A 57,138-nucleotide genomic window follows, 5' to 3' on the forward strand; every position below is an offset into this window, starting at 1 on the left:
CGAGCCGCATGGATGCGGCGAGAGCGCCGTCAGGACATGGATGTCCGTTCGGCGCGGGCCCACGGAGCGTCGTCGGAGTGAGGGAACCCGACGAAGTCGGGCCAAATCAGGAGCAGGCACTTTTGCTTACTTTTGGTGCTTTTCAAAAGTAAGTCGCCGAAGGCGAAACAGTCTGCCCCCAGGCAGACGCCCTTGATCTTAAGGATCTTGAATTACTGCAAAGCATCGCTGAGATGCCCCAACCCCGCCAACTCCAGCTCCTGCCGACGAATACTGTCCAGACTCACCGCCGCCCCCTGCGCATCCGGCACCGCATGCCAAACCACAAAATCCCGCTGCACATCCAAAAACAGAAAGAAATCGTTAAACAACTCCGCCTGGGAAAAACGCCGCTCCAACGCATCGCGCAACTGCTCCGGGCGCAAGGCGCGGCCCTCGATATGCAGCGCAATGCCCCAGTCCCGGTGCTCACGTCGACTGACAAACGCCACGCCCGCAGCCACCGGCCAGATCGCCGCACGCTCGGCGGCGACATGGGCATAAAACGCTGATTTTTCCGATACCCGAATCATGCTCAGTCCTTCAATGGCACCACAGTAAAATCCTGCTCATGGTCACGCTCATCAATCCCCTGACGCATGTCCGGCGGCCACCAGATCACCAGCTCCCGGTCATTGGAATCCGGCCGTTTGCACGAATAACCCGAACAACCGTGGGTGGCACACCCCGCCAACGTGGCGGTGACCAGAAACAGCAAAAGCAAACCGCGCAGGTTCATCGTGTAGCCCCCTTGAGCAGCGAAGGTCGGTTCTGTTTGGCCTTGCTCGACACCTGCGGCTGGCGCAGGGCGATGTAGATTTCACTCTCTGCCCCCGGCTGCAGCCACGCGTGGGGCCAGGCGCTGACGCCCATCACCCAGCGACCGCCGCAGCGGCTTTCGTCGATGCGCACCGGTTTGCTGGTGGTGTTGCGCGCCACGACCACCGCGACCCCCCAATCCTTGCGGGTAAACCACTGCGAACGCTGGCGATCCATGGTCAGCCCGGTACCCGGATCACACAGGCTGTCGGCTTCGAACGGCAAAGTCTCGCCGCTGTTGAAGCCCACCGGGGTGACGCCGTCGAGCAACTGGGTGAAGGCGTTCTGCACATCGCTACGGGTCGGTTGTTCGCCACCGTCGCGACGCTCCTTGATGCGCTTCATCTGGTCATCGACGTCGTGGGGGTTGCCGTTCTGCACGTAGCGCGCCGGGTTGATCTGATCGCCGATCAGCCGAGGCGTGAGGATGAACAGACGCTCACGCTGGTTCAGCTTGCGGCTGCGGGACTGGAACAGCAGCTTGCCGATCACCGGAATGTCGCCCAGCAGCGGGATTTTGTTGACCTTGTCGGTGGTTTCCAGCCCATGGAATCCGCCGATCACCAGCGAGCCGTGCTCGGCGATCACCGCCTGGGTGCTGACGTTGCCCTTGCGCACAGACGGCTGGTCTTCGTTGATTTGCGAGGTGTCGATCTGGCCGTCCTCGATATCGACGATAAGCTGGACCTGGGACTTGCCGTTCTGGTCCAGAGAGCGCGGAATCACCTGCAAGCTGGTGCCCGCCGTGATGGGCACGATGTCCGCAACCCGCTCGGAAGTGGCGGTGAGGTATTCAGTGCGGCTGAAGTCGATCACCGCCGGCTGGTTTTCCAGGGTCAGGATCGACGGGTTGCCGATCACCGACGCCGCGCCGTTGCCTTCGAGGGCATGCAGGTCGGCCGAAAATTTGCCGGCGTCCTGGATAAACAGCGTGGTGCTGGTGCCCTGCTCGAACAGGTTGGCGCCGCCGCTCACGCTGCCGCCCTTGAAATTCCAGCGGCTGGACAGCTGCGCCAGCTCGTTGCGGTCGATGTCGAGAATCACCGCATCGATCTCGATCAGGTTACGCGGCGTGTCCAGTTGCTTGACCAGCTTCTCGTACATCGCCCGACGCTTGGGCAGGTCGTAGATCAGCACCGAGTTATTGCGCACGTCGGCGCTGACGCGGATCTTCGAACGGCCCTTCTCTTCACTGGAGGACCCGCCGCGTTTGCCACGGGAACCCAGCACCCGGTCCAGCCCCTGTTCGATGGCGCCGGTGTCGAAGCCCTGACCTTGCATGCCGCCATAATTCAGGCCCGACGACGTGGTGCCGCCTCCAGACCCGGCAGCACCACCCTGCCCTTGCAGCAGGTTGACACCGTTGATGGATTCGCCACGGGAGCGGCTTTCCAGCAGCTCCTGAAGAATGCTCGCGACACCGGCGACGGTGAGCTGTTGATCGCGATAGCGAATGGTGCGGTCAGCGGCGTTGGCGTACTTCAGCGGCAGGACCACGACGTCCTGCTTCTCGGCTTTTTCCGGTGCCTCGACCTTCTTGCTGTAACTGCGCACGAAGTCGACGTACTTGGCCGGACCGCGCACCAGCACCACCCCTTCGTCGGGCAATGCACCCCAACCGAAGCGCTTGTCCAGCAGGCCGACATCGGACAGCGCCTGCTGCAGGTCATCGACCGCTTCCGGCGACACTTCGATGCGCGCCGAGGTCTGCTCGCTGGTCGGGCTGATGTACAGGGTTTCGTTGTAGACGAACCACTGGAAGTGGTGCTCCTGACCGAGCCGGTCGAGGAATTCCTGCGGGTTCTGTGCACGAATGCGCCCATCCAGCGTGCCCGGCATCGCCGGCATGTCCAGGCCGATGCCGAACTCCTTGGCGAAGTCTGCCAGGGCAGTCGCCAGTTCGGTCTGCCGCGCGTCGTAGGCGTAGGCGGTGTGTTTCCAGGCGTCAGGCACCGCGGCCAGCGCCGGCGCACCGATGCCGATGCCGATCATCAGCAAAGGCAACCACATTAAGGCCTTGCGCATTTCACACTCCCGGTTGCCAGGTTTTGAGGGTCGAGCGGGACGACGAAGCGGTCGCGCTGCGAATCGAGGTTTGCATGAGGCTGAGCATCGCGGCGCGCTGATTGGCCAGGCGCTCCAGACGTTCGAGCAGTTGCGTGGGATTGCAGGGGTCGGCGACCCAACTGACCAACACCACACAGCGGGTGTCGGGGTCGATGGCGAGTCCGCCCTCGCAGGCACAGGCCACGCCGGCACCGCCCTGGGCGAGTACCGCGTCGAGGCGCTGCGGGTCGCTGCCGTCGTAGGGATCAAGCACATCGAGGCTCAGGCGAATGCCGTTGCCCGAGACGGCGAGTCGCGCGTTGGCATCGTCGATCCAGCAGTCCAGCGGCACGAGCGGACGTCGCTCGCACCACTGAGCAAGGATCGCGCTGAATTCACTGAATTCCATCGATGATCGCTTTGGTGATGCCGTGTTTGGCGCGCAGCCCTTCGTTGAGAATCATGTTGGCGACGTTGGTCTGCTGCGAGGCATCGCTGAACGCCTGGAAGTCTTCCATGGTGCCGCTTTCCGAGGCGGTTTCGGCGGCGTCCTGCATGTCGTCCTGGGCGCGGGAATAGGAGTGATCGAGGTGGTTTTGCAGGGATTTGAAACTGATCATGCCGGTGGCTCCAACTGAGGGATTCAACCCCTGAGTGGAACCTGCGGCCGCTCCGGTTCCATCAACCGTCACATCCGGGTCAAGAAAACCTCATTATTGCGCCGAAGACCCCGCGAGCCCGCGTCGCAGGCTGTCCCAGTCGATGTCGAACGCGCCGTTGGCATCGCTCAGGCGCAGGGTCTGCGGCGCCAGCGCCGGGTCAGCCTTGAGCTGCCAGTGGCCGGCAAAACGGCTGGCCGACAACCACTCGCCGAGGCTGTCGAGCAGGTCGGGATGGGCGCTGAGCACGGCGGTGGTTTCGGCGGTCTGCCCGGCAGCGAGATGCCGCATCAGTGCGCGGCTGCGTTCAGCGAGCGTGGTCTGGTCGAGCAACTCGGCAAGGGCCTCGTTGAGCAACGTTTCCACAGCCTCCATGGATTCCTCGACCAAGGCCAGGCGCTGCTGCTCCAGTTGCTCAAGAAAACCGTTGGCGCTGTTCCAGAAGTGCGCCAGCGCCTGATCCTTTTCGTGCTGCGCCTGGGCGTGGGCAGCGGCAAGCATCTGTTCGGCTTCAGCGCGGGCGTTGTCCAGCACTTCGGCGGCGAGTACGGTACCGGCCAGGTCTTCGCGACGCAGGATGTCGGTGACCAGCACAGCGGATGAAGACAACACGAGACGACGCTTGGCGAGCATGTTCAGCTCCTGAAGGACAATGAGGTAACCGCAATCATCAAGGCGTCGACACCCGCCATAACACCGATTGCCACAGGGTTTGCAGCTTGTTCTCGGGGAGCTTGGCGCACGCCTGCGGCAACACATCTGGCGCCCAGGACAGGCGCAGCCGCGACCAGCAAGGCTCGCCCGCCCAGGCCGCCAGCAAAACGCGCGCATCGCTCACCGAAGGGTCCAGCCACAACCCGGGCCGCAACGCCTTGGCCACCGCGCGGCACCAGGGCTCATGCACCTGCCCGGCATCGTCAGCACTCGCCTGCCCGCCTTGGCCGAAACAGATTCGGCCCGCCAGGGACAACGCCCGTTGCTGCTGGGTGTCATCCAGTTGCAGCCATTGCATCAGCGATTCAACGGGCGGCGGCTGGCTCGGGACCACGCCGACGCTGTGCAGAAACACGTCGTGGCGAGTGCCGAGCAATTCGGTGCAGTCCTCGCGGGTCATGCCGCAATGGTCGGCGAACACGTCGATCCAGTCGGCATGGGCCCATTCCCAGGGCGCGCACCACCAGCGAATCCAGTGCTCCTCGGCGCTGAGCATTACGCCCGCACCGGCATGCTCGTCCGTGCACCCCGGCGCAGGCCGATCCGTTGCAACAGCGCGTCACGCCAGTCGCCACGCAGCACCAGGACGATCAACGCAATCAACAGCAGCGCGGCAAACGGCGCGAGCCACAGCATGCGATTCCAGAAGCCGAGGTTGGCGCTGTCGATCAGGAACGGCCCGAAATTCACCAGCCGTTCGGTGTCCTGAAACTCCGCCGCCGGCACGAACACGATGGCGAATTTCTTCGAATCCAGGGGCTCGCCGGACATGCCGGGAATGCTGCTGGCGACCATTTGCTGAATTCGCCCGCGCACGCTGTCGGGGTCGAGGGCCGCAGTGTGTTTGATGAACACCGCCGCCGACGCTGGCTGCACCGGTTCGCCCGGCGCGATGCGCTCGGGCAGCACGACATGCACGCGGGCGACGATCACCCCGTCGATCTGCGACAGCGTCGCCTCCAGCTCCTGGGACAAGGCGTAGATGTACCGCGCGCGCTCTTCCAGCGGCGTGGAAATCACCCCTTCCTTCTTGAAGATTTCACCCAGGCTGGTGCGCGATCGATGGGGCAGGCCAGCGGCATCGAGGATCCGCACCGCGCGATTGATCTCGGCGGTCGGCACGCTGATGACCACGCCGGTCTTCTCGCTGCGCTTGCGCGCATCAATGTGCTGGTCGGCGAGGCTGGCGATCACGTCATTGGAATCCTGCTCGGACATCCCGGTGAACAGGTCCGTGTCATCGCTGCAACCGCTGAGCAGCAGCATCAGGCAGATCAGTCCCGCAGTCAGGTATTTCACGGCATGCCTCTACTGCAGGTTGGTCAGTTTATCGAGGGCCTGGGCGCTCTTGCTGACGACTTTGGTGGTCAGCGCCATCTGCAGCGAATACTGCGACAGCGACCGGCTCATCTGGGAAATTTCCAGCGGGTCGTCGGTGGTGGACGCCCGTTTCATCTTGCGCGCCGCTTGCTGCGACAGCTTGTCGGTGGCGCCAAGACGGTCCGACAGCGCGCTGGCGATCTGTTCGGACAAATGACTTTGCTGCGTCGACAGTTCAGGGCGCATGGCGGCGTTGAACAGATCGACGTCCGCCTGCGAAGGCCCGCTGACCAATCCCTGATCCAGGCGCGGCTCAAGATCGGTGGACGGCGATTTGAGTTGGTTGACATTGGAAAGGGTCACGGGGGTTCTCCGGCAGACGGTGTCGAGGGGCGCAGCTGGGTTCAGGACAGGCTATTGCTGGTGTTGCCGCCGCCCACCAATGCCGAGACAAGGGCGGAAGCAGCCTGGGCCAGCATGTTTTGCTGATCGTGTTGGGCGAACGGGTTTTGCCCGCCTGCGCCATTGACGCCGGCACCGTTCTGTTCAGCTTCCAGGCCTTTTTTGATCAGGCCGCTGAGCAGTTGCCCCAGGTCCTGGGTCACGCTATTACCGGCACCGCCCGACTGAGACGCGTCGTTCATCGGCGTGCCGAGGCCGCCGCCGACGCTGGCATTGACGCCCTTCTGCAGCAGATCGCCCAGCAGTTGGCCGAGGTCTTGATTCACGCTGTTCGGAGTCTGCGCAGCGCCGCCCGATGGGTCGGAGGGAGAAAGGCTGCCGACCGGGTTACCCAGTGGCGATCCGCTGCCGGCATCACTGAGGCCGCTTTGTTGCTGGCCGAGTTGACCACCCAGAGAGTCGAGCGCAGAACGGAAGTCAGCGGTCTCTTTGCCGTCGAGGAAGTTGTCGCCCTCAGCCGTGAGTTCGTTCTTCCAGGAGCCCGAGTCCGGTGCCGGGAATCTGACCGGATCCTGGGCCGTGCGCTGGTCCATGAATTCGGCGATTTTTTCCAGCAGCGGCATGTCGTCTTTGGAGAAGGTCGTGCCCTTGTCCGTCTTGGTCAGCAGATCATCCAGGGACGCCTTGGCCAGCCCGTTGAGGGTCTGCGACATCAAGTCCGGTGCGCCGGCACCCGCCTGACCAGCATCGGCGGCAGCACCAAAGTTGTCGCCCAGCTTGTCTTTGATCAGGTCGCCCAGCGCGGCCTTGATCATGTCCGGGCTGCCGCCGGCCAGGGACGCCAACGGGTTGTTCTTCTGCATCTGCTTGCCGACCATCTGGCCCAGCGGCGATTCCTTGTCCAGGTGCCCGCCTTTGGTCAGCGCCTGAGCGAGCTGATCGATGACGTCCTTGAGCGACTGCGAGGTCTTGTCGCCGCCTGACGTCGGCTGGGAAGCCACGGTGCCGATGTGCAGGTTTTGCAGCGGACTGGTATTGGCATTGAGACTTAGCATGAAACCTCCATCCTTAGGTGGATGCCCCCCTTTTCAGGGGGCGCTCGGACCGATCAGTAGCTGATGCCCTTGGCGTTCTGCGCCTCGGCACTGATCGCCTTGTTGGCGCTGTCTTCCTTGCCGGAGCGGATAGCGCTGAGGACGTCGTTGGTCTGCTTGCGGATGTCGGCTTCGGTCTGCATGGCAATCAGGCGCGCCTGGCTTGCATCGGCCTTTTCGGTGGCGGCGTTCTGTGCCGCTTCGGCCTTGGAAGGGGCGGCGGACTCGGTGATCTGGTTTTCCTGCTGGACTTTGGTCACAGCGTTGGCGCCCTGCTGGGTCACCTGCCCGGCGCCAGTGATAAAGCTGTTGGCGAGGCCACCGACCATTGCTATTGGATTTGGCATGTCGAACACTCCTGAGTCATCACCAGCGAAAGTGCTTGGTGCCAATGGGTGGCCCGGACCTCAGGATCGGTTCCCATGTCGCTCAATAAAGTTCGTAGCAGGCGGGGACGCTGCGGATCTGGCCGTTTGAACGCAGGGTGTGTCGCCAGAGAAAGCGGGATTAACGGAGGTCAGACGTCAAGTTCTTTCATGCGGTGGTAGAGCGTCCGACGGGGGATTTCGAGCTCCTGACTCACGGCATCGACGCTGTTGTTGTGGCGCTTGAGCGCGGCTTGAATCAGCGCTTTTTCGATGACCCGCAACTGCGATTTCAGGCCTGATGATTCGCCCTCTTCGCTGGCCTCTCCGCCCAGCAGCGGAAAACCCATCACGTGACGCTTGGCCGCTGATTTCAGTTCGCGAATATTGCCGGGCCAGTCGTGGTTGAGCAGGACGTGGCGCAGCACGCCAGTGGTCTCGGGCACCGGAATACCCGATTCCTGCGCCGCCGCCTCAGCAAAACGCGCGAACAGCGGCAGGATGCGTGCCCTCTGCTCGCGCAAGGGCGCCAGGGTCACGGTCAAGACGTTCAAGCGGAAATACAGGTCCCGGCGAAAGCGCCCCTGCTCGACCATCTCGTCAAGGGAGCGCTGGGCCGAGGCGATGACGCAGACGTCCAGGGCAATCGGCGATGTCGAGCCGAGCCGCTCGACCGAACGTGTTTCCAGCACCCGCAGGAGTTTGGCTTGCAGGCTCAGGGGCATGCTGTCGATCTCGTCGAGGTACAACGTGCCGCCCTGAGCGGCTTCGATGTAGCCGACCCGCGCCCGATCCGCACCGGTGTAGGCGCCGCTGACCACGCCGAACAGTTCGCTCTCGGCCAGGGATTCCGGAATGGCCGCGCAGTTCATCGCGACCAGCCGGCCCTTGCGCCCGGACAGCGCGTGGATCCGGCTGGCGACGGTGTCCTTGCCAGTGCCGGTCTCGCCCGACAGCAGCAGGTCGATCCCCAAATGACCGAGACTGCGGGCAACCACGCGCAGGTTCGGCACCTGGTGGTCGTCCTCCAGTTGCTCATCGAATAACTCGTACACACTCATCCACGACCTCTGGTAGTTCAGGGTTACGCGACATTGGCTGCGCGAGATTGGCTGCGAAGTGAGTGGGACCGGCTTTAGCCGGGAAGAGGCCAGTGTGAGCGTCACCAGATGTGTGGTGTAACGCCTGACGCCTTCCCGGCTAAAGCCGATCCCTCTAAATCAGGACCGCTTCATCCGCATCATTCATCCCCAGCTCTTTCATCCGGTGATACAAGGTGCGCCGGGGAATTTCGAGCTCCTGCACTACCGCTTCCAGGCTGTGTTTGTGACGCTTGAGTGCGTCCTCGATGAGCATTCTTTCGATGACCCGCAGTTGGGTCTTCAGGCCGGTTTCCAGATCACGGTCCGCAGGCGCATCACCGCCCAGCAGCGGGAACCCCAGCACAAATCGTTTGGCCGCAGACTTCAACTCGCGAATGTTGCCAGGCCATGAATGGCTGAGGAGCAACTGCACCAGACGATTGTCCAGCTCCGCGACCGGGCAGCCAAAATCGGCGGCGACTTGCTGGGTGAACTGGTCGAACAATGGCAGGATCTGTTCGCGACGCTTGCGCAAGGCTGGCATTTGAATGGTCAGCACATTGAGCCGGAAAAACAGATCGCGACGAAAAAGCCCTTGTTCCACGAGTTCATCCAGAGGGCGCTGCGCCGAGGCGATGACCCGAAGATCCACCGGTATGAAATCGGTCGAACCCAGTCGCTCGATGCCCCGGGTTTCCAGAATCCGCAGCAGCTTAGCCTGCAGGCTCAACGGCATGCTGTCGATTTCGTCCAGATACAGCGTGCCACCACAGGCCGCCTCGATGTACCCCTCACGGGATCGGCTGACGCCGGTATAAGCGCCGTTGACCACCCCGAACAGCTGACTTTCCGCCAGGGATTCCGGAATCGCCGCGCAGTTCATGCCAATGAAAGAACCTGTCCGCCCGGACAAGTCATGAATACGTTTGGCCAGTGTATCTTTGCCTGTTCCTGTCTCCCCGCACAGCAGCAGATCCATACTCAGGTTTGCGGTATTCAATGCTATTTGCTGGATATCCAGCGCCACATTTTCAGGCTGACACGAACAGTCGCTCACATCGATTTCTTCTTTCATCGATACCTCTCGTAGTGGGAGCAAGCGATTTATTAATACCACGCATTACAAAGGCAGCAATAATTAAATTTAGTTCCCCGACGACGTGAGGGCTACTTCACGACGATTCAGTGATATCACTTTGACTTTATTGACGACGACAACTAATTATTCGCAAAACATTCAAACGACTATTTAAAATTATCCCTTGCCCCCGACTGGACGCTGACTTACCCGGGTCGCCAAAAGGCCCGAACTGCTTCGTGCATGCATCACAATAGCTTAACAATCATCAGGTTATGCTCTGCCATGGTGCATTCCGTCTCCCTCTGCCGGGTCTTCCTGACCGTCGCGCGGCGGTTGACAATTCAGCTCGCTTATTAGTGCACTTCCAGACCTGGTTGAACTTGATCGTGCGCGATGGGCCGCCGTCTATTAAACATCCGCCCCTGCCCACTACTAACGAGAACTAACTTACTCGCCAGACTTATGCAGCACAGCTTCCGATAACTTATATAACGCGACATACACTGTTGAAGTTACTCAATCACTTGCCTGTGTCTTGTTAGTTTCGAGCGCCACTAGTTTAACTACGTTCGGAAATCCGACCGTTTTAACTCGGTTTTCCGAACATGATTTACTGTACTCCCGCGTATAGGTCCAGACCCCTTGAGTTTAGCGGGTCGGGCATATCGCGCGTTCTGATCTGGACGATTAAACCCACGGCAAAGGTTTGCGCATCAATGCTGATTCCATAATAGGATCCAACTAATCGTTGTCGCCGAAGATGAGTTATCAGGCACTGCTCACCGAGCCGAAGCACTCATCCACCTGTCACAGCGGATGTTTCTAATTGTGTCTTCGGCGGCGACTGGCCACGATGTATCAGCGCTTTTACACAACGCTGGAAAAGTTTGGTGAAATTTTCGTTAATTGATTGTGCGGACAGGTCTCACCCGGCTGGCTCGGGCCCATGGGGCGTGCAAACCAGGCGTGCAGAATGGTATCCGAATCGACACACGGCGAGCCTGTTGCTGCCAAAAAAGGGCCTGAGGCGGACAACTCAAGGGGTCAAGCGTGGTGTCAGGGACGCACGATGCCCGCTGACGCCGTGGCAGTACTGACCGCCAGTGCCTCGTTACCGTGCATGACGTCGTCGGTCATTTTGTCCACGGTGGCGGAAAGCTGCTCGAACTGGTCGCGAGGCACCAGCAGGCGAGAGGGTCCGTCGGCGGTTTTCTTGCGCAGAAATGCCGGGTTGAGATTCAACAGCACCGAGCGATCAATGCCGGCAGTGACGGCAAGGCGCTCCAGATCCACCGGCCGCGCCAGCTCCAGCACCGTGAAATACGGCGCGTTGGCCACCGGGCTCAGCTTTACGCCATAGGTCTCGGGCTCGCGCACCAGCAACGACAGCGCCAGCAGGCGCGGCACGTAATCCTGGGTTTCCTTTGGCAGGCTCAGGTGCCAGTAATCGGTCGGCAGCCCTCGCCGCTGATTCGCGTCGATGGCCCGGCTTACTGTGCCCTCTCCCGCGTTATAGGCCGCCATCGCCAGCAACCAGTCGCCGCCGAACTGGCTGTGCAGACGCGTCAGGTAATCCATCGCCGCTTTGCTGGAGGCCACCACGTCCCGACGGCCGTCGTACCAGGCGGTCTGGCGCAGGTCGAAGTCACGCCCGGTGGCCGCCATGAACTGCCACAGCCCGGCCGCGTCGCGGATCGAATTGGCTTTAGGGTTGTAGGCGCTTTCGATGATCGGCAACAAGGCCAGCTCTGCCGGCATTGCGCGTTGATCGAGGGTTTCGACGATGAAGTGCAAATACGGGCTGGCCCGCTGGCTGGCATTGCGGATGAACCCTGCATTACCGAGAAGCCAGTTGCGCTGGCGCACGATGCGTTCATTGACGCCGTTGTCGTCGGCCAGACGGAAATCCTGTCCCATGCGCTGCCAGATATCACTGCCGTCGTAGGGTTGCGCCGGCCGCGAATACGCCACCGCCTCAACGCTGCGATTAAGGCCCGCGACCAGCCGCGGCGTGCGTTCGGTGCTTGCCTCGGGCGGGCCGTAAGACTGGCAACCGGCACACAAGATCGCGACGGTCAGTGAAGCGATGCGCATCGGTCGAACGATACGCAGAGCGCCCGAATACGGGCGGGAGGCAGGCGGCATGGGAGGTCATCCTGAGAGGTTTATGCTGTGTGGCACGGTTGCCTGAACGGTTCCGTGGCGAGGGGCTGAATAGCGGAAATTACCCTTCGGTCGGACTGACAACGCCGACCGAAGCGGGTGAGCAATGCACTCACGTCGGGCGATAGCTGCCCGCACCCGGGGCCGCCATGCCCCTCAATGACGGCGTGTCGCGCTCGGCAGTCAATTGCCCCTCAAGTTTGTATCCCACCGGCGCCTGCTGGGCTTCGGCGTAGTCGAAGGTGATCTCGCCGCGCAGCCGCTCGACACTCAGGTTGCTGCCGCTGCGGAAGTTGGTCCAGATCCCGGGCAAGGTGAACGAGTCCTCTTTGGCGGCGTTGCGGAACACCGAAATGCTCTTGATCCGCAGGTTTTGTTCGTCGTCCAGAATCGCCTTCAACGTGGCGTCGGTGAGGGTCCCGGCGATGGCCTGCTGATCAATCGTGGCCTTCGCGTCGTCCGTCACTTCCAGCTTGATCTCCGCCCGGGTAGTGCCCCTGCGGTCCTGAAGCTCCTTCACCAGCCCGGCCAGTTGGGGGTCCTGACTCATCAACCCGGCGATTCTCTCGGCATTGCCCGAGTTGGTCGTTCCCCCCAGCCAGACGCGCACCGGATCAGTGGCGCGCTTGCTGTTGCTGGCGCGGTCGATGCGGTTGACGTTGCTCTGTTTGGTGGTGAAATCCATGGTCGTCATCAGCCGCGTGTTCTGATCCGCCGCCTTGTCCTGGCGCCGGGTCTGGCTGAGGCTGTTGAGCGCGGCGTACTGAGCGTTGGTCAACGGTTCGGCGGGCGGGATCGCCACGGTGGCGTAGGTCGACGCCAGCGCTTCCAGTTGCGCCTTTGCGTCCTTGCCCGACAGGTCCGGCGCATCGATCAACGGAAACGCCTTTTCCAGCGTGCTGGCGAGCGCTTTGGTCTCGGCCGGCAGTAACGGCAACGTGTCCTTGAAACGGATATCGAACGCTTTGCCGGTCTTGTTTTCCACCACCACGCTGGCGGTGACACCCGTCGGCACCCCGCCCGACAGAAACACGCGATTAGGCTGCGAGCTGAACGCAGCATCGAACAACCGCGCGTAGGCGGTCGCGCCGCCCTTCTCCAGAAAACGTACCCTGTTGTCGGTCCGGATGTCCGTGCGCAAACCGTCCGATCCGCGCCCTTTCACTCGCTCGCGCTCGTAGCTGGCGAGGTTGGCGGTGCCCACAGCACCAGCGGAAAGACGCATGAAGCCCTTGACCGGCTTCGCGCCGATCTGCCCTGCATTGAGCCGGTATTCAGCGCCGAGGTTCAGGTCTATATCGGCGTTGTGCTTGGTGCCGGTGCGCAGTTCCTGCTCGGCGCTTTCATCCAGGAAAGACAGTGGGTGCAGCCGGCTGGCCACCGCCCCCTGCGCGTCGCTGCTTTTTTGCAACGGTGTGCTGGTCAGGTCCCGCACGAAGCCTTCGATGTCCTCGTCGCGCACGAAGAAACTCAGCGCGTTGCTCTGGGTGTATTTGTATTTGAGGTCGGCGCTGACGCCCATCCAGCTGCCGTTCTGTATCAGGTTGGCGGAGGTGTCCTGTTTCGGCGCGGCGTGATCGGCAAACCCGGCACCGAAGCCGATGTTGCCGCCACCGGCCACGGCGCCGTCGCGGTTCATCGAGACCTTGAGCCCGCGCTCGTAGCGGGTAAAGGTCAGGCCGTAGGTGCGCTCCGGCTCGACGTTGACCCGTCCGCCGAGATACGCCGGCCCGGTGACCGGACCACTGACGCCGGCGGTGACGTTGCCGGCATAGTTGCGGCTTATTTTCAAGTTCTCCCGGGGTTTGAGCTGACGCAGTGCCGTGCTCAGTTCTTCGCTCATGCGCGCAGGCGGGACGTCCATTCCGGCGCGCAGGTTCTGCGTCATCGGATGCTTTTCATCACGGAAGTATTTGAGCATGGTCTTGCTGGCGTCGTAGCTGGCCTCGAGTTCCGTGTGGCTGCGAAACCCGGCGTCGGTGTATTTCTTCAGCGGCGCGTTGGCGTATTCCTTCGCGTAAGTCTGCTCCAGGGTATTGGCCACGCCATCGAGCAGCGCGTTCGAAGTATTGCCTTCGCGGGCCGCCGCCGTGAGCAGATCAAGCTGCTGATTCAACTGAAAGAGCACATCGGCGTTGAGCGCCAGCCGCGCCTTGACCAGCGCCTGCGCATCGCCCCTGTCACGGTCCCCATCGGGCTTGCGATGGCCGACCTGAAAGCGCTGGGACGTCAGCTGTTCAAGCAACCCGTTCAACGGTGTATCGGTCACGCCGGAAACCGCCAGGGAGTGCGCCAACCCGGCCACCATGTCGTTGGCAACCGGTTTCGACGGCATGAACGTCGGGTTGTCCTGCCCGTCGCTCGTCAGGACACCATGGTCCTGGGCCAGGGAGCGCAGCAGCCGCTCGGTGTCTTCGGCAACCGCCTGGGTGGCTTGCTCGATGACGTCGGCGAGCAGATCAGCCTTGGGATTGTTGATGAACGCGCCATTGCCGCGAATCTGCTCCAGCCGCGCGCTCATCGCCGGCACCCTGGCCGTGGGCCTCATCCTCCAGCGTTGATCCAGCCGCGCCAGCATGTCCGATTCGGTTTGATAGACATCCGCCAGGCCTTTGCGGCCCTTGAAAACATGGGTGGCCTTGTCGAACGGCTTGCGCAGGCCCGCCCCGACGCGCAAGTGCGACCTCAGGTAGCTCAATGGGCCGGGCGTGGCTTCCTTGGGCGTGACCGTTTCCATATTGGACCGGCCCAGCACGGCGGCGTTGACCTTGAGGTTGCCGCGGCGGGTGAAACCTCCGAGGGCGTGCTCGCGTTCGGCCAGGCGTTGATGCAAATCATGCTGCCGCGTCAGCCTGGGGTTCTGTGGCGCTTTCGCAGTCAGGCTGCCGTCGGCATTCAATTGCTGTTCGGTGGTGCCATGCTTCACCAGCAAGGCGCCATCGGGGGCCGTGCGAATGCTGTCCAGCGAGACGCCCGCTGGCAGATTCGGCTCAACCAGGCTCCACGCGGACTGATCCTGGTGATGAACACCCAGGCCCTGTTTTCCGCCCTGCCAGTGTTGCGCCGCCATGCGAAACAGCGCGCCGGCCTTGAGTACGTAAAGATCGCCGCCTGCGATGGTCATGTCCTGAATGTGGCGCTGGTCGACCTCATGGGGATCCGGAATGCCCAGCGTCTCGTCGTCGCCAAATCCCGGCAACGGCGGCAGTGCCTGACGCGTGCCTTTCTGGTCGTGGGTGCGCAGGTGTCCGTCGCTCAGGGTGACGTAGCGATCATCGTTGAGCACCGCGATTTTTTCCGCGACAACGTCGTGGGCGCCACGCAACGTCGCGCCCGCCTTTACCTCAGTGCCATGGCCGGTGGTGAGGTCCGGTCCGCTGCCCATCGTCCGCGACAACGCCTGGGCCTGCACGGCCAGACGCTTGACCGCGCCTTCTTTATCGACCACGTAGGCGAAGCCGTCGTTGCCCTGATGCAGGTCTTGCAGACTCGACTCCGAACCTTTGCTCCACTCGTCGGTTCTCGGGTCTTGCACCAATAACTGACCGTCCTTGTGCGCCACGCTGCCGCCGTCCAGATGAATCATCTCGTGGGCGTCTGGCACCAACGCCGGCAAATTCTGCTGCCTGACCACTGCGGTTGATTGACTGAGATTCCAGCCGGGCACGAAATCACCCTTCGTGGCGTCCCATTGAGCGGTGTGCTCCTTGCCATGGGCGTCCTTGAACCGCGCGTTCAGATTGCCGGTCTGGTCATTGAACAGACCGCTGAAGGTCAGCTTGCCAAACTCCGCGACCGCCAACTCCCTCGCAGCGTGGGGCTGTAGATTGAGCGAGTCCGGCCACTGTTCACCGGTGGGCAACCGACCTTTGTGCAAACGCCCGCCGCCGTCGACCATCAGCAGATGTGGCCCGGCGACGCCGATGGCTGAAGGCTTGTCGGCTTTTTTATCACCCAAGGGCGCGTTGTTGAGGGTCAGTTCCGTGGAGCGACCTTCCGGCTCCTCCAGATGAACGGCCCCGTCGTGTGTCGACACACCGAGCAACTCATTGCCCCGTACCGCCGTCGCACTGACCGGATGAGCAAACATCACGCGCGTTGGCTGACCGTCACCCAGCTTCCAGACAACGCCTGCTTCATCGAGGGCGTGGACATCGTTGCCATCAAGGCTCAATGATTTGAACGTGCCCTCGTGGCCATCGGGCACGCCGGCGGCATGCCAACTGGCGTCGCCGCCAAAGCGAAAAAGCTGCTTGTCATGAAGGGTCCAGACGTCCCTGCCAGCGCCTTCGAAGATGCCGCTTTTCTGAGCCAGATGCCCCTTGTCGAAGGGTATCGCCGGCGCCACGCCGCCGGTGCGATGAGGCCTGGAAGCAACATAGGCATGGACCGTATGCGCGGACGCATCGGCCCTGACGGCAAAGCCCTGGGCGTCGATCAACTGACCGCCAGGATGCTTCGTAAACGACTGGCCCGGCTTGTTGAGGATCTCGCTCAACAGACGCTGTTCGTTGTCCAGCCCTCCAATGCGCCCTCTATCGCTGACCTCCACCCGCCCCTGGGCATTGACCGCCAGGTCGAGACGCGTCGGCGGGTCTAACGGCTGCAGGGCAACGCCGGGGTTTTGCCCGGCGGCGGGCTGCTGCGGGCCGTCATGGCGGCGAAAGACCGAGGCACCGAAGTGTTGAAGCGATCGCAACGGGTTATCAAAACGCATGAGCAGACATTCCATGGAAGCGTCCGCCTGAGTGGCTGCCGCCCCCCAGCGGGTTCCCTCCGGATTGAGCCTTTGCCCCTGCCCCCTTGCCTGTTCTCTATAACAGAGGCCCGCCCCTCACGAATGCATCACCTTGTCGTGATCGCGAACGCTGTATTTCACCACGCCCCAGATCAACAGCTCGTCGCCTTCCATGACGTAGCGCGGCGGGTATTTAGTGTTCTCGGATTTGAGGATGACCTCGTTGCCCCGCATGTGCAGGCGCTTGCAGACCGGCTCGGTATTCAGCGCAGCGATGACGATGTCGCCGTGCTCGGCATAGAGGCTGCGGTCGACGATCACCAGGTCGCCGCAATAGATGCCCGCGCCCTGCATGCTGTCGCCTTCTATTTTTACGAGATAGACATGGGGCGCGCGAATATCGAACAGCTCGTCCAGGGAGATATGCCGCTCGATGTGATCGGCCGCCGGCGAGGGAAAACCTGCCGGCACTTGAAAGGCATAAAGGGGGAACCGCTCGCCCGCCGCCGACAACCGGCCAAGGATGGTGACACTCATGGGACTGACCTTGTGTTTGTTAACTGTACGTATATACAGTTAACGTTCTCAGCCGCGTGCGGTCAATCTTGTAAGCAGGAAAATTCGACGGGTGACACATGTGCGGACGCTACTCGATCTACGAGCCAATGGACCATTACCTCAAGACGCTGGCGCCAGAGCAGCTGGTCATCAACGGCTACGATCTCTGGCCCATCGAGCGTTACAACGTGGCGCCGACCACCCGCGTTGAAATCATCCGGCCGGTCGCTGACGGCCTGAGCGTCGACAAAGTACGCTGGGGCTGGTCGCCCCACTGGGCAAAAGGCAAACGGCCCGACCCGATCAATGCGCGGGTCGAAACGGTGATGACAGGCAAGTTCTTCAAGGATCTTTGGCCCAACGGTCGCGCCCTCGCGCCAGCCAACGGCTGGTATGAATGGGTCAAAGACCCGAACGACTCGAAGCGCAAGCAGCCGTACTTCATCCATTTGAAAGATCAGGAACCGATGTATTTCGCCGCATTGGGACAGGTCAGGCCTGGCCTTGATCCGGACGAACGCGACGGCTTCGTCATCATCACCGCAGCGAGCGATGCCGGCATGCTCGACATCCACGACCGCCGCCCGCTGGTGCTGACACCCGAACTCGCCCGGGAATGGGTCGATCCGCAGACGCCGGCGTCACGCCTTACGCAAATCGCCCAGGAAGGCTGCCGGCCGGTCAGCGATTTTCACTGGCATGCCGTGGGCAAGGAGGTCGGGAATGTACGCAACGAGGGCGCACAGTTGATCGAGCCCGTGGCTGGGCCCGACCTGCTGGCGGAAGTTCAGAACGAGGACGTTTGATCGCAGCACGGGGTGATCAAACGGCACTCAATGTGGCAGATGGCGAGTGGTCAGCTCAGGTCGTTCATGCCCTGATCGTCCATGCGCTGGCGGGTGATCACACTCACCGACTGCGGCGTCTCGCGGATGGACAGCGGCAGCTTGGTTGCCGTGTTCATGGAACCCGTTGTGTAAGAGCCCGAACTCTCCGTGGTCGCCTGACCCGCAATGCCGTCGGCGTTGATGCTCAAGCCTTGCAGCGCGATGGTGCCCGACGCCGAGTTTTGTTAAAGCGCGCGATTTGGTTTTACTGCTGTTACGTCCATCAGTCGGCTCGGGCGAATTCAGTCTGGACCGGGCGGCAAGATCACAATTATCATGCCCATGTCCCACGATGAATAATCAAAGGTACTACCTTGCCCCGTTCCAACTGGCTGCCTACGCCGCCTTAGCGCTACGCCCCCCTCGCTTTACCCTGACCGCCACCTGACTGCGGTCGAATCCTGCTGCGCCTGATTTTCTGTCCGCGGCTAATCCACAACTCAAATGAAACAGACACACGTGTATCGCCCAGCGCCCGCCGCTGCGCGTCATGCCGTGCCTGCCATGGGTGAATTAATGTTCGAAAACTTCAGAACCGCCTGGCTGTCCGACGCCAGAGCGAACGTACTCGCTGGACTCGTTGTTGCGCTGGCCCTTATCCCCGAGGCGATCGCCTTCTCCATCATTGCAGGCGTCGATCCAAAGGTCGGCCTGTATGCCTCTTTCTGCATTTGCACCGTCATCGCCTTCGTGGGCGGCCGCCCGGCAATGGTATCGGCGGCGACCGGAGCGATGGCGCTGCTCATGGTCAATCTGGTCAGAGACCACGGTCTTGAGTACCTTCTGGCAGCCTCGTTGTTGTGCGGGATGCTTCAAATCATTGCCGGTTATCTGCGCCTGGGCGAGCTGATGCGTTTCGTCTCCCGCTCCGTCGTGACCGGGTTCGTGAACGCGCTGGCGATCCTGATCTTCATGGCACAACTGCCGGAACTCACAGGCGTGACCTGGCCGGTTTATGCCCTGACGGCCGGCGGGCTGGCCATCATTTACCTGTTTCCAAGACTGCCCGTGCTGGGGAAGCTGCTCCCCTCGCCGCTGGTGTGCATTATCGTACTCACGGCGATTTCAATCTCACTGGGACTGACCGTACATACCGTAGGCGACATGGGATCGTTGCCTGACAGCCTGCCGATATTTCTGTGGCCGGACGTGCCGCTGAACCTCGACACCCTGCTGATCGTTTTGCCCTACTCTGCCGCCCTGGCGGTCGTAGGTCTGCTGGAGTCGATGATGACCGCGACCATCGTCGACGACCTGACTGACACCTCCAGCGACAAGAACCGCGAGTGCAAGGGGCAAGGCATCGCGAACATCGCGTCCAGCCTGATAGGCGGCATGGCAGGTTGCGCAATGATCGGGCAGTCGATGATCAACGTGAAATCCGGCGGCCGCACCCGACTGTCCACGCTGAGCGCCGGGGTATCGCTGCTGGTGATGATGGTCTTCCTCGGCGACTGGCTTGCGAAAATCCCGATGGCGGCGCTAGTGGCCGTGATGATCATGGTGTCGATCAGCACGTTCAGCTGGGACTCGATCCGCAACCTCAAAAAGTATCCGCTTTCAACCAACATCGTCATGGTGGTGACGGTTGTGGTCGTGGTCGCCACCGACAACCTGGCTTTCGGGGTCGTCGCGGGCACCTTGCTGGCGGCGATGTTCTTCGCAAACAAGATCGGGCATCAACTGGAGGTGAGCTCAACCCGTGATCCCGAGCACCCTCACCGCACGTATCAGGTAACCGGTCAGGTGTTCTTCGGATCAGCGGACAGGTTTATCCGATCCTTTGATCTCAAGGAGCCCCTCGATACGCTGGTAGTTGACCTTCGCGAAGCCCATTTCTGGGACATCACGGCGGTTGCGGCATTGGACAAAGTGGTGTTCAAGCTTCGTCGGCTGGGGGTCCATGTGGATGTCATCGGGATGAACCAGGCCAGTGCAACCCTTGTGGATCGCTTCGGAATTCATGACAAACCGGGCGGTTTAGAGACGCCAATGGGGCACTGACTGCAGCGCAGTGGTCACACCCCACACAATCGTGACGCCGGGAAGGCTTGGCAAACGGCTTGCGCTGCGCAAAGACGCAGCGCTGCAATGGATACGCGTGGTTTTGCGAAAGTGATCCCGCGTCGCCCGTCATCAAGCCACCGCGCGTCGCCCTCTACCGAATAATTTGGGGCCCAGCAAATTGACCGTCAGACCCAGCATGACAAGCATCCCGCCTGCGCATTGCAGCAGGCTCAGTCTTTCCCCCAACACCAAAGCCGAGGAGCTCAGGCCGACCACCGGCACCAGCAGGGAAAACGGCGCGACCTTGCCTGCCGGGTAGCGAGACAGCAGCTTGCTCCAGCTGATGTAGCCGAAAAGCGTAGCGACGAAGGCCAGGTAAGCCAGCGACAGCACCGAGCTCCATCCCAAATTAAGCAACGAATGCTCAATGAGCGCCGGCCCCTCCAGCCACAGCGACATGGCGAGAAAAGGTAGCGGCGGAACAATCGCACCCCAGACCACCAGGGCAACCAGATCAACGTTGCCGAACCGGCGCGTGATGATATTGCCCAACGCCCACATCGACGCCGCGCACAACACCAGCAACACCGCCAGCAGCGGTGTCGCAGCCCCCGTGCCCATGCCGATAAGGGTCAATCCGCCAGCCGCGATGATTAAGCCCGCCACGCTGTACACGCGTAATTTCTCACCGATGAAGATCGCCGCGAATAGCAGCGTGAAGAACGCCTGCGCCTGCAGCAGCAGGGAGGCCAGCCCCGGTGGCATGCCATGGGCCATGCTCTCGAACAGAAAGGCGAACTGACCGAAAGAAATGGTCGCGCCGTACGCCAGCAGCCAGAACCAGGGCAACTGCGGACGACGGATAAAGAACACGGCAGGAATCGCGACCAGCGTGAACCGCAGCGCGCCGAGCAACATCGGCGGCAGGCCATCCAGCCCGTATTTGATCACGATGAAATTCAAACCCCACGCAATGATGACCAGCAATGCCAGGCAAAGGTCTTTAAACGGCATGGTGTTCCTTAAGAGGGGACTGCAGCGCGCTGCTGAGGATAGGGGGCAGGTCGATTGTGCAGGAGCGCACGGATGCGTTCAACCGGGCGGGCATGCACGCAAGGAAACGCATCCTCTCGACGGCTCAAGCCACTATCACTTGAGCCCCGACCTTTGAGCGAATGCGCCGTCAGGCAACGACCTCAGCTGAAGGGAACGCCGAGCTTGACGTCCAGCCGAGATATGTCCGCCGCCTAGACTTTAAATTGTCCCATCAATGCTTGTTGGTGGTTGGCCAATTTATTGAGCATCTGGCTCACCTGCGCTGACTCGCCCGCCTGCCGGGAGATGCTTTCAGTCACGTCGCGAATGGCAGCCACGTTACTGTTGATTTCTTCCGCCACCAGACTTTGTTCTTCGGCGGCGCTGGCGATCTGCAGGTTCATGTCGGTAATCATCCCTACCGCTGCACTGATGCGCTTGAGCGCACTCACCGCAAGCTCCACTTGGCGTACGCTGTTCTGCGCCTGTTCATGGCTCGTGCCCATGGTACCGACGACGTCGCGCGTGCCGCTTTGAAGGCCCTCAATCACCTGGCGGATTTCTTCAACCGAATCCTGGGTGCGCTTGGCAAGGCTGCGGACCTCGTCAGCCACCACAGCAAAACCTCGACCGGCATCACCGGCTCGGGCAGCTTCAATGGCCGCGTTGAGTGCCAGAAGGTTTGTCTGATCGGCAATCGAGCGGATCACTTCCAGTACAGAGCCAATCTGTTGGCTGCTGTTGGAAAGACCTTCCACCTCACCCATGGCCACAGTCATCTTGTTCGCCAGCAATTCAATGGCCGTGGTGGTGGTGTCAATGACGGCGAGCCCTTCATGGGTCGCTTCATCGGCACTGCGGGCAGCTTCGGCTGCTTGCGCTGCATTGTGAGCAACATCATGGGCGGTAGCGCTCATTTCCTGAAAAGCGGTGGCCACCTGATCCACTTCACGGAACTGCTGTTGCATTCCGTCACTCGTTTGTTTTGCGATAGCTGCCGACTGGTCAGCGGTGGAACGTGCATCCAGGACGGATAGCTTCACGTCGGCAATGATCGGCTGCAGCTTGTCGAGGAAACGGTTGAACCAGCCAACCAGCTTGCCCAATTCGTCGTCCTTTTTGTAATCCAGGCGGCGAGTAAGGTCCCCTTCTCCGGTAGCGATGTCCTTGAGCATATCCGCCACTTTCAAAATGGGCCGAGTGACGCCGCGGGCGTTCAGCCACATCAGCACCAGACCGGCAATAACGGCCAGCAAGCCCATGCCTAGCGCCATACGGCTGTCGCTGGAGCGACGGTTGTCGAGTTCCGCTTCAAGCTTTCTCGCCGGCGCGGTCAGGATTTCTTCTGGCACTTCGAGCAGCACACTCCAGGGCTTGGAGCCGGGAATGGGTATCAGCGGTTCCAGCACCTGCAGCAGCGCCCCCTGACGCAGCATCTGCGAGCGACCGCTGGCGGTCAGGCTAACGAGCTCAGCAGCTTGGGCACCAAAGCCCGTGCTCAACGGTTTGCCCAGCAAAGAGGCATCGCCGCTATGGGCAGCAAAAAGGCCCATGGGACTGACAATGCTGATATGACCTTGGCCGTCGTACAGCTCGGCATTTGCCTTGTTGCTGATCTCCTGAAGGCTGGCCAGACTAATGTCAGCCCCGACAACACCCACGACCTTGCCATCTACGACAAGCGGAACCGCAATGCTGGTCATCAACGTTTTGACGTCGTCCACTTCATCTACATAGGGATCGAGTACGCAGGTTTTGCCGCTGGCAACAGGGCAGGTGTACCAAAAATTATAGGCAGAGCCATTGCTCATCACGGTGGTGTCAGTGAGTAGTTTTTCCTTCATGGCCTCGGCTTCGAGTGTTCCGTCGTTGGATTGTGACCAGTACAGGGCGAAGCGGCCCTTTTCATTACTGCCTAACGTCGGCTGGTTTAAAAACTGCTCGTCCTGCCCGTCAAGACCATTGGCCTCGAAGACCACATACAGTCCCAGCAGATTGGGGTTGCCCTGGAGAGCGTCGTGTATGTGTGAGGAGAGATCGGCACGCACGGATTTGGGGTCGATGCTGTGCTGCCGTGCCTGGGCCATCAGCATTTTTACTTGCCGGGTAAACCCTTCGCTGTACTGGTAAACGTCCATAAAGTAGCGCTGGATGCGCAGGGCTTGAGTCTCGCCGCGAGCAGCCATGCGTTTCTGCGCGGACTCCTGGAGCATGGCGGTGCTGGAAGCCTGGACAATCCGGGCACTGCTTCGCGACTGATACAGCGAAGCGCCGACCAGCAGCGTAACGATGAACAACAGACAAAGGGCTGCGAGCAGCGTGATTTTCCACTGAATAGAGAAGCGATTGAACATGGGTGTGCCTTGGATGCGTCGAACGTGCCACTTATATCGGCGCAGCCGTTCGTTACCTGAATCCAAGGCTCCCCTGCGTCAACGTCTTGAACGGCGGCGGCCAGCGGCAGTCATCATCGCGCACCAAACCCCGGAAACGAAAAAGCCCCGCATATGCAGGGCTTTTTACTGTGTTTGGCGGGGAACTAGGGATTCGAACCCTAGAAACGCTATTAACGTTCGCCGGTTTTCAAGACCGGTGCATTCAACCACTCTGCCAATTCCCCGAAGCATTTGGCGTCGAAGGTTTTTCACCCCTCCGGCGCTTTGCGGGCGCCATAATACCGTAATGAAACAAGCTGTCAAACTCTCCGGCTAGCGCGCTGCCTCGCCTCTGTTATGATCTTTGCAACTTGAGGTTTCAAACCCTTCGTTTTTACCACCAGGAGTAGCGCCATGCGCGAACAGGATTACGCAGTCAACAACCGCGTGCAGGTCGAGCAGCTAGAGGTTAGCCGCGTCCTGCGCAACACTTACGGCCTTCTGGCCCTCACCCTCGCCTTCAGCGGCGTCATGGCGTTTGTCTCCCAACAGATGAACTTCCGTTACCCGAACGTCTTCGTCGTGCTGATCGGCTTCTACGGTCTGTTCTTCCTCACCAACAAATTGCGCGACTCGGCGTGGGGTCTGGTTTCGGCGTTCGCGCTGACGGGCTTCATGGGGTTCATCCTCGGCCCGATCCTCAACCGTTATATCGGCATGCAGGGCGGCGCTGAAGTCGTTGCTTCCGCGTTCGCGATGACGGCACTGGTCTTCGGTGGTCTGTCGGCCTATGTGCTGATCACGCGCAAGGACATGAGCTTCCTCGGCGGCTTCATCACCGCAGGCTTCTTCGTATTGCTCGGCGCCGTGGTGGCCAGCATGTTCTTCCAGATCAGCGGCCTGCAACTGGCGATCAGCGCCGGCTTCGTGCTGTTCTCGTCGGTCTGCATTCTGTTCCAGACCAGCGCGATCATTCAGGGCGGTGAGCGCAACTACATCATGGCGACCATCAGCCTGTATGTGTCGATCTACAACCTGTTCATCAGCCTGTTGCAGATCTTCGGCATCATGGGCAGCAAAGACTGATCAGTTCGCCCGCTTCAACAAAAAGCCCGCTTCGGCGGGCTTTTTGCTGTCCGGCGTTCGTGAATTCTTTATCATTGCGCCCATGTTCCCCGTCAGCGCCCCACCGAGCCGCCCATGAAGTTCGCCATCGCCCTGCATTCGCCCGCCCACGCGCCCTCCTCCCGACGGGCGTTGCTGTTCGCCAAAGCCGCGTTGGCCCAGGGCCATGAAATCGTGCGCCTGTTCTTCTATCAGGACGGCGTGCACAGCGCGTCCGGCAATGTGGTGTCGCCCCAGGACGAGTCGGACACCGCCGCGCAATGGCGTGATTTCGTCACCACCCACCAGCTGGACGGCGTGGTCTGCATTGCAGCGGCCCTGCGCCGGGGTGTGTTGAATGCCGAAGAAGCGGAGCGTTATTCAAGACCTGCGGCGAACCTGCCGGCACCCTGGGAGTTGTCGGGGCTGGGTCAGCTGCATGACGCGGTCCAGGCGGCCGATCGCTTGATCTGCTTTGGAGGGCCGTAACGTGGCGAAGTCGTTATTGATCATCAGCCGTCAGGCGCCCTGGTCAGGTCCGGATGCCCGCGAGGCATTGGACATTGCCCTGGCCGGCGGCGCGTTCGATCTGCCGGTGGCCATGCTGTTCATGGACGACGGCGTATTTCAGTTGGCGACGGCGCAGAACGCCAGCCAGGTGCAGCAGAAAGACCTGACCGCCAACCTTCAGGCGTTGTCGATGTTCGGTGTGGAAGAGCTGTTCGCCTGCAGCACCAGCCTGAATGAGCGAGGGATGCAGCCGTCCGGGTTGAGTGTCGAGCCACTCGAGGTGCTGGATGACACGCAAATCGCCGCGCTCATTGACCGTTACGACCAGGTGATCACGATCTGATGGCTACCCTGCACGTACTCTCTCACTCCCCGTTCACCGACTCACGCCTGAGCAGTTGCCTGCGCGTGCTCGGCAGCGAAGACGCAATCCTTTTGTGCGGCGACGCGACCTATGCGTTGCGCGCAGACACCGCCACCGCCCAGACACTGAGCGCAAAAACCGGCGGCCTGAAGCTGTTCGTGCTCGATGAAGACGCCACCGCTCGACACATCGCGCTGCCAGACTGGGCCGAAGGCGTCGACTACGCCGGCTTCGTTGCGCTCTCGGTGCACTACGACAAGGTCAACACGTGGCTATGAAACAGCTCATCGTCGACGGACGCAGCATCGCGCTCGACAAAGACGGCTATCTCGACGACCTGCACGACTGGTCCAGCGAAGTCGCTGAAGCCCTGGCCCTTGAGGCAGACATCGTCCTCACGCCCGATCACTGGGAAATCCTCGAATTGCTGCGGGCGTTCTATGCAGAATTTCAGCTGTCCCCGGCCACACGGCCGCTGGTCAAGTACACCGCGCTGAAACTGGGCGCCGACAAAGGCAACAGTCTGCACCTGAATCGTCTGTTCAACGGCACTCCCGCCAAACTTGCCGCCAAGCTGGCGGGCCTGCCAAAGCCGACCAATTGTCTATGACCGACTTCACTTCCCTCGTCACCGAAACCCCTGCCGAGCATCCCTTCGCGCCCTTCGTTCGTATTCTCGGCAAGGGCAAGCGTGGTGCGCGCAACATGACCCGCACCGAAGCCCGGGAAGCCATGGGCATGGTGCTCGATGAAAAAGTCGAAGACACCCAGCTCGGCGCTTTCCTGATGCTGCTGCGGCACAAGGAAGAGAGCCCGGATGAGCTCGCGGGCTTCACCGAAGCGGTGCGCGAGCGTCTGCATGCGCCGGAACTGACGGTCGATATTGACTGGCCGACCTACGCTGGCAAAAAGCGCCATCTGCCGTGGTACCTGCTGGCGGCCAAGTGCCTCGCGCAGAATGGCGTGCGCGTACTGATGCACGGCGGCGGCGCTCACACCGCCGGCCGCCTGTACAGCGAGCAGTTGCTGGGCCTGTTGGAGATTCCGCTGTGCCGCAACTGGCAGGCGGTGGGTGAAGCGCTGGAGCAACACAATATTGCGTTCTTCCCCCTTGGTGACTGGGCGCCGCAGCTACAGCGCATGATCGATCTGCGCAACACGCTGGGTTTGCGCTCGCCGATCCACTCGCTGGCGCGCATTCTCAATCCACTGGGCGCCCGCTGCGGGCTGCAGAGTATTTTCCATCCTGGGTATCAGGGCGTGCACCGCGACGCCAGCAGCCTGCTCGGCGACCACGCCATCGTGATCAAGGGCGACGGTGGTGAAGTCGAGATCAATCCCGACACCATCAGCCACTTGTACGGCACCACCGATGGCCAGCCGTGGGATGAAGAATGGCCGGCATTGTCGGACCGTCGCCACGTGAAGCCGGCGACCCTGGACCCGCATCATCTGGTCGCGATCTGGAAAGGCGACATCGAGGACAGTTACCCGCAACTGGCGCTGATCGCAACCATGGCGCTGGCACTGCGGGGCCTCGGGTTGACGCGGGCTGAAGCCTTCGCCCAGGCGGAGCAGTATTGGGCAAACCGCAACAGATCGATTTAGCCGATAGCTACCGCCCAGTCTTTGCGTTATTCGTTCGAACGATTGCCTTTAGACTGATCTCCAACGTACTTCGGTACAGCTCAATTTGGAGTCAGACATGGGCCTTCTCGTTGAAGGACGCTGGCAAGACCAGTGGTACGAAAGCAGCAAAGACGGCGCTTTTCAGCGCGAGCAGGCCAAGCGCCGGAACTGGGTAACCCGCGATGGTCAGCCCGGCCCATCCGGTGAAGGCGGCTTCAAGGCGGAGGCCGGTCGCTACCATTTGTACGTTTCCCTGGCCTGCCCGTGGGCCCATCGCACGCTGATCGTCCGTAAGCTCAAAGGGCTGGAAAGTCTGATCGACGTTTCCGTGGTCAGTTGGCTGATGCGCGAAAACGGCTGGACGTTCGACAAGCAGGCCGGCTCCACCGGCGATGCGCTGGATGGCCATACCTTCATGTACCAGCGCTACCTCACCGACACCGCCGATTACACCGGTCGGGTCACCGTGCCGGTGCTGTGGGACAAGCAGCTGAATCGCATCGTCAGCAATGAGTCGTCGGAAATCATCCGGATGTTCAACTCGGCATTCGATGACCTGACCGGCAATCACCTGGATCTGTACCCAGAGTCGCTGCGCAACGAGATCGACCGGCTGAACGACCGTATTTACCCGGCCGTGAACAACGGTGTCTATCGCGCCGGATTCGCCACGTCACAAGGTGCTTACGAAGAGGCCTTCGATGAAGTGTTTGCCGAGCTGGATGCGCTGGAAACACTGCTCGGCGAGAAACGCTACCTGGCGGGTGAATACCTGACCGAAGCGGACGTGCGCCTGTTTACCACGCTGATTCGCTTTGACGCGGTGTATCACGGGCACTTCAAGTGCAACCTGCGGCGCATCGCCGACTACCCGAACCTGAGCAACTGGGTGCGCGAAATGTATCAGCTGCGGGGTGTGGCGGAGACGGTGGATTTTGTACACATCAAGCATCACTACTACGGCAGCCATGCCACCATCAACCCGACCGGCGTCGTGCCAAAAGGGCCACAGCAGGATTTCAGCGGCGAGCATGATCGCGGGCGTTTGAGCGGGAAAGGGATCTTGCAGAACGGTTGAAGGCGTGAAAGCCACTCGATCATTCACCGCAAAATCACTGTAGGAGCGCGCTTGCCCGCGATTGCGGAGGATCAGCTACGGATGTGGCGCTGATCCACCGCGTTCGCCAGCAAGCCGGCTCCTACGGATTTTGCGCCCGACGTGGGCCCTCGGCGGACGTACGTGTTTGGCGTCCGACCGCGATTGATTACTTACCGCCAACAGACTGGGGCGAGATCAGACGGTCCCCTGAGCGCCTTCGAACCACGCCAGTTTCTCCCGCAGTTTCACCACTTCCCCCACAATAACCAGCGTCGGCGCATGAACTTCATGCTCCGCGACCAGTTGCGGCAGATTGGCCAGCGTGCCGGTGAAGACGCGCTGATTGACGGTGGTGCCCTGCTGGATCAGCGCAGCCGGGGTATCGGCAGAGCGACCGTGCTTGATCAACTGCTCACAAATGACCGGCAGTCCGATCAGGCCCATGTAGAGCACCAGGGTTTGCGATGGCGACACCAGGTCTTTCCACGGCAAGTCGGTAGAGCCGTTCTTCAGGTGGCCCGTCACGAAACGCACGGACTGCGCGTGATCGCGGTGGGTCAGCGGAATCCCCGCATACGCCGCACAGCCACTGGCTGCGGTGATGCCAGGCACGACCTGGAAAGGAATACCGTGGGCCGCCAGCTCTTCGATTTCCTCACCGCCACGGCCGAAGATGAACGGATCGCCGCCCTTGAGCCGCACCACGCGTTTGCCCTGCTTGGCCAGGTCCACCAACTGCTGGTTGATCTGGTCCTGAGGCAAAGCGTGATCGGCGCGCTGCTTGCCAACGTAGACCCGGTCGGCGTCGCGGCGGCACAAGTCAAGAATCGCCGGTGCAACCAAGCGGTCGTAAAGCACCACGTCAGCCTGCTGCATCAGACGCAGTGCGCGAAAGGTCAGCAGATCAGGATCGCCCGGCCCCGCGCCCACGAGGTACACCTCACCGGTCGTGGGCGGCGCATCGCCGTCGATCTTCGCTCGCAGCAACCGCTCGGCTTCGGCGCCCTGTCCGGCCAGCTGCCGGTCAGCGATGGGCCCCTGGAATACATCCTCCCAGAACGCCCGACGCTGCTGAACGTTGGGAAACAGTCCTTTCACCTGATGACGAAAGCGTGCGGCCAAACCGGCCAGATGCCCGTAAGTCGGTGGAATCCAGGTTTCCAGCTTGGCGCGGATCAGACGTGCCAGCACCGGAGCATCGCCACCGCTGGACACCGCAATCACCAGCGGCGACCGGTCGACGATCGCCGGGAAGATCACGCTGCACAGCGCAGGCGCATCCACCACGTTGACCGGCACGCCGCGCTGGCGTGCATCGGCAGACACCTGCGCATTGAGCGGTTCGTCGTCGGTGGCAGCGATGATCAGCACGCAGCCGTTGAGGTCCGACTCGGTGTAGCCGCGCAGAATCTGTTCCCCGCCGCTGCGCTCGATCAGCTCGCGCACTTCGGCTCCGATCTCGGGGGCAACCACGCGCAGCACCGCCCCGGCCTCAGCCAGCAAGCGAGACTTGCGCAAGGCAATCTCGCCGCCGCCGACCACCAGCACTTGAGCGCCCCGAAGGTTATGGAACAGCGGCAGAAATTCCATTTAGCCGATCACCTCGATGCCGCCCATCCAGGGCTTGAGGACTTCCGGCACGCGGATCGAGCCATCGGCCTGCTGGTAGTTTTCCAGCACCGCCACCAACGTGCGACCAACCGCGAGGCCCGAACCGTTGAGCGTGTGAACCAGTTCCGGCTTGCCGGTTTCCGGGTTGCGCCAGCGCGCCTGCATGCGACGCGCCTGGAAATCGCCGCAGTTGGAGCACGACGAGATTTCACGGTATTTGTCCTGGCTCGGAATCCACACTTCCAGGTCATAGGTCTTGACCGCACTGAAACCCATGTCGCCGGTGCACAGCGCCAGTACGCGGTACGGCAATTCGAGCAACTGCAGAACGCGCTCGGCGTGACCGGTCAGGCTCTCCAGCGCTTCCATGGATTTCTCCGGCTCGACGATCTGCACCATCTCGACCTTGTCGAACTGGTGCTGACGGATCATGCCGCGGGTATCGCGGCCCGACGCGCCGGCTTCGCTGCGGAAGCACGGGGTGTGGGCGACGAACTTCAATGGCAGCTGTTTAGGATCGAGGATTTCGCCGGAGACGATGTTGGTCAGCGACACTTCGGCGGTGGGGATCAGGTACAGATCGGCTTCGCCTTCGCGGGAAATCTTGAACAGGTCTTCTTCGAATTTCGGCAGCTGGCCGGTGCCCTGCAACGCAGGCGCCTGGACCAGATACGGCGTGTAAGTCTCTTCGTAACCATGCTCATTGATGTGCAGCGTGATCATGAACTGCGCCAGCGCACGGTGCAGGCGCGCAATCGGGCCACGCAACAGGGCGAAACGGGCACCGGACAGCTTGGCGGCGGTTTCGAAGTCCAGCCAGCCGAACTTCTCGCCCAACGCAACGTGGTCCTGAACCGCGAAGTCGAACGACGCCGGCGTGCCCCAGGTGCGCACTTCAACGTTCTGTTCTTCGTCAGCGCCCACCGGGACCGATTCGTGGGGCAGGTTCGGCATGCTCAGCGCCATGGCATCGAGCTCGGACTGAATGGCATCCAGCTCTTTCTTGCCGGTGCTCAGCTCTTCGGCCATGCGATCGATGTCGGCCATCAACGGCGCGATGTCTTCACCGCGCTGCTTGGCCTGACCGATAGATTTGGAACGGGCGTTACGCTCGGCCTGAAGCTGTTCGGTGCGGGTCTGCACCGTCTTGCGCTGGGCTTCCAGCGCTTCGATGCGGGCCACGTCCAGTGTGAAGCCACGGGAAGCCAGGCGATCCGCTACGTCCTGAAGTTGGGTACGTAACAGTTTGGAGTCGAGCATATCGGTCTCTCGTATATTAAATTCGGGTCAAAGACAGGCCAGCCCATGTCGCGAGCAGCCCGCCCAGTACGCTGATGAGGGCGTAGCCAATGGCCAGAGGAGCCTGGCCGCTTTCAAGCAAACGAATCGTGTCCAGTGAGAAAGACGAAAACGTCGTCAAACCACCGAGGAATCCCACCATCAATCCGGCGCGCAACTCGATCGGGACCTCAGGGCGAATCAAAAAAAGCCCGTAGAGCAGACCGATCAGCAGGCAGCCCACCAGGTTCACCGCCAATGTCGCCGTGTAAAAATAGCGCGGCCAGTTCGCAGTGACCACGTTACCCGTGGCGAAGCGCAATAATGTACCAGCCACGCCACCGGCGGACACGGCAAGAATCAACTGAATCATTATTTTCTCCGTTGACGGGGGCTGGCGCGGTCGAGCGCCGACAGGTGTTTGAGTTTTTCGCCGATCTTCAGCTCAAGGCCGCGGGGGACCGGCTGGTAATACTGGCGCGGTTCGAGCTCGTCGGGGAAGTAGTCTTCACCCGCCGCATAAGCGTCCGGCTCGTCGTGGGCGTAGCGGTATTCTTCGCCGTAGCCCAGCTGCTTCATCAGCTTGGTCGGTGCGTTGCGCAGGTGCAGCGGCACTTCCAGCGAACCGTGCTCGGTGGCTTCACGCATAGCCATCTTGAAACCCATGTAGACGGCGTTGCTCTTCGGCGCGCAAGCCAGATAAACGATGGCCTGGGCCACGGCCAACTCGCCTTCCGGGCTGCCGAGGCGTTCCTGCACATCCCACGCCGACATGCACAGCGGCAAGGCGCGCGGATCGGCGTTACCGATGTCTTCGCTGGCCATGCGCACCACGCGCCGCGCCAGATACAGCGGGTCGCAGCCGCCGTCGATCATCCGCGCGAACCAGTACAGCGCAGCGTCTGGATTGGAGCCGCGAATGGATTTGTGCAGCGCGGAAATCTGGTCGTAGAACGCTTCGCCGCCCTTGTCGAAGCGACGGCGGCTGTCACCGAGCAGGCTTTGCAGCAACTCGGGATCGATTTCGCTGCCGTCTTCCGCCAGGTCCGAGGCGTTCTCCAGCAGATTGAGCATCCGCCGACCATCGCCATCCGCTGCGGCCAGAAGCGTCTTGAACGCCTCGTCACCCAGGGTCAGATGCCGATTGCCCAGCCCGCGCTCTTCGTTCAGCGCGCGGTTGACCAACTGACGCAGCGCTCCTTCGTCCAGGCTCTTGAGCACGTAGACACGGGCGCGGGACAGCAGCGCGTTGTTGAGCTCGAAAGAAGGGTTTTCGGTGGTGGCGCCGATGAAGATCAGCGTGCCATCTTCGACGTAGGGCAGAAACGCATCCTGCTGCGACTTGTTGAAGCGGTGTACTTCGTCGACGAACAGAATCGTGCGGCGGCCGTATTGACCCGCCTGTTGCTTGGCGATCTCCACCGCCTGGCGGATCTCTTTGACCCCCGCCAGCACCGCCGACACCGTTTCAAAATGCGCGTCGGAGACTTTTGCCAGCAACCGCGCCAGGGTGGTTTTGCCCACGCCGGGAGGTCCCCAGAAAATCATCGAATGCAGGGCGCCCTGCTCCAGCGCTTCACGCAGCGGCTTGCCGTGGGCAAGCAGGTGCTGCTGGCCGACGTACTCATCCAGATTGGTCGCTCGCAGGCGGGCGGCCAACGGTTGCGCGATCGGTTCAGTGCTGAACAGGTCCATGAAACAGGTGAGCCCCTTTTATTCCTGAATGACGTCAGCGCCCTTCGGGATCTGGAACTGGAATTTGCTCGCCGCGACAGGCTCGTTGGCCTTGACGCCGGTGAACAGGATGTTGGTGCGCTGGCCGACGCTGTCGATCAGTTGCATGTCGTTGATCATGCCGTTGCGAAAGGACAGGCGCAGGCTATCGAACAGGGTGTCCTTGGATTTAGGCTTGAGCACGAAGTCGATCACGCCGCCCGCTTCCTTGGCAGTGATGTCGAAGCTTTCGCTGATTTTTGAGACGTCGCCGGACAGCAGCAGCGCCGGGGTCTGGGTCAGACGCTGGTCGAGGGTCTTGATGGTGACCTGCTCCAGGTCAGGGTCCCACAGGGAAACCTTCTTGCCGTCGGACACCATCAGCTGCTCCTGCGGCGCGTCGGTGTGCCAGTAGAACAGGCCCGGGCGCTGCAAGGTCATTTCGCCGGTGGTTTCCTGCAACTGCGTGCCGCCACCGTCGAGGGTGAGCTGGGAGAAGCGCCCGCTCAGGGTTTTCGAGTTTTCCAGCAGTTGGGTCAGACGTGCCACGTCCTTGCTGTCGGCGTGGGCCGAGAGAGCAGAAAAAGCCAGTGCAGATACCAACAGCATGCGGATAAGACGCATGGGATTCCTCTTTGAGTGTGGTTGAAGCCGGGCGCCGCCGCGATGGCGACGCCCGGTAACGCGTGACCGGGAAGTGTCAGTCACGCACAGGGGCCGGCGCAATCACTTCACGCGAGCCGTTGGTGTTCATCGGCGTTACGACGCCGGCGTTTTCCATGGTTTCAATCATGCGCGCGGCGCGGTTATAGCCAATCTTCAGCTTGCGCTGTACTGCAGAGATCGACGCACGACGGCTTTCCAGCACGAACTTGACGGCCTCGTCGTACAGCGCATCGCTTTCGCTGTCTTCGCCATCACCGCCGCCGCCACCGCCATCGAAGCCGCTGCCCGGCTCTTCAACGCCAGCCAGGATGTCATCGTTGTAGTTTGGCGTGCCACGCAGCTTCCACGCCTCAACGACGCGGTGAACCTCTTCGTCCGACACGAACGCGCCGTGGACACGAATCGGCAGGCTGGTGCCCGGAGGCATGTAGAGCATGTCGCCGTGACCGAGCAATTGTTCGGCGCCGCCCTGGTCGATGATGGTCCGGGAGTCAATCTTGCTCGACACCTGGAACGCCATGCGCGTCGGGATGTTCGCCTTGATCAGGCCGGTGATCACGTCCACCGAAGGTCGCTGGGTCGCAAGAATCAGGTGGATACCTGCCGCACGGGCCTTCTGGGCAATACGGGCGATGAGTTCTTCGACCTTCTTGCCGACGATCATCATCATGTCGGCGAATTCGTCGACCACCACGACGATGGTCGGCAACTTGGTCAGCAGCGGCGCTTCATCGTGAATGCTTTCACGGTGGTACAGCGGATCGGACAGCGGCGTGCCGGCCTCCTCTGCTTCACGCACCTTCTGGTTGAAGCCAGACAGGTTACGCACGCCCATCTTGGCCATCAGCTTGTAGCGGCGTTCCATTTCAGCCACCGACCAGCGCAGGGCATTGGCGGCGTCCTTCATGTCAGTGACCACGGGGCACAGCAAATGCGGGATGCCTTCGTAGATCGACAGCTCGAGCATTTTCGGGTCGATCATGATCAGCTTGGCGTCTTCCGGACCGGACTTGAACAGGATCGACAGGATCATGGCGTTCACGCCCACCGACTTACCGGAACCGGTAGTACCGGCCACCAGCAGGTGCGGCATCTTGGCGAGGTCGGTGATAACCGGCTTGCCGCCGATGTCGTGACCCAGCGCCAGGGTGACCGGCGATTTCGCGTCGTCGTATTCCGGCGTCGAGAGGACCTCGGAGAAGCGCACGATCTGGCGATCCTCGTTGGGGATTTCGATACCGACGGTGGTCTTGCCGGGAATGACCTCGACCACACGGACACTGGTCACTGCCAGGGAGCGTGCGAGGTCTTTCGCCAGGTTTGAAATGCGGCTGACCTTCACGCCGGCAGCCGGCTGGATTTCGTAACGGGTAATCACCGGCCCTGGATGAATCGAGTCCACGGTGACTTCGACGCCAAACTCCTTGAGCTTGATCTCCAGCAGATGCCCCACTGCCGCCAGCGATTCAGGCGAATAGTTGAGCTGCTTTTTCTCAGCCGGATCGAGGATCGAGATGGGCGGCAAAGTGCCTTCCACGGCGCTGTCGACGAACAACGGCGCCTGTTTTTCTTTCTGCACGCGCTTGCTCGGCTCAGGCGCGCGTGGCGGTGCCGGGGCGATGACGGCGGGCACGTGCTTCTCACGGGCGACCATGTGCTCAGTCAGCGCCTGCTCGCGCTCGATGAGGCGTTCTTTGGCCTTGGCCTGCTCGCGTCGATCCGGGGCAATCGGAGCGACCACTTCGTCGACACGCATGTCGACTTCACGCAACTGAGCCACCATCTGCTTGCGCTCGTTGCGAGCGGTCCACCAGCGGTTCAATGAGCCGGTGAACAGTTCGATCAGGTCCAGGGTGATCTTGCCGGTGTTGTCCATGACCTTGAACCAGGACAGATCGGTGAACACGGTCAGACCGAACAGAAACAAGGCGATGAACAGCAGCGTGCTGCCCTGAACATTCAGCGCACGCTTGGCCAGATCGCCCAGCACCTCGCCCAGCACGCCGCCGGCCGAACCCGGCAGGCCCGACGCCGAATGAAAGTGCAAATGCGCCAGGGAAGCGCCCGCCAGCACGAGAAACACCAGACCGATCATGCGCCAGGAAAACAGCCAGCCGCTCCATTGCCACGGCTCATGGCGCTGGCGGAAAACCTGATAGGCCTTGACCCCCAGCAGCAACGGGAAGATGTAGGCGAAGTAGCCGAGGATCATGAACAGGATGTCGGCGGAATAGGCGCCGGCAAGGCCTGCGGCGTTCTGTACCTGGGCCGAACTGCTCGTGTGACTCCAGCCCGGATCGCCCTGATCGTAGCTCAGCAGCGCCATGATCAGATACAGACACAGCGCGCCGAACGCGATCAGTGCACCTTCCTTGAGCCGGTAGTGCAGGTGTTGCCGCCAGAGCGGAACGGGGGTGGGTGCTATGGTGGATTTCTTCAAAACGCTTAAATTCCTGCGCGCAAGCGCGAACATCTGATGATTGACTGTGTACGACTGCCTGGACGAAATGGCAGTGGCTTTCCCGAACTTCGGCCTGAAAAGCGGCCTGACGATCGTGAAAACCGTGCCTGCGATAACGCACGCTCGACAGGTGACTTGAAATGAGGTTAAACAACATCGGCATTGTACGGATTTGCGCGCCGCGCGCTAGGCTAGTCTGGCGCGCAGCTTGCAGATGTTCAAGCTTCGCAGGCCGCTGACAAGATGAACACGCATTTTCTTTGCTGACAAAGACTTATGGGGTGTTCTTCCTGCTCTCTTGAACTATCAAAAGGCCATGCCTGGATGAAGAAACCTTGTGGTCCAACATCCAGGCGCGATCAAGCGGCTTGTGACCCCGTCTGCAACAGAGAGTTGCAGCACGCAGCTGCAAGCCTGCGCTGACTCCCCTCCCCTCTCGTAAAGTCTGGATGCCATGCTGACCTGGTTACAACGCGACACCCTTGATTTCCCGCCGCTGGAAAAAGCCATGCGCGAGCCCAACGGGCTGTTGGCCGGCGGCGGCGATCTGTCCGCCGATCGCCTGATCGCTGCGTACCGCCATGGCTGTTTCCCCTGGTATCAGCAAGGCCAGCCGATTCTCTGGTGGTCGCCGGACCCGCGTACCGTGCTGTTTCCGGATGAGCTTCATGTATCGCGCAGCCTGGGCAAGCTGCTGCGCCAGGGGCGTTACCGGGTCACCTTCGACCAGGATTTCGCGGCGGTCATTCAAGCGTGCGCCGAACCACGGGCCTACGCGGACGGCACGTGGATCACCGGCTCCATGCAGGCGGCTTACATTGAACTGCACGCGCGCGGCTTCGCCCACAGCGTCGAAGTCTGGGACGGCGACGCGCTGGTAGGCGGTCTGTACGGATTGGCGATGGGCCAGCTGTTTTTCGGCGAATCAATGTTCAGCCGCGCCGACAACGCTTCCAAGGTCGGCTTCGCAACGTTGGTCGAATACTTGAAAGAATCAGGTTTTGTTCTGATTGATTGCCAAATGCCTACTGATCACCTGCTAACCCTTGGCGCGCGCTCGATTGCGCGCCAGACGTTCGCCGACTATCTGCATAAACACCTCGACGCGAGCAATTCCAGCGACTGGGCGCCTAGGCGAGTTTGATTGGGCTGGCTTACACTCACATCTAAAGTTTTTCTCGAGGGTTGATCATGACCGAGCTGGCGCGGCTGAAGTTTTATGCCACTCAACCCCACTCCTGTAGCTACCTGCCCGAGGAACAAGCCACCACGCTGTTTCTCGACCCCAGCCAGCCGATGGACGTCCAGGTCTACGCCGATCTCTCGGACATGGGGTTTCGCCGCAGTGGCGATCATCTTTACCGTCCGCACTGCCAGAACTGCAGCGCCTGTGTGCCTGCGCGCATTCCTGTCGGACTGTTCGTGCCCGATCGTCAGCAAAAACGTATTTTCAAAAGGAACGCCGACCTCGAAGTGACGAGCACCAAGCCGCACTTCAGCGAGGAATACTTCGATCTGTATCAGCGCTACATTGAGCAGCGCCATGCCGATGGCGATATGTTTCCCCCGAGCCGCGACCAGTTTTCCACCTTTCTGGTCCGCGACCTGCCGTTTTCGCGTTTTTACGAATTCCGCCTGGAAGGCCGGCTGCTCGCCGTGGCCGTCACCGACCTGCTGCCCAACGGGCTTTCGGCCGTTTACACGTTCTACGAGCCCTCGGAAGAGCGTCGCAGCCTCGGGCGGTACGCGATTCTCTGGCAGATCGCCGAAGCCGCACGCATGCAATTGCATGCGGTGTACCTCGGCTACTGGATAAAGAACTGCAAAAAGATGAATTACAAGACCCAATATCGCCCCATCGAACTGCTCACCAATCAAAGATGGGTCACTCTTTACTGAAGCCCTTGGCTTAAACCTCAATTTTCGGGCACAATGCAGCCCGCTTTTGCCTGGCTGCCGTTTGCACCGGGCCATTCATTGGATACCGAGGGCTTTACTGCATGTCGAAAGAAGACAGCTTCGAAATGGAAGGCACTGTCGTCGACACCCTGCCCAACACCATGTTCCGTGTGGAGTTGGAAAATGGGCACGTCGTAACCGCGCACATCTCCGGCAAGATGCGCAAGAACTACATCCGCATTCTTACCGGCGACAAGGTCCGCGTTGAGCTGACGCCCTACGACTTGAGCAAAGGGCGCATCACTTACCGCGCCCGCTAACAGGTCTTAACAAAAACGCCCGGCACATGCCGGGCGTTTTTGTGTGCGTGAGATTCAGCCATGACCCCGGCAAGGAACCGGCCGGATCAAGCGGTCCTTCAGACCGCGGCAGGTTTCAACAAATGTAGGAGTGAGCTTGCTCGCGATGGCGTCGCGTCAGTCACCTCACGCATCTCAGACACCTACAAGAGTTCGGCCAATTTGCACCCACAAAAAAGGCGCCAATCGGCGCCTTTCAGGTTCGTTGCAGTGACTAGAAACGTCAGGCCATTTCAGCCGTGGTTTCGTAATCGAATGTGATCTCGCCGTCCTTGAAGTCGATGTGCACCACACCGCCATGCTCGGACAACTCGCCAAAGAGGATCTCTTCGGCCAGCGGACGCTTGATCTTGTCCTGGATCAGACGCGCCATCGGGCGTGCGCCCATCGCTGCGTCGTAACCACCTTCGGCCAGATAACCTCTCGCCGCTTCGGTCACTTCCAGCAGTACACGCTTGTCTTCCAGCTGCGCCTGAAGTTCGGTAAGGAACTTGTCCACCACGCTCTTGATAACCTCATGGCTGAGGCGACCGAATTGAATGATGGTGTCCAGACGGTTGCGGAATTCCGGCGTGAAGCTCTTCTTGATCACTTCCATCGCATCAGAAGAGTGATCCTGATGGGTGAAACCGATCGAAGCCCGCGCCGCCGTTTCAGCACCGGCGTTGGTGGTCATGATCACGATCACGTTGCGGAAGTCCGCCTTGCGCCCGTTGTTGTCGGTCAGCGTCCCGTGGTCCATGACCTGCAGGAGCAGGTTGAAGACTTCCGGGTGCGCCTTCTCGATCTCATCGAGCAGCAGCACGCAATGTGGCTGTTTGGTGACCGCTTCAGTCAGCAGCCCGCCCTGATCAAATCCGACATAGCCCGGCGGCGCACCGATCAGACGCGATACGGTGTGACGCTCCATGTACTCGGACATATCGAAACGCACCAGCTCGATACCCAGTGCCTTGGCCAGTTGACGCGCTGCCTCGGTCTTGCCGACACCGGTTGGACCGGCGAACAGGAAGGAACCGACCGGCTTGTCCGGCGACTTGAGGCCTGCACGCGACAGTTTGATCGCGGTGGACAACGAGTCGATGGCTGCATCCTGACCGAACACCGTCAGCTTCAGGTCGCGCTCCAGGTTACGCAGCAACTCTTTGTCGGAGCTGTTGACGTGCTTTGGAGGAATCCGCGCGATCTTCGCCACGATGTCTTCAACCTGTGGCACTTCAATACGCTTCACGCGCATTTCCACCGGTTGCAGCCGCTGATAGGCGCCCGCCTCGTCAATCACGTCGATGGCCTTGTCGGGCATATGACGGTCATTGATGTAGCGCGATGCCAGCTCGGCAGCGGCACGCAAGGCTTCGTCGCTGTATTCGATATTGTGATGCTGTTCGAAACGGCCTTTCAGCCCGCGCAGAATGCCGATGGTGTCTTCGACTGAAGGCTCGGAGACGTCGACCTTCTGGAAGCGACGAGCCAGCGCTCGGTCTTTCTCGAAGATGCCGCGGAATTCCTGGAACGTGGTCGACCCGATGCAGCGGATATCGCCCGACGACAGCAGCGGCTTGAGCAGGTTGGAGGCGTCCATCACGCCACCTGACGCAGCACCCGCACCGATAATGGTGTGAATTTCGTCGATGAACAGGATCGCATGCGGGCGTTTCTTCAACTCGCCGAGCAGTGCCTTGAAGCGCTTCTCGAAATCGCCACGGTACTTGGTACCGGCCAGCAGCGCGCCCAGGTCGAGGGAGTACACGACACTGTTCGCCAGCAGGTCCGGCACCTGATTGTCGACGATGCGTTTGGCCAGGCCTTCGGCAATGGCGGTTTTACCCACCCCGGCCTCGCCCACCAGCAGCGGGTTGTTCTTGCGACGCCGCGCGAGAATCTGAGCGACGCGCTCGACTTCCATCTCGCGCCCTACCAGCGGATCGATGCGGCCTTGACGGGCCAGCTCATTCAGGTTGCTCGCATAGGCATCCAGAGGATTGCCTGAGGAAGAAGACTCACCGCCCTCGTCATCCTGCATATCTTGCTCACCTTCAGATTGATCGCCATGCCCCGGCACTTTGGAAATACCGTGGGCGATATAGTTGACGACATCGATACGGGCAACGCTCTGCTGCTTGAGCAGGAACACTGCCTGGCTTTCCTGCTCGCTGAAGATTGCCACCAGCACGTTTGCGCCAGTGACTTCCCGCTTGCCGGAGCTCTGCACATGAAAAACCGCGCGCTGAAGCACGCGCTGAAAGCCGAGTGTAGGTTGGGTCTCGCGATCTTCGTCGTGGACGGGGATCAGCGGCGTGGTGGAGTCAATGAACTCCTGGAGGTCGTGTTTGAGTTTGTCGAGGTTTGCGCCGCAGGCACGCAGTACGGTGGCGGCAGCCTCATTGTCCAATAGGGCCAGCAGAAGATGCTCTACGGTCATGAACTCATGACGTTTCGAGCGGGCCTCCTTGAAAGCCAGATTGAGGGTGACTTCGAGCTCACGGTTTAACATAGCTTCACCTCATACCCAAGTGTCCGGCGGTTAACCGTCCTTCTCGATTTCACAGAGTAGCGGATGCTGGCTTTCCCTGGCGTACTGGTTGACCTGCATAGCCTTGGTCTCGGCAATGTCGCGGGTAAACAACCCGCAAACGGCCCGTCCCTCTGTATGGACGGCCAGCATGACCTTGGTCGCCAGCTCACGATTCAGGTTGAAAAACACCTCGAGCACTTCGACAACGAAATCCATCGGGGTGTAGTCATCGTTAAACAGAAGCACCTTGTACATCGGCGGCACCTGTAATGTCGGCTTGGCTTCCTGTACAGCGGTGCCCGACGCATCGTCCTCATGGGGATGCGAGTCATCCTGATTGAATGTTAGTCGAATCTTGCTGATTGCATGCATGGTAAAGAAGGTTCACAGAGGACGTGATTGAAATAAGTGGTGGCGGTGATACCGGTTTTCAACTGGACCGCCGCTTGACCTTGACTATCGGCCAATCAGTGTTACAAACAATAGAACCCACATTGGGTAAAAAGGGTCCGCGCAGTCAACCAAAATTTTTTAGGTCCGGCGGATGAGAGGTGATGATACTCCCATCGGAGTCCTTTGCAGAGGGATGTGACTATGCACAGCGGTAAGGTCAAGTGGTTCAACAACGCCAAGGGGTATGGCTTCATCGTTGAAGACGGCAAGTCTGAAGACCTGTTCGCGCACTACTCGGCGATCACTATGGAAGGCTACAAAACGCTAAAGGCCGGTCAGCCGGTTCAGTTCGAGATCATTCAAGGCCCCAAGGGAAAGCATGCGGTAGGCATCAGTGCGAAAGCAGCCGTTGATATCCCTGAAGCAGTCCTCCAGCACGAGCGACATCTAGACAAGCAGCACGCGTAGCGCACGATCACGCCTGAGCCGGACCGTTCAAGCGCGAGATTCGAAAAGCCGGTCAATCCGCTGAGGGTTGGCCGGCTTTTTTTGTGCCTCGCAGATCTCGCTCCGTACATCTATCCCGTACATCTATATAGAGGTGAACGAACGCAGCCGTGGCGCCGATGCGCCTTTAGTCGAAATCCGGTGGGTGACTCGACCAGCCGCAGCGGCTTCAGACCACTGCGACAGGTTGCCGCAGGCCCCGTGATACAAGGGTTCAAGGGTTTTCAGAGGAAATCATGACACCTCCCGAGACCCGCACCATGGTCCCGGGCACCGCAAAGCCGTCACACGAGTACCGTAGTAATGGCCGGGTGCAGTGATATACTCAGCGCCGGTGACCGTTGGGTCATTGGGGGCCGAACCACCTGAGACCAGGCTTTCAGCCCTCGACAGGCCAGACCGCTACCCGGGTCCGACCGTTTGACGCTCGACTGATGCACCCCCTATCACGCGACGAAATTCTCGACTTTCGGCTCATCGATACCTTGGGCGAAAGTGCCTACCCTGCGCATCTCGAAATTTTGTGTACGCTCAGCAAAGAAGAGAGTTATCCCGAATATGTCCAACCGCTCGAAGATCATCTACACCTTCACTGACGAAGCGCCAGCCCTCGCCACCTACTCACTGCTGCCTATCATCGAAGCGTTCACCGCCTCCGCTGACATCGCCGTTGAAACCCGCGATATCTCGCTTGCTGCCCGCATCCTCGCCAGCTTTCCCGAGCGCCTGGGTGACAAGAAGGTTTCCGACGATCTGGCAGAGCTGGGCCAACTGGCGACCACGCCTGAAGCCAACATCATCAAGCTGCCGAACATCAGCGCCTCGGTTCCCCAGCTGAAGGCCGCGATCAAGGAACTGCAAGCCAAGGGCTACGACATCCCGAACTATCCGGATGAAGTCGTGACCGAAGCCGACAAGGTTGCCCAGGCTGGCTACGACAAAGTGAAAGGCAGCGCCGTGAACCCGGTTCTGCGTGAAGGTAACTCTGATCGTCGAGCGCCACTTTCCGTCAAGAACTACGCGCGCAAGCACCCGCACAAAATGGGTGCGTGGTCTGCGGACTCCAAGTCCCATGTGGCGCACATGGACAACGGCGACTTCTACGGCAGCGAAAAATCCTCGCTGATCGAAGCCGCTGGCGCCGTCAAGATCGAACTGATCGGCAAAGACGGCAGCACCACCGTGCTGAAGGACAAGACCTCGGTACTGGCCGGCGAGATCATCGACTGCGCCCTCATGAGCAAGAAAGCCCTGCGCGCTTTCGTGGCCCGTGAAATCGAAGACGCCAAGAAGCTCGGCGTGCTGTTCTCCGTGCACTTGAAAGCCACCATGATGAAGGTCTCGGACCCGATCATGTTTGGTGAGTTCGTCGCCGAATACTATCAGGAAGCGCTGAGCAAGCACGCTGACGTCCTGAAAGAAATCGGCTTCAACCTGCACAACGGCATCGGCGACCTGTACGCCCGCATCAAAGACCTGCCGGCCGACCAGCAAGCGCAGATCGAAGCGGACGTCAAAGCCGTTTACGCGACCCGCCCTGCCCTGGCAATGGTCAACTCCGACAAAGGCATCACCAACCTGCACGTGCCGAGCGACGTCATCGTCGACGCCTCGATGCCGGCGATGATTCGTGATTCCGGCAAGATGTGGAACAACGACGGCGTCCTGCAGGACACCAAGGCCGTGATTCCGGATCGTTGCTACGCGACCATCTATCAGGCTGTGATCGAAGACTGCAAGCAACACGGCGCCTTCGACCCGACCACCATGGGCAGCGTGCCAAACGTTGGCCTCATGGCGCAGAAAGCCGAAGAGTACGGCTCGCACAACAAAACCTTCCAGATCGAAACCGATGGCGTGGTCCGTGTGACGGACGACAAAGGTAAGGTCCTCATGGAACAGAACGTTGAAGCCGGCGACATCTGGCGCATGTGCCAGACCAAGGACGCGCCGATCCAGGACTGGGTCAAACTGGCCGTCAACCGTTCGCGCCTGAGCGGCACCCCGGCCATTTTCTGGCTGGACCCTGAGCGCGCCCACGACGCGGCGATGATCAAGAAGGTCGAGCACTACCTGAAGGATCACGACACCGCAGGCCTGGACATCAGCATCCAGTCGCCAGTCGACGCGATGAAGGTATCCCTGGAGCGTATCCGCGCGGGCAAGGACACCATTTCGGTGACCGGCAACGTGCTGCGCGACTACCTGACCGACCTGTTCCCGATCATGGAACTGGGCACCAGCGCCAAGATGCTGTCCATCGTGCCGCTGATGAGTGGCGGTGGCCTGTTCGAAACCGGCGCAGGTGGTTCGGCGCCGAAGCACGTTCAACAGCTGAACGAAGAAAACTTCCTGCGCTGGGATTCGCTGGGCGAATTCCTGGCGCTGGCCGCTTCTCTCGAACACCTGGGCAACGTCTACGACAACCCGAAAGCGCTGGTACTTGCAAAAGCCCTGGACAAGGCCACCGGTCAGTTCCTGGACAACAACAAGTCACCATCGCGCAAGGTCGGCGGTATCGACAACCGTGGCAGCCACTTCTACCTGGCCACCTACTGGGCTCAGGCGCTGGCGGCACAGACCGAAGATACGGCGCTGCAAGCCAAGTTCACCGAGCTGGCAAAAACCCTGACTGCCAACGAAGCGGCCATCGTCGCCGAACTGAACAGCGTACAGGGCAAGCCATTGGACATCGGCGGCTACTACTTCCCTACCCCGGAACTGGCCAGCAACGCCATGCGCCCAAGCAAAACCCTGAACGACGCGATCAACGCGTTGAAGTAAGGCACGGCGACCGGCGGCTGAAAAGCTGTCTAGTGCGATAAGAAAGCCCTGGCCATTGCGCCGGGGCTTTTTTTTGCTGTCACCATCCCTGTAGGAGCCATCGGAGGTTAGGACGGTCGCGAATGCGGTTTACCTGACACTCCGCATCGCGACCCTCGTAAACTCGGATGGCTCCTACAGATAACGAGAAGCCCCAATGACCTGGCACCCCCACATCACCGTCGCGACCGTCATCGAAGACAACGGCCGCTTCCTGTTCGTCGAAGAATTGAAAAACGGCAAGCTGGTGCTCAATCAGCCTGCCGGGCACCTGGAGCCTGATGAGACGCTGCGTGAAGCGGCCATTCGCGAAACCCTGGAAGAAACCGGCTGGGACGTCGAACTGACCGGCGTCGTCGGCATTTACCTGTACACCGCACCGAGTAATGGCGTGACCTATCAGCGCGTGTGTTTTTCGGCCAAAGCGGTGCAACACCACCCCGAGCGAGCATTGGACACCGGCATCGTCGGCGCGCCCTGGTTCAGCCGTGACGAACTCTTCAGCCAGCCAGAGCGCTGGCGCAGCGAGCTGGTCTTGCAATGCATCGATGACTACCTTGCAGGACCGATCCACAGCCTGGAGGTTGTACGCGACTGACTGGCCTCTTCCCGGCTAAAGCCGGTCCTACAGACCGTACGCATCGTGTAGGACCGGCTTTAGCCGGGAAGGCGTCCGATGTCACACCGCGAAATTGAGGATCATCATTAAGGCCTCTTCTCAGCTGAAGCCAGCCCTACAGACCGTATGCATCTCGTAGGACCGGCTTTAGCCGGAAAAGCGTCAGATGTCCCACCGCAACATTCAGGGTGTTCATTCAGGCCTCTTCCCGGCTGAAGCCGGTCCTACTAATCCCTTGCGGCAGCGCAACTGAATAGCTTTTAGCCTTGGCGCCGACTCCCTGTTAGAATCGCGCCCTTTCCTGCTGCTATCCAATCGAATTCCTATGTCTGATTCAGCCTTTTCCGATACAGAAAAGAAGCGCGTCATTGTCGGCATGTCCGGCGGCGTGGATTCTTCGGTCTCCGCCCTTCTGCTCATGGAGCAGGGGTACCAGGTGGAAGGCCTGTTCATGAAGAACTGGGAAGAAGACGACGGAACGGAATACTGCACCGCCATGGACGACCTCGCGGACGCCCAGGCCGTGTGCGACAAGATCGGCATCAAACTGCACACCGTGAATTTCGCGGCCGAGTACTGGGATCACGTCTTCGAGCACTTCCTCGAAGAATACAAGGCCGGGCGCACGCCGAACCCGGACATCCTGTGCAACCGCGAGATCAAGTTCAAAGCTTTCCTCGACTACGCCTTCATGCTCGGCGCCGACCTGATCGCCACCGGGCATTACGTGCGTCGCCGCGATATCGACGGCCGCACCGAACTGCTCAAGGGCCTGGACCCGAACAAAGACCAGAGCTACTTCCTGCATGCCGTTGGCGGTGAGCAGATCGCCAAAACCCTGTTCCCGGTCGGTGAACTGGAGAAGCCCGAGGTCCGCGCTATCGCCGAGAAATACCAGCTGGCGACCGCGAAGAAGAAGGACTCGACCGGTATCTGCTTCATCGGCGAGCGTCGTTTTACCGACTTCCTCAAGCAATACCTGCCTGCGCAGCCCGGCGAAATCAAGACCACCGAAGGCGAAGTCATCGGTCGCCACGCCGGCTTGATGTACCACACCATCGGCCAGCGTCAGGGCCTGGGCATCGGCGGCCTGAAGGATGCCGGTGATGAGCCGTGGTACGTGTTGGTCAAGGACCTGGAGCACAACGAGCTGATCGTCGGCCAGGGCAACGAGCATCCGTGGCTGTTCTCCCGCGCCCTGCTCGCCTCTGAGATCTACTGGGTCAACCCGATCGACCTGAGCAGTCCACGCCAGCTGACCGCCAAAGTGCGTTACCGCCAAAGCGACCAGCGCTGCACCCTGGAACGCACTGAAACCGGTTATCGCGCCACCTTCGACGAGCCGCAACGCGCTGTCACCCCGGGCCAGTCCGTCGTGTTTTACGACGGCGAGGTATGCCTGGGTGGCGGCGTCATCGAAATCGCCGAGCCGTGGCATACCAGGAATGCACGTTGATGACCCCGATTCAGGAACAACTTGTCGCCCTGGCCGGGGTTTTTCAGGCTGCGGTGCTGGTCGATCGCATCGCCAAGACCGGACAGGCCGGTGAAGCAGCCGTTGGTTGCCTGATGGGCACGCTGCTGGTCATGGACCCGAAAGACACGCTGGACGTGTTTGGGGGCGACGACCTGAATCTGCATGAGGGCTATCGCGCCCTCGCCAGCGCCCTGGAACGCGATCCGGCCACGCTGCAACGGGAACCATTGCGTTATGCCCTGGCGATGCTGGGCCTGGAGCGTCAACTGTCCAAGCGCGACGACATGCTTGAAACCATTGGCAAGCGCCTGCCGCAGATCAAATCCCAGGTCGAGCATTTTGGTATCGCTCACGAGAACGTGATTGCCGCAAGCGGCGCGCTGTATCAGGACACCCTGAGCACCTTGCGTCAGCGGATTCAGGTCCACGGCGACATGCGTAATCTGCAGCAACCCAACAACGCTTCGAAAATCCGCGCCCTGCTGCTGGCCGGGATTCGCTGTGCGCGACTTTGGCGACAAGTGGGCGGTCACCGCTGGCAATTGGTCATCAGCCGTCGCAAGTTATTGAAAGAACTGTATCCATTGCTTCACCGCTGAGTGATCAACGTCACTCGGTTCGCTCCGAACCCGACATCGCGCGACTCATAGCGGTCAGCCAGCCTCGGCTGACCGGATTTTTCATGTATGATACGCGCCCCTTTTCGTCGCCTGACAGTCCGAGAACACCCCATGCAGCTTTCTTCGCTCACTGCGGTTTCCCCTGTAGATGGCCGCTACGCCGGCAAAACCCAGGCCCTGCGCCCGATTTTCAGCGAATACGGCCTGATCCGTTTCCGCGCCCTGGTGGAAGTACGCTGGCTGCAACGCCTCGCGTCTCACCCGCAAATCCCTGAAGTCCCGGCGTTCTCCGCCGAAGCCAACGCCATCCTCGATGCCCTGGCCAATGACTTCGCCCTCGAGCACGCCGAGCGCGTGAAAGAGATTGAGCGCACCACCAACCACGACGTCAAGGCGATCGAGTACCTGCTCAAGGAGCAGGCTGCGAAATTGCCGGAGCTGGCCAAGGTCAGCGAGTTCATCCACTTCGCCTGCACCAGCGAAGACATCAACAATCTGTCCCACGCGCTGATGCTGCGTGAAGGCCGTGACACCGTGCTGCTGCCGCTGATGCGTCAGATCGCCGAGTCCATCCGCGAGCTGGCGATCCGCTTCGCCGCCGTACCGATGCTCTCGCGCACCCACGGTCAGCCGGCCTCGCCGACGACCCTGGGCAAAGAACTGGCCAACGTTGTTTACCGTCTGGAGCGCCAGATCGCTCAAGTGGCCGCCGTGCCGCTGCTGGGCAAGATCAACGGCGCCGTCGGCAACTACAACGCGCACCTGTCGGCCTACCCGGACATCGACTGGGAAGCCAACGCCCGCGCCTTTATCGAAGACGAGCTGGGTCTGGGCTTCAATCCCTACACCACGCAGATCGAACCGCACGATTACATCGCTGAGCTGTTCGACGCGATCGCTCGTTACAACACGATCCTGATCGACTTTGACCGCGACATCTGGGGCTACATCTCCCTGGGCTATTTCAAGCAGCGCACCATCGCCGGTGAAATCGGTTCGTCGACCATGCCGCACAAGGTCAACCCGATCGACTTCGAAAACTCCGAAGGCAACCTCGGCATCGCCAATGCACTGTTCCAGCATCTGGCCAGCAAATTGCCGATCTCCCGCTGGCAGCGTGACCTGACCGACTCCACCGTGCTGCGCAACCTCGGCGTGGGCTTCGCTCACAGCGTGATTGCCTACGAAGCGAGCCTGAAAGGCATCAGCAAGCTGGAACTCAACGAGCAGAAGATCGCCGCCGATCTGGACGCTTGCTGGGAAGTCCTGGCCGAGCCGATCCAGACAGTCATGCGTCGCTACGACATCGAGAACCCGTACGAGAAGCTCAAGGAATTGACGCGCGGCAAGGGCATCGGCCCTGAAGCGCTGCTGACCTTCATCGACGGTCTGGACATGCCTGCCGAAGCCAAGGCCGAGCTGAAGAAGCTCACGCCGGCGAACTACATCGGCAACGCCGTGGCGCAAGCCAAGCGCATCTGACCGCATTGCACCCGCTCTGAACGCCCGGCTGAGCCGGGCGTTTTTATTCCCGCCGTAAAAACTCGTTTTTTCAATAGGTTACACATGAATCCTGACATCCCTCTTCAGCTCCTAGGTGGCATCACAGCGCGCGAGTTCCTGCGTGACTACTGGCAGAAGAAACCTTTGCTGATTCGTCAGGCCATTCCAGACTTCCAGAGCCCGATCGATGCCGACGAACTGGCCGGCCTGGCACTGGAAGAAGAAGTCGAATCGCGCCTGGTCCTCGAGAAAGGCGAGCGTCCGTGGGAGCTGCGCCGCGGCCCGTTCGCCGAGGACGACTTCAGCAAACTGCCGGAACGCGAGTGGACCTTGCTGGTGCAGGCCGTGGATCAGTTCGTGCCTGAAGTCAGCGAATTACTGGAAAACTTCCGCTTCCTGCCGAGCTGGCGCATCGATGACGTGATGATCAGCTACGCCGCGCCGGGTGGCAGCGTGGGTCCGCATTTCGACAACTACGACGTGTTCCTGCTGCAGGGCCACGGCAAGCGTCACTGGCAGATCGGCCAGATGTGCGACTCCGAGAGCAAACTGCTCGAGCACGCCGACCTGCGCATCCTCGCCGACTTCCAGGGTACGGACGAGTGGACGCTGGAACCGGGCGACATGCTCTACCTGCCGCCGCGCCTGGCCCACTGCGGCGTCGCGGTGGATGAGTGCCTGACCTACTCGGTCGGCTTCCGCGCGCCAAGCGCTGCCGAGGTGCTGACCCATTTCACAGACTTCCTCAGCCAGTTCATGCCTGAAGAAGAGCGCTACACCGACGCCGACGCGCAGCCGGTCAGCGATCCTCACCAGATTCAGCACGACGCCCTCGACCGCCTGAAAGGTTTGCTGGCCGAGCACATGGGTGACGAGCGCTTGCTGCTGACCTGGTTCGGCCAGTTCATGACCGAGCCTCGTTATCCCGAGTTGGTGGTTGGCCCGGAACTGGCCGAGAGCGAGCTGCTCGACAGCCTGGAACAGGGCGCCGTGCTGATCCGCAATCCGAGCGCGCGACTGGCGTGGTCGGAAGTCGACGACGACCTGCTGCTGTTCGCCAGCGGTCAGAGCCGTCTGTTGCCGGGCCATCTGCGTGAACTGCTGAAAATGATCTGCGCAGCCGATGCGCTGCACATCGACAATCTTGGCCAATGGCTGGCAGATGACGATGGACGTAACCTGCTCTGTGAGCTGGTCAAACAAGGAAGTCTGGGGTTTGCTGATGAATAAGATCCACGTACGGGTAGCCGACTGGCAGAAAGACAACGCCGACATTCGGCGAATTCGTGACGCCGTGTTCGTGTTTGAACAGTCGGTTCCGCCCGAACTGGAATGGGACTCGGAAGATGCAGGCGCCCTGCATTTTCTGGCGCTTGAAGGGGATTACGCCGTGGGCACCGCGCGCTTGCTGCCCGATGGTGAATTCGGCCGACTGTCCGTGCTCAAGGACTGGCGCGGCCTGAACGTGGGTGAGGCGTTGATCACCGCGATCCTCGCCGAAGCACAGCGCCGCGACCTGAAACAGACGCGGCTCAGCGCACAGGTTCATGCCACGGCGCTGTATGAGCGCTTTGGCTTTACCGTGGTGAGCGACGAGTTTCTCGAAGCCGGCCTTCCCCATGTGGACATGGTGCGCAACTCGCACTGACTGCACCTGGCGACATTTGCGCCCCGGCGTTCGCGCTTCAGCTGCCTAAGCTGAAACAAAAGCACCGGGGCGTTTTGCTGTCTGCGATTCAACTTGGTGCTGCCCAGGCCGACAAACTGGCAAACTCGTCGTTCAGACGCGACCCTCGCGGAGACCACACCGATGTCATTACGCACCCTGCTCGCTTCACTGCTGTTGGCTTGCAGCTTCACGGCCGCGGCCGCCACTGAAGTCATCCCCCTGAATTACCGCACCAGCGACGATTTGCTGCCCACCGTGAAGTCGTTCCTGGGCAACGAAGGCAGCGTCAATGCCTATGGCAACAAGCTCATCGTCAACGCCGAACCGGACAAGATCAGCGAACTGCGCGACCTCCTCGGCCAGCTCGACACGGCGCCCAAGCGTCTGATGATCAGCGTCGACACCAGCGACAGCACGGTGCAGAGCGACCAGGGCTACTCGGTCAACGGCACCGTGCGCTCCCAGGACGGACGCATCAGCGCCGACGGCCGGACGCGCATCCAGAATTACGGCACCGCCAGCCGCGAGGGTGGCGTGCAACAGGTTCAGGCCAACGAAGGGACGCCGGCGCTGATCCAGATGGGCCAGAGCATACCGATCACCTCGGTTCAGTCCGACGGCTATGGCTACCCGCAGACCAACACGCAATACCGCAACGTGACCCAGGGCTTCTATGTCACGGCGACGGTCACCGGCGACATCGTCCATCTGAACATCAGCACCAACAACGACCGCATGAGCCAGCAACAGGCTGACGCGATCAAGGTGCAGAGTACCGACACGCAAGTCAGTGGTCGGCTGGGTGAGTGGATCACGCTGGCCGGCGCCAGCGATCAGTCCCGTGCCGACGAACACGGCGTCGTCCGACGTTACTCGACACAGGGCAGCAACGACATGCAGCTGCGGGTGAAGGTCGATAGCCTGGATTGAGGGGACATCGTTTACGCCTCCACTGAATCGACGCCCTGCAATCTGTAGGATTTCGCACCAGACGTAGGTAATGACATCGATCCTGAGACGCAACGGCCTCACTGATAAATGTAGTGCCCGATCCGGCACTACATCTAGTCCCTCTCCTGTGACCGCCCCGTATTCACGGTGACTTCCCCTTCCAGCACTTGCCCGCCCGAAACTGACCGAGGAGTCGCATTAGACGAAATATGTAGTGCGACTAAAAAGGCACTACAAAGTGTTTGACGAAGCAAAATTGCCGAGGCATGATGGCCTCGCTCCCGCTGATCAGAGGCTGTGCAGAACGCCTCCTGATCGCGCCCGAACTCAACACGTTCGTGCCGATTAGCGTCATTTACGCCCACAAGGCAGCTTCATCGCCTCATCATCTCGATGGCGAATAACCTGACTGAGAAAAGCATGCTCTCCGATTCAGCGAGCAGCCATCAGTGCGCCTTGAAGAAAGACCGGCGCCGGCGAAGCAAGGAGCTTCACCTCAAGACCCACAACACCAAGCAACGAGGTTTACCCCATGGCACTGACACGCGAACAACAAATTGCAGCCATCGAGAAAGACTGGGCCGAGAATCCACGCTGGAAAGGCGTAACCCGCACCTATTCCGCTGCTGACGTCGTCCGCCTGCGTGGCTCGGTTCAGCCTGAACACACGTTTGCAAAGCTGGGCGCTGACAAGCTGTGGAACCTGGTAACTCAGGGCGCCCGGCCTTCCTTCCGTCCCGACAAGGATTTCGTCAACTGCATGGGCGCACTCACCGGTGGCCAGGCCGTGCAACAAGTCAAAGCCGGCATCCAGGCGATCTACCTGTCTGGCTGGCAAGTCGCGGCGGACAACAACTCCGCCGAATCGATGTACCCCGATCAGTCGCTGTATCCGGTGGACTCGGTGCCGACGGTGGTCAAGCGGATCAACAACTCGTTCCGCCGCGCCGACCAGATCCAGTGGAAAGCCGGCAAGAACCCGGGCGACGAAGGTTATATCGATTACTTCGCGCCGATCGTTGCCGACGCCGAAGCTGGTTTCGGCGGCGTGCTCAACGCTTATGAGCTGATGAAGAGCATGATCGAGGCAGGCGCTGCCGGCGTGCACTTCGAAGACCAACTGGCCTCGGTGAAAAAATGCGGCCATATGGGCGGCAAGGTTCTGGTCCCCACCCAGGAAGCGGTACAGAAGCTGGTGGCCGCCCGCCTGGCGGCTGACGTTGCCGGCGTGCCGACCATTATTCTGGCGCGCACCGACGCCAACGCTGCGGACCTTCTGACGTCGGACTGCGACCCGTACGACCAGCCGTTCGTGACCGGGACCCGCACGCCGGAAGGCTTCTACAAAGTACGGGCCGGCCTGGACCAGGCGATTGCCCGCGGCCTGGCGTACGCGCCATATGCCGATCTGATCTGGTGTGAAACCGCCAAGCCGGATCTGGACGAGGCCCGTCGCTTCGCCGAGGCGATCAAACAGGAATACCCGGATCAGCTGCTGTCCTACAACTGCTCGCCTTCCTTCAACTGGAAGAAGAACCTGGACGACGCGACTATCGCCAAATTCCAGCGCGAGCTTTCAGCCATGGGCTACAAGCATCAGTTCATTACGCTGGCAGGCATCCACAACATGTGGCACAGCATGTTCAACCTGGCGCACGACTACGCCCGCAACGACATGACTGCCTACGTAAAACTGCAAGAACAGGAGTTCGCTGACGCCGCGAAGGGCTACACGTTCGTGGCGCACCAGCAGGAAGTGGGCACTGGCTACTTCGATGACATGACCACGGTCATCCAGGGCGGCAAGTCTTCAGTGACCGCATTGACCGGGTCGACGGAGGAAGAACAGTTCCATTGACACTGTTCGAACCGCTGGCTTCGCGGTGAACGACGGTCCTACCGAATACAGGAGCCGCCTTCGGGCGGCTTTCTGCTGGCTATCCCGGAATTAACCTACGTTAACAGTCAACCATTGGCGATAGACAACTCCCATCACCTCATAAAAGTTAATTAATCAGGCAAGCAATAACCCGCTAACTTCGACCTGATAATTAATGGGAACTTCGTCACATGCCGGTGACACACCACAGACACCCTTCCAAATGATATTTATTATCATTTAAGCGCTGGCTAATTGCCCCCCTTCCCTACGACACATATTTATCCAAACTGCCTTCAACGCCCGCCCCTGCTGGGGCTACGCATGAAAACCGTGACCTATCTCATTAATCCTTCGAATAAATTTGATGCAGAAAATTTACTTGCCCTCCTTTTGCACATAAAATCCCGGGATTGATCGCACTGCGACATATCGTCACTGCTTCTACTTCTTTCAAGCCCAGAGACCTTTGCTCTCTGTTAAGGACTGCCAGCATGCCCGACTCGACAGGATTGATTGCCCACAATTGGGGCTTCGCCGTGTTTCTCCTTGGTGTCGTCGGCCTCTGCGCCTTCATGCTCGGTCTGTCCAGCCTGCTGGGCTCCAAAGCCTGGGGCCGCAGCAAAAACGAACCGTTCGAATCCGGCATGCTGCCCACCGGCGGCGCCCGTCTGCGGCTCTCGGCAAAATTCTATCTGGTCGCGATGTTGTTCGTGATTTTCGACATTGAAGCCCTCTTTCTGTACGCCTGGTCTGTGTCCGTCCGCGAAAGCGGCTGGACCGGCTTCGCCGAAGCGCTCGTTTTCATAGCAATTCTGTTGGCAGGTCTTGTCTACCTATGGCGGGTAGGGGCGCTCGATTGGGCTCCCGTTGGTCGTCGTAACCGGCAGGCGAAGCTAAAACAATGAGGCTTTGGCAATGCAATATAATCTCACCAGGATCGACCCGGATGCTCCTAACGAGCAGTACCCCATCGGCGAACGCGAAGTCGTTTCCGATCCGTTAGAAGACCAAGTCCACAAAAACATCTACATGGGCAAGCTCGAAGACGTGCTGAACGGTGCCGTCAACTGGGGTCGCAAGAACTCCCTTTGGCCGTACAACTTCGGTCTGTCGTGCTGCTATGTGGAAATGACCACCGCCTTCACGGCGCCCCATGACATCGCGCGCTTCGGCGCCGAAGTGATCCGGGCATCGCCGCGTCAGGCGGATTTCATGGTGATCGCCGGCACACCGTTTCTGAAGATGGCCCCGATCATCCAGCGTCTCTACGAGCAGATGCTGGAGCCCAAGTGGGTGATCTCCATGGGCGCCTGTGCCAACTCCGGTGGCATGTACGACATCTATTCCGTGGTTCAGGGCGTGGATAAATTCCTCCCTGTGGATGTTTACGTGCCCGGCTGCCCGCCCCGTCCAGAGGCGTTTCTGCAAGGCTTGATGCTGCTGCAGGAATCCATTGGCCAGGAGCGTCGTCCCCTTTCCTGGGTCGTCGGTGACCAGGGCGTTTATCGCGCCGAGATGCCGTCGCAGAAGGAACAGCGCCGCGAACAACGTATTGCGGTGACCAACCTGCGCAGCCCCGACGAAGTCTGATCCAGTTTTTCTTTTACAAAAAGAAGCCTGAACCTGGGTTCATTCTGTACGTTGACCGATAGCGATCGAGACCTATGACTGCAGACACCGCTCTGTACATCCCGCCTCACAAGGCTGACGACCAAGAAGTCGTCGTTGAACTCCATAACCGTTTTGGCGCTGAAGCCTTCAGCGCCCAGTCCACCGTCACTGGCATGCCTGTGCTGTGGGTGCAACGTGCGCGGCTGATTGAAATCCTGACCTTCCTGCGTCAGATGCCCAAGCCGTACGTGATGCTTTACGACCTGCACGGCGTCGACGAACGCCTGCGTACCAAGCGCCGCGGTTTGCCGGATGCCGACTTCACCGTGTTCTATCACCTGATTTCGATAGAACGTAACAGCGACGTGATGCTCAAGGTCGCGCTGTCAGAAAGTGACCTGAGCATGCCGACCGTCACCGGCATCTGGCCGAACGCCAACTGGTACGAGCGTGAAGTCTGGGACATGTTCGGGATCGACTTCCCGGGCCACCCGCACCTGACCCGCATCATGATGCCGCCCACCTGGGAAGGTCACCCGCTGCGCAAGGACTTCCCGGCACGTGCCACCGAGTTCGACCCGTACAGCCTGACTCTCGCCAAGCAGCAGCTGGAAGAGGAAGCCGCGCGTTTCCGGCCGGAAGACTGGGGCATGAAGCGTTCCGGCACCAACGAGGACTACATGTTCCTCAACCTGGGCCCGAACCACCCTTCGGCCCACGGTGCGTTCCGCATCATCCTGCAGCTGGACGGCGAAGAGATCGTCGACTGCGTGCCGGACATCGGTTACCACCACCGTGGCGCCGAGAAAATGGCCGAGCGCCAGTCCTGGCACAGCTACATTCCGTACACCGACCGCATCGATTACCTCGGCGGCGTGATGAACAACCTACCTTACGTGCTCTCGGTCGAGAAACTGGCCGGCATCACCGTACCGGATCGGGTCAACGTCATTCGCATCATGATGTCCGAGTTCTTCCGCATCACCAGCCACCTGCTGTTCCTGGGGACCTACATCCAGGACGTGGGCGCCATGACCCCGGTGTTCTTCACGTTCACTGACCGTCAGCGCGCCTACACCGTGATCGAAGCCGTCACCGGTTTCCGTCTGCACCCGGCCTGGTTCCGCATCGGCGGTGTCGCCCACGACCTGCCGCGCGGGTGGGAAAAACTGGTCAAGGACTTCATCGACTGGATGCCCAAGCGTCTGGACGAGTACACCAAGGCAGCGCTGCAGAACAGCATCCTCAAAGGTCGTACCGTCGGCGTTGCCGCGTACAACACCAAAGAAGCGCTGGAATGGGGCGTCACCGGGCCCAGCCTGCGCGCGACCGGTCTGGACTTCGACCTGCGCAAGGCGCGTCCGTATTCGGGTTACGAGAACTTCGAATTCGAAGTGCCCCTGGCCCACGACGGCGACGCCTACGATCGCTGCATCGTGCGCGTCGAAGAGATGCGCCAGAGCCTGAAGATCATCGAGCAGTGCATGCGCAACATGCCGGCCGGCCCGTACAAGGCGGATCACCCGCTGACCACGCCGCCGCCGAAAGAACGCACCCTGCAGCACATCGAAACCCTGATCACGCACTTCCTGCAGGTTTCGTGGGGCCCGGTCATGCCGGCCAACGAATCCTTCCAGATGATCGAGGCGACCAAGGGCATCAACAGTTATTACCTGACGAGCGACGGCGGCACCATGAGCTACCGTACCCGGATTCGCACCCCAAGCTACCCGCACCTGCAGCAGATCCCTTCGGTGATCAAGGGCAGCATGGTCGCGGACTTGATTGCGTACCTGGGTAGTATCGATTTCGTTATGGCCGACGTGGACCGCTAAGCATGAACAGCACGCTTATCCAGACAGACCGTTTCGCCCTGAGCGAATCCGAGCGCTCGGCCATCGAGCACGAAATGCATCACTACGAGGACCCGCGCGCGGCGTCCATCGAAGCCCTGAAAATCGTCCAGAAGGAACGCGGCTGGGTGCCGGACGGCGCCATCTATGCCATCGGCGAAGTGCTGGGCATCCCCGCCAGCGACGTTGAAGGCGTGGCGACGTTCTATAGCCAGATCTTCCGTCAGCCGGTGGGCCGCCACATCATTCGCGTCTGCAACAGCATGGTCTGCTTCATCGCCGGTCACGAAGACATCGTTGGCGAGATTCAGAGCAAGCTGGGCATCGGCCTGGGTCAGACCACCGCCGACGGCCGCTTCACGCTGCTGCCGGCCTGCTGCCTGGGCAACTGTGACAAGGCGCCGGCGGTCATGATCGACGACGATACTTTCGGCAATCTGCAGCCTGCGGGCGTCGCCCCGCTGCTGGAGGGTTACGTATGACCATCACTTCCTTCGGCCCCGCCAACCTGATCGCCCGCGCCCCGGAAACCCATCCGCTGACCTGGCGTCTGCGCGATGACGGCGAGCCGGTGTGGCTCGATGAATATCAGAAGAAAGACGGCTACGCAGCGGCGCGCAAAGCGTTCGCCACGCAGT

Annotated in this window: 51 protein-coding genes, 1 tRNA gene and 4 pseudogenes (1 of these 56 only partly in view); 27 read left to right on the top strand and 29 right to left on the bottom strand. The window is 60.6% G+C overall.

Translation table 11 applies throughout. The features are described from left to right. Positions 1-212 precede the first annotated feature (212 nt). The 16 genes and pseudogenes from BMY98_RS19710 to BMY98_RS19785 form a co-directional block, all read right to left on the bottom strand. Positions 213-572 carry a type III secretion protein HrpV gene (locus BMY98_RS19710; RefSeq protein ID WP_074891939.1) on the bottom strand — a complete coding sequence of 120 codons (360 nt, stop codon included), beginning with the start codon at positions 570-572 and terminating at the stop codon, positions 213-215. Between the two features lie 2 nt (positions 573-574). Further along, a complete protein-coding gene (gene hrpT, locus BMY98_RS19715; RefSeq protein WP_074891941.1) occupies positions 575-778 on the bottom strand; it encodes an HrpT family type III secretion system protein in 204 nt (67 codons plus the stop codon). Next, on the bottom strand, positions 775-2,883 hold the full coding sequence (sctC, locus tag BMY98_RS19720) for a type III secretion system outer membrane ring subunit SctC (RefSeq protein WP_074891943.1): 2,109 nt from the start codon (positions 2,881-2,883) through the stop codon (positions 775-777). The genes hrpT and sctC overlap by 4 nt, the downstream gene beginning before the upstream one ends. 1 nt (position 2,884) lies before the next feature. Continuing rightward, a complete protein-coding gene (locus BMY98_RS19725; protein ID WP_074891945.1) occupies positions 2,885-3,313 on the bottom strand; it encodes a type III secretion protein in 429 nt (142 codons plus the stop codon). Beyond that, positions 3,300-3,524, bottom strand: a complete 225-nt coding sequence (locus tag BMY98_RS19730; RefSeq protein ID WP_065989219.1) for a type III secretion protein — start codon at positions 3,522-3,524, stop codon at positions 3,300-3,302. Before BMY98_RS19730 ends, BMY98_RS19725 begins: the two co-directional genes overlap by 14 nt. 93 nt (positions 3,525-3,617) lie before the next feature. After that, positions 3,618-4,196 carry a type III secretion system stator protein SctL gene (gene sctL, locus BMY98_RS19735; protein ID WP_074891947.1) on the bottom strand — a complete coding sequence of 193 codons (579 nt, stop codon included), beginning with the start codon at positions 4,194-4,196 and terminating at the stop codon, positions 3,618-3,620. A gap of 37 nt (positions 4,197-4,233) precedes the next feature. Continuing rightward, positions 4,234-4,773, bottom strand: a complete 540-nt coding sequence (locus tag BMY98_RS19740; protein WP_074891949.1) for a type III secretion protein — start codon at positions 4,771-4,773, stop codon at positions 4,234-4,236. Next, positions 4,773-5,576: a type III secretion system inner membrane ring lipoprotein SctJ gene (gene sctJ, locus BMY98_RS19745; RefSeq protein WP_074891950.1), complete on the bottom strand. Its 804-nt coding sequence runs from the start codon at positions 5,574-5,576 to the stop codon at positions 4,773-4,775. The genes BMY98_RS19740 and sctJ overlap by 1 nt, the downstream gene beginning before the upstream one ends. A 9-nt stretch (positions 5,577-5,585) precedes the next feature. Beyond that, positions 5,586-5,960, bottom strand: coding sequence for a type III secretion system inner rod subunit SctI (gene sctI / locus BMY98_RS19750; protein ID WP_074891952.1), 375 nt, complete (start codon positions 5,958-5,960; stop codon positions 5,586-5,588). A gap of 41 nt (positions 5,961-6,001) precedes the next feature. After that, a complete protein-coding gene (locus BMY98_RS19755; protein ID WP_074891954.1) occupies positions 6,002-7,054 on the bottom strand; it encodes a hypothetical protein in 1,053 nt (350 codons plus the stop codon). A gap of 53 nt (positions 7,055-7,107) precedes the next feature. Next, positions 7,108-7,440, bottom strand: coding sequence for a type III secretion system major pilin HrpA (locus BMY98_RS19760; RefSeq protein WP_074891956.1), 333 nt, complete (start codon positions 7,438-7,440; stop codon positions 7,108-7,110). A gap of 170 nt (positions 7,441-7,610) precedes the next feature. Further along, complete coding sequence (locus tag BMY98_RS19765) at positions 7,611-8,519, bottom strand: sigma 54-interacting transcriptional regulator (protein ID WP_074891958.1); 909 nt, start codon at positions 8,517-8,519, stop codon at positions 7,611-7,613. A 154-nt stretch (positions 8,520-8,673) separates the two neighbouring features. Then, positions 8,674-9,615, bottom strand: a complete 942-nt coding sequence (locus tag BMY98_RS19770) for a sigma 54-interacting transcriptional regulator (RefSeq protein ID WP_083398838.1) — start codon at positions 9,613-9,615, stop codon at positions 8,674-8,676. Between the two features lie 1,065 nt (positions 9,616-10,680). Next, positions 10,681-11,766 (bottom strand): annotated as a pseudogene (locus BMY98_RS19775) (transglycosylase SLT domain-containing protein); the annotation flags it as partial. Positions 11,767-11,896: 130 nt separating this feature from the next. Further along, on the bottom strand, positions 11,897-16,516 hold the full coding sequence (locus BMY98_RS19780; RefSeq protein ID WP_083398840.1) for an AvrE-family type 3 secretion system effector: 4,620 nt from the start codon (positions 16,514-16,516) through the stop codon (positions 11,897-11,899). Positions 16,517-16,618: 102 nt separating this feature from the next. Continuing rightward, positions 16,619-17,059 (bottom strand): LexA family protein, encoded by a 441-nt coding sequence (locus tag BMY98_RS19785; RefSeq protein WP_065989204.1) that lies wholly within the window; start codon positions 17,057-17,059, stop codon positions 16,619-16,621. Between the two features lie 98 nt (positions 17,060-17,157). Here BMY98_RS19785 and BMY98_RS19790 point away from each other — a divergent pair, with 98 nt between their 5' ends. Next, positions 17,158-17,886, top strand: a complete 729-nt coding sequence (locus tag BMY98_RS19790; RefSeq protein ID WP_074891962.1) for an SOS response-associated peptidase family protein — start codon at positions 17,158-17,160, stop codon at positions 17,884-17,886. Positions 17,887-17,939: 53 nt separating this feature from the next. Here the strand turns inward: BMY98_RS19790 and BMY98_RS19795 are convergent. Then, positions 17,940-18,104, bottom strand: a pseudogene (locus tag BMY98_RS19795) (hypothetical protein); the annotation flags it as partial. A 379-nt stretch (positions 18,105-18,483) separates the two neighbouring features. On the opposite strand from BMY98_RS19795, the gene BMY98_RS19800 reads away from it, so the two are divergent. Continuing rightward, the gene (locus tag BMY98_RS19800) at positions 18,484-19,971 is read left to right on the top strand and encodes a SulP family inorganic anion transporter (protein ID WP_074892033.1); all 1,488 of its coding nucleotides are present in this window, start codon (positions 18,484-18,486) and stop codon (positions 19,969-19,971) included. A gap of 132 nt (positions 19,972-20,103) precedes the next feature. Here BMY98_RS19800 and BMY98_RS19805 read toward each other — a convergent pair whose 3' ends face one another. From BMY98_RS19805 to BMY98_RS19815, 4 genes and pseudogenes are all read right to left on the bottom strand, one after another. Further along, complete coding sequence (locus BMY98_RS19805; RefSeq protein WP_074891964.1) at positions 20,104-20,988, bottom strand: EamA family transporter; 885 nt, start codon at positions 20,986-20,988, stop codon at positions 20,104-20,106. Positions 20,989-21,221: 233 nt separating this feature from the next. Next, positions 21,222-21,743 (bottom strand): annotated as a pseudogene (locus BMY98_RS28160) (methyl-accepting chemotaxis protein); the annotation flags it as partial. Positions 21,744-22,127: 384 nt separating this feature from the next. Further along, positions 22,128-23,363: pseudogene (locus tag BMY98_RS28165) on the bottom strand (methyl-accepting chemotaxis protein); the annotation flags it as partial. Between the two features lie 175 nt (positions 23,364-23,538). Beyond that, a tRNA-Ser gene (locus tag BMY98_RS19815) sits at positions 23,539-23,629 on the bottom strand. A gap of 169 nt (positions 23,630-23,798) precedes the next feature. On the opposite strand from BMY98_RS19815, the gene BMY98_RS19820 reads away from it, so the two are divergent. The 7 genes from BMY98_RS19820 to BMY98_RS19850 all read left to right on the top strand — a co-directional run bounded on the left by BMY98_RS19820 (position 23,799) and on the right by BMY98_RS19850 (position 28,069). Further along, entirely contained in the window at positions 23,799-24,470 is a 672-nt protein-coding gene (locus BMY98_RS19820) for a Bax inhibitor-1/YccA family protein (protein WP_074891968.1), read from the top strand. Between the two features lie 114 nt (positions 24,471-24,584). Further along, positions 24,585-24,977 carry a sulfurtransferase complex subunit TusD gene (gene tusD, locus BMY98_RS19825; protein WP_074891969.1) on the top strand — a complete coding sequence of 131 codons (393 nt, stop codon included), beginning with the start codon at positions 24,585-24,587 and terminating at the stop codon, positions 24,975-24,977. 1 nt (position 24,978) lies between these two features. Beyond that, positions 24,979-25,341 carry a sulfurtransferase complex subunit TusC gene (tusC, locus tag BMY98_RS19830; RefSeq protein WP_074891971.1) on the top strand — a complete coding sequence of 121 codons (363 nt, stop codon included), beginning with the start codon at positions 24,979-24,981 and terminating at the stop codon, positions 25,339-25,341. After that, on the top strand, positions 25,341-25,640 hold the full coding sequence (gene tusB, locus BMY98_RS19835; RefSeq protein WP_074891974.1) for a sulfurtransferase complex subunit TusB: 300 nt from the start codon (positions 25,341-25,343) through the stop codon (positions 25,638-25,640). The genes tusC and tusB overlap by 1 nt, the downstream gene beginning before the upstream one ends. Beyond that, entirely contained in the window at positions 25,637-25,972 is a 336-nt protein-coding gene (locus BMY98_RS19840) for a TusE/DsrC/DsvC family sulfur relay protein (RefSeq protein WP_074891976.1), read from the top strand. The genes tusB and BMY98_RS19840 overlap by 4 nt, the downstream gene beginning before the upstream one ends. Then, positions 25,969-26,970: a glycosyl transferase family protein gene (locus BMY98_RS19845; RefSeq protein WP_074891978.1), complete on the top strand. Its 1,002-nt coding sequence runs from the start codon at positions 25,969-25,971 to the stop codon at positions 26,968-26,970. The genes BMY98_RS19840 and BMY98_RS19845 overlap by 4 nt, the downstream gene beginning before the upstream one ends. Before the next feature lie 97 nt (positions 26,971-27,067). Beyond that, on the top strand, positions 27,068-28,069 hold the full coding sequence (locus BMY98_RS19850) for a glutathione S-transferase family protein (protein ID WP_074891980.1): 1,002 nt from the start codon (positions 27,068-27,070) through the stop codon (positions 28,067-28,069). Between the two features lie 216 nt (positions 28,070-28,285). Here the strand turns inward: BMY98_RS19850 and cysG are convergent, their stop codons facing one another. The 6 genes from cysG to BMY98_RS19880 all read right to left on the bottom strand — a co-directional run bounded on the left by cysG (position 28,286) and on the right by BMY98_RS19880 (position 35,831). Further along, positions 28,286-29,680, bottom strand: coding sequence for a siroheme synthase CysG (gene cysG, locus BMY98_RS19855; RefSeq protein WP_074891982.1), 1,395 nt, complete (start codon positions 29,678-29,680; stop codon positions 28,286-28,288). Beyond that, the gene (serS, locus tag BMY98_RS19860; RefSeq protein ID WP_074891984.1) at positions 29,681-30,961 is read right to left on the bottom strand and encodes a serine--tRNA ligase; all 1,281 of its coding nucleotides are present in this window, start codon (positions 30,959-30,961) and stop codon (positions 29,681-29,683) included. Between the two features lie 16 nt (positions 30,962-30,977). Beyond that, positions 30,978-31,352, bottom strand: a complete 375-nt coding sequence (gene crcB / locus BMY98_RS19865; RefSeq protein WP_074891986.1) for a fluoride efflux transporter CrcB — start codon at positions 31,350-31,352, stop codon at positions 30,978-30,980. Further along, the gene (locus tag BMY98_RS19870) at positions 31,352-32,674 is read right to left on the bottom strand and encodes a replication-associated recombination protein A (protein WP_074891988.1); all 1,323 of its coding nucleotides are present in this window, start codon (positions 32,672-32,674) and stop codon (positions 31,352-31,354) included. Before BMY98_RS19870 ends, crcB begins: the two co-directional genes overlap by 1 nt. Before the next feature lie 18 nt (positions 32,675-32,692). After that, positions 32,693-33,316: an outer membrane lipoprotein periplasmic chaperone LolA gene (lolA, locus tag BMY98_RS19875; RefSeq protein ID WP_074891990.1), complete on the bottom strand. Its 624-nt coding sequence runs from the start codon at positions 33,314-33,316 to the stop codon at positions 32,693-32,695. Positions 33,317-33,392: 76 nt separating this feature from the next. Beyond that, positions 33,393-35,831 (bottom strand): DNA translocase FtsK, encoded by a 2,439-nt coding sequence (locus BMY98_RS19880; RefSeq protein ID WP_175514194.1) that lies wholly within the window; start codon positions 35,829-35,831, stop codon positions 33,393-33,395. A gap of 442 nt (positions 35,832-36,273) precedes the next feature. Here BMY98_RS19880 and aat point away from each other — a divergent pair, with 442 nt between their 5' ends. The 3 genes from aat (at position 36,274) to infA (ending at position 38,038) form a co-directional block, all read left to right on the top strand. Continuing rightward, complete coding sequence (gene aat, locus BMY98_RS19885) at positions 36,274-36,963, top strand: leucyl/phenylalanyl-tRNA--protein transferase (RefSeq protein ID WP_074891994.1); 690 nt, start codon at positions 36,274-36,276, stop codon at positions 36,961-36,963. A gap of 47 nt (positions 36,964-37,010) precedes the next feature. Further along, entirely contained in the window at positions 37,011-37,718 is a 708-nt protein-coding gene (locus BMY98_RS19890; RefSeq protein ID WP_065989154.1) for an arginyltransferase, read from the top strand. A gap of 101 nt (positions 37,719-37,819) precedes the next feature. Further along, the gene (gene infA, locus BMY98_RS19895; protein WP_002553999.1) at positions 37,820-38,038 is read left to right on the top strand and encodes a translation initiation factor IF-1; all 219 of its coding nucleotides are present in this window, start codon (positions 37,820-37,822) and stop codon (positions 38,036-38,038) included. Positions 38,039-38,300: 262 nt separating this feature from the next. Here the strand turns inward: infA and clpA are convergent, their stop codons facing one another. After that, entirely contained in the window at positions 38,301-40,571 is a 2,271-nt protein-coding gene (clpA, locus tag BMY98_RS19900) for an ATP-dependent Clp protease ATP-binding subunit ClpA (protein ID WP_065989148.1), read from the bottom strand. A 30-nt stretch (positions 40,572-40,601) separates the two neighbouring features. Next, positions 40,602-40,964 (bottom strand): ATP-dependent Clp protease adapter ClpS, encoded by a 363-nt coding sequence (gene clpS, locus BMY98_RS19905; protein ID WP_074891995.1) that lies wholly within the window; start codon positions 40,962-40,964, stop codon positions 40,602-40,604. Positions 40,965-41,186: 222 nt separating this feature from the next. Here clpS and cspD point away from each other — a divergent pair, with 222 nt between their 5' ends. The 15 genes from cspD to nuoF form a co-directional block, all read left to right on the top strand. Beyond that, on the top strand, positions 41,187-41,453 hold the full coding sequence (gene cspD / locus BMY98_RS19910; protein WP_074891997.1) for a cold shock domain-containing protein CspD: 267 nt from the start codon (positions 41,187-41,189) through the stop codon (positions 41,451-41,453). Between the two features lie 597 nt (positions 41,454-42,050). Then, positions 42,051-44,276, top strand: a complete 2,226-nt coding sequence (locus BMY98_RS19915; RefSeq protein ID WP_074891999.1) for an NADP-dependent isocitrate dehydrogenase — start codon at positions 42,051-42,053, stop codon at positions 44,274-44,276. 196 nt (positions 44,277-44,472) lie between these two features. Next, complete coding sequence (locus BMY98_RS19920) at positions 44,473-44,913, top strand: NUDIX hydrolase (RefSeq protein ID WP_074892001.1); 441 nt, start codon at positions 44,473-44,475, stop codon at positions 44,911-44,913. Positions 44,914-45,259: 346 nt separating this feature from the next. Further along, positions 45,260-46,390: a tRNA 2-thiouridine(34) synthase MnmA gene (mnmA, locus tag BMY98_RS19925; RefSeq protein ID WP_074892003.1), complete on the top strand. Its 1,131-nt coding sequence runs from the start codon at positions 45,260-45,262 to the stop codon at positions 46,388-46,390. Next, a complete protein-coding gene (hflD, locus tag BMY98_RS19930; RefSeq protein WP_074892005.1) occupies positions 46,390-47,010 on the top strand; it encodes a high frequency lysogenization protein HflD in 621 nt (206 codons plus the stop codon). The genes mnmA and hflD overlap by 1 nt, the downstream gene beginning before the upstream one ends. Before the next feature lie 132 nt (positions 47,011-47,142). Then, positions 47,143-48,513 (top strand): adenylosuccinate lyase, encoded by a 1,371-nt coding sequence (gene purB / locus BMY98_RS19935; protein WP_074892007.1) that lies wholly within the window; start codon positions 47,143-47,145, stop codon positions 48,511-48,513. An 84-nt stretch (positions 48,514-48,597) separates the two neighbouring features. After that, positions 48,598-49,764 (top strand): ribosomal protein uL16 3-hydroxylase, encoded by a 1,167-nt coding sequence (locus BMY98_RS19940; protein ID WP_074892009.1) that lies wholly within the window; start codon positions 48,598-48,600, stop codon positions 49,762-49,764. Next, the gene (locus BMY98_RS19945) at positions 49,757-50,182 is read left to right on the top strand and encodes a GNAT family N-acetyltransferase (protein WP_074892011.1); all 426 of its coding nucleotides are present in this window, start codon (positions 49,757-49,759) and stop codon (positions 50,180-50,182) included. Before BMY98_RS19940 ends, BMY98_RS19945 begins: the two co-directional genes overlap by 8 nt. A gap of 162 nt (positions 50,183-50,344) precedes the next feature. Next, complete coding sequence (locus tag BMY98_RS19950; RefSeq protein WP_074892013.1) at positions 50,345-51,133, top strand: secretin N-terminal domain-containing protein; 789 nt, start codon at positions 50,345-50,347, stop codon at positions 51,131-51,133. A 553-nt stretch (positions 51,134-51,686) separates the two neighbouring features. After that, positions 51,687-53,012, top strand: a complete 1,326-nt coding sequence (gene aceA, locus BMY98_RS19955) for an isocitrate lyase (RefSeq protein ID WP_074892015.1) — start codon at positions 51,687-51,689, stop codon at positions 53,010-53,012. A gap of 515 nt (positions 53,013-53,527) precedes the next feature. Beyond that, on the top strand, positions 53,528-53,941 hold the full coding sequence (locus tag BMY98_RS19960; protein WP_037008823.1) for an NADH-quinone oxidoreductase subunit A: 414 nt from the start codon (positions 53,528-53,530) through the stop codon (positions 53,939-53,941). A 10-nt stretch (positions 53,942-53,951) separates the two neighbouring features. Beyond that, complete coding sequence (locus BMY98_RS19965) at positions 53,952-54,626, top strand: NuoB/complex I 20 kDa subunit family protein (RefSeq protein ID WP_065989126.1); 675 nt, start codon at positions 53,952-53,954, stop codon at positions 54,624-54,626. 74 nt (positions 54,627-54,700) lie between these two features. Then, positions 54,701-56,482, top strand: coding sequence for an NADH-quinone oxidoreductase subunit C/D (gene nuoC, locus BMY98_RS19970; RefSeq protein ID WP_074892017.1), 1,782 nt, complete (start codon positions 54,701-54,703; stop codon positions 56,480-56,482). Positions 56,483-56,484: 2 nt separating this feature from the next. Next, the gene (nuoE, locus tag BMY98_RS19975; RefSeq protein ID WP_074892019.1) at positions 56,485-56,982 is read left to right on the top strand and encodes an NADH-quinone oxidoreductase subunit NuoE; all 498 of its coding nucleotides are present in this window, start codon (positions 56,485-56,487) and stop codon (positions 56,980-56,982) included. Then, positions 56,979-57,138: the beginning of an NADH-quinone oxidoreductase subunit NuoF gene (nuoF, locus tag BMY98_RS19980; RefSeq protein ID WP_074892021.1), read on the top strand. Its footprint extends 1,199 nt past the window's final position; 160 of the gene's 1,359 nt are visible here — the first part of the coding sequence; the start codon lies at positions 56,979-56,981; its stop codon lies beyond the right edge, outside the window. Before nuoE ends, nuoF begins: the two co-directional genes overlap by 4 nt.

The sequence above is a fragment of the Pseudomonas graminis genome (assembly GCF_900111735.1).
GTDB lineage: Bacteria > Pseudomonadota > Gammaproteobacteria > Pseudomonadales > Pseudomonadaceae > Aquipseudomonas > Aquipseudomonas graminis.

What these genes read in the sequence shown, in the direction of transcription:
- BMY98_RS19710 (WP_074891939.1), bottom strand. Translation starts at nt 572, where the DNA reads ATGATTCGGGTATCGGAAAAATCAGCGTTTTATGCCCATGTCGCCGCC.
- hrpT (WP_074891941.1), bottom strand. Translation starts at nt 778, where the DNA reads ATGAACCTGCGCGGTTTGCTTTTGCTGTTTCTGGTCACCGCCACGTTG.
- sctC (WP_074891943.1), bottom strand. Translation starts at nt 2,883, where the DNA reads ATGCGCAAGGCCTTAATGTGGTTGCCTTTGCTGATGATCGGCATCGGC.
- BMY98_RS19725 (WP_074891945.1), bottom strand. Translation starts at nt 3,313, where the DNA reads ATGGAATTCAGTGAATTCAGCGCGATCCTTGCTCAGTGGTGCGAGCGA.
- BMY98_RS19730 (WP_065989219.1), bottom strand. Translation starts at nt 3,524, where the DNA reads ATGATCAGTTTCAAATCCCTGCAAAACCACCTCGATCACTCCTATTCC.
- sctL (WP_074891947.1), bottom strand. Translation starts at nt 4,196, where the DNA reads ATGCTCGCCAAGCGTCGTCTCGTGTTGTCTTCATCCGCTGTGCTGGTC.
- BMY98_RS19740 (WP_074891949.1), bottom strand. Translation starts at nt 4,773, where the DNA reads ATGCTCAGCGCCGAGGAGCACTGGATTCGCTGGTGGTGCGCGCCCTGG.
- BMY98_RS19755 (WP_074891954.1), bottom strand. Translation starts at nt 7,054, where the DNA reads ATGCTAAGTCTCAATGCCAATACCAGTCCGCTGCAAAACCTGCACATC.
- BMY98_RS19760 (WP_074891956.1), bottom strand. Translation starts at nt 7,440, where the DNA reads ATGCCAAATCCAATAGCAATGGTCGGTGGCCTCGCCAACAGCTTTATC.
- BMY98_RS19765 (WP_074891958.1), bottom strand. Translation starts at nt 8,519, where the DNA reads ATGAGTGTGTACGAGTTATTCGATGAGCAACTGGAGGACGACCACCAG.
- BMY98_RS19770 (WP_083398838.1), bottom strand. Translation starts at nt 9,615, where the DNA reads ATGAAAGAAGAAATCGATGTGAGCGACTGTTCGTGTCAGCCTGAAAAT.
- BMY98_RS19780 (WP_083398840.1), bottom strand. Translation starts at nt 16,516, where the DNA reads ATGGAATGTCTGCTCATGCGTTTTGATAACCCGTTGCGATCGCTTCAA.
- BMY98_RS19785 (WP_065989204.1), bottom strand. Translation starts at nt 17,059, where the DNA reads ATGAGTGTCACCATCCTTGGCCGGTTGTCGGCGGCGGGCGAGCGGTTC.
- BMY98_RS19790 (WP_074891962.1), top strand. Translation starts at nt 17,158, where the DNA reads ATGTGCGGACGCTACTCGATCTACGAGCCAATGGACCATTACCTCAAG.
- BMY98_RS19800 (WP_074892033.1), top strand. Translation starts at nt 18,484, where the DNA reads ATGTTCGAAAACTTCAGAACCGCCTGGCTGTCCGACGCCAGAGCGAAC.
- BMY98_RS19805 (WP_074891964.1), bottom strand. Translation starts at nt 20,988, where the DNA reads ATGCCGTTTAAAGACCTTTGCCTGGCATTGCTGGTCATCATTGCGTGG.
- BMY98_RS19820 (WP_074891968.1), top strand. Translation starts at nt 23,799, where the DNA reads ATGCGCGAACAGGATTACGCAGTCAACAACCGCGTGCAGGTCGAGCAG.
- tusD (WP_074891969.1), top strand. Translation starts at nt 24,585, where the DNA reads ATGAAGTTCGCCATCGCCCTGCATTCGCCCGCCCACGCGCCCTCCTCC.
- tusB (WP_074891974.1), top strand. Translation starts at nt 25,341, where the DNA reads ATGGCTACCCTGCACGTACTCTCTCACTCCCCGTTCACCGACTCACGC.
- BMY98_RS19840 (WP_074891976.1), top strand. Translation starts at nt 25,637, where the DNA reads ATGAAACAGCTCATCGTCGACGGACGCAGCATCGCGCTCGACAAAGAC.
- BMY98_RS19845 (WP_074891978.1), top strand. Translation starts at nt 25,969, where the DNA reads ATGACCGACTTCACTTCCCTCGTCACCGAAACCCCTGCCGAGCATCCC.
- BMY98_RS19850 (WP_074891980.1), top strand. Translation starts at nt 27,068, where the DNA reads ATGGGCCTTCTCGTTGAAGGACGCTGGCAAGACCAGTGGTACGAAAGC.
- cysG (WP_074891982.1), bottom strand. Translation starts at nt 29,680, where the DNA reads ATGGAATTTCTGCCGCTGTTCCATAACCTTCGGGGCGCTCAAGTGCTG.
- serS (WP_074891984.1), bottom strand. Translation starts at nt 30,961, where the DNA reads ATGCTCGACTCCAAACTGTTACGTACCCAACTTCAGGACGTAGCGGAT.
- crcB (WP_074891986.1), bottom strand. Translation starts at nt 31,352, where the DNA reads ATGATTCAGTTGATTCTTGCCGTGTCCGCCGGTGGCGTGGCTGGTACA.
- BMY98_RS19870 (WP_074891988.1), bottom strand. Translation starts at nt 32,674, where the DNA reads ATGGACCTGTTCAGCACTGAACCGATCGCGCAACCGTTGGCCGCCCGC.
- lolA (WP_074891990.1), bottom strand. Translation starts at nt 33,316, where the DNA reads ATGCGTCTTATCCGCATGCTGTTGGTATCTGCACTGGCTTTTTCTGCT.
- BMY98_RS19880 (WP_175514194.1), bottom strand. Translation starts at nt 35,831, where the DNA reads ATGTTCGCGCTTGCGCGCAGGAATTTAAGCGTTTTGAAGAAATCCACC.
- aat (WP_074891994.1), top strand. Translation starts at nt 36,274, where the DNA reads ATGCTGACCTGGTTACAACGCGACACCCTTGATTTCCCGCCGCTGGAA.
- BMY98_RS19890 (WP_065989154.1), top strand. Translation starts at nt 37,011, where the DNA reads ATGACCGAGCTGGCGCGGCTGAAGTTTTATGCCACTCAACCCCACTCC.
- infA (WP_002553999.1), top strand. Translation starts at nt 37,820, where the DNA reads ATGTCGAAAGAAGACAGCTTCGAAATGGAAGGCACTGTCGTCGACACC.
- clpA (WP_065989148.1), bottom strand. Translation starts at nt 40,571, where the DNA reads ATGTTAAACCGTGAGCTCGAAGTCACCCTCAATCTGGCTTTCAAGGAG.
- clpS (WP_074891995.1), bottom strand. Translation starts at nt 40,964, where the DNA reads ATGCATGCAATCAGCAAGATTCGACTAACATTCAATCAGGATGACTCG.
- cspD (WP_074891997.1), top strand. Translation starts at nt 41,187, where the DNA reads ATGCACAGCGGTAAGGTCAAGTGGTTCAACAACGCCAAGGGGTATGGC.
- BMY98_RS19915 (WP_074891999.1), top strand. Translation starts at nt 42,051, where the DNA reads ATGTCCAACCGCTCGAAGATCATCTACACCTTCACTGACGAAGCGCCA.
- BMY98_RS19920 (WP_074892001.1), top strand. Translation starts at nt 44,473, where the DNA reads ATGACCTGGCACCCCCACATCACCGTCGCGACCGTCATCGAAGACAAC.
- mnmA (WP_074892003.1), top strand. Translation starts at nt 45,260, where the DNA reads ATGTCTGATTCAGCCTTTTCCGATACAGAAAAGAAGCGCGTCATTGTC.
- hflD (WP_074892005.1), top strand. Translation starts at nt 46,390, where the DNA reads ATGACCCCGATTCAGGAACAACTTGTCGCCCTGGCCGGGGTTTTTCAG.
- purB (WP_074892007.1), top strand. Translation starts at nt 47,143, where the DNA reads ATGCAGCTTTCTTCGCTCACTGCGGTTTCCCCTGTAGATGGCCGCTAC.
- BMY98_RS19940 (WP_074892009.1), top strand. Translation starts at nt 48,598, where the DNA reads ATGAATCCTGACATCCCTCTTCAGCTCCTAGGTGGCATCACAGCGCGC.
- BMY98_RS19945 (WP_074892011.1), top strand. Translation starts at nt 49,757, where the DNA reads ATGAATAAGATCCACGTACGGGTAGCCGACTGGCAGAAAGACAACGCC.
- BMY98_RS19950 (WP_074892013.1), top strand. Translation starts at nt 50,345, where the DNA reads ATGTCATTACGCACCCTGCTCGCTTCACTGCTGTTGGCTTGCAGCTTC.
- aceA (WP_074892015.1), top strand. Translation starts at nt 51,687, where the DNA reads ATGGCACTGACACGCGAACAACAAATTGCAGCCATCGAGAAAGACTGG.
- BMY98_RS19960 (WP_037008823.1), top strand. Translation starts at nt 53,528, where the DNA reads ATGCCCGACTCGACAGGATTGATTGCCCACAATTGGGGCTTCGCCGTG.
- BMY98_RS19965 (WP_065989126.1), top strand. Translation starts at nt 53,952, where the DNA reads ATGCAATATAATCTCACCAGGATCGACCCGGATGCTCCTAACGAGCAG.
- nuoC (WP_074892017.1), top strand. Translation starts at nt 54,701, where the DNA reads ATGACTGCAGACACCGCTCTGTACATCCCGCCTCACAAGGCTGACGAC.
- nuoE (WP_074892019.1), top strand. Translation starts at nt 56,485, where the DNA reads ATGAACAGCACGCTTATCCAGACAGACCGTTTCGCCCTGAGCGAATCC.